This window comes from Rhodococcus sp. 05-2255-3B1 (assembly GCF_002258545.1).
Classification (GTDB): Bacteria; Actinomycetota; Actinomycetes; order Mycobacteriales; family Mycobacteriaceae; genus Rhodococcoides.
Genome location: NZ_NOZC01000031.1, coordinates 225,589 through 281,534 on the forward strand (window position 1 = coordinate 225,589; position 55,946 = coordinate 281,534).

At 64.6% G+C, this 55,946-nt stretch carries 60 protein-coding genes and 2 riboswitches (2 of these 62 only partly in view); of the genes, 20 read left to right on the forward strand and 40 right to left on the reverse strand.

Annotation, left to right across the window (positions count from 1 at the left end; translation table 11 throughout):
• The 9 genes from CH249_RS18455 to CH249_RS18495 form a co-directional block, all read right to left on the reverse strand.
• Positions 1–467, reverse strand: the 5' portion of a protein-coding gene (locus CH249_RS18455) for an LLM class flavin-dependent oxidoreductase (RefSeq protein ID WP_094646796.1). 658 nt of this gene lie to the left of the window's left edge; only the first 467 of its 1,125 coding nucleotides appear in the window; its start codon is at positions 465–467; its stop codon lies beyond the left edge, outside the window.
• Positions 464–1,204: a DUF1684 domain-containing protein gene (locus CH249_RS18460; RefSeq protein WP_094630938.1), complete on the reverse strand. Its 741-nt coding sequence runs from the start codon at positions 1,202–1,204 to the stop codon at positions 464–466. Before CH249_RS18460 ends, CH249_RS18455 begins: the two co-directional genes overlap by 4 nt.
• Entirely contained in the window at positions 1,201–2,556 is a 1,356-nt protein-coding gene (locus tag CH249_RS18465; RefSeq protein WP_094646795.1) for an NtaA/DmoA family FMN-dependent monooxygenase, read from the reverse strand. The genes CH249_RS18460 and CH249_RS18465 overlap by 4 nt, the downstream gene beginning before the upstream one ends.
• A complete protein-coding gene (locus CH249_RS18470) occupies positions 2,553–3,629 on the reverse strand; it encodes an LLM class flavin-dependent oxidoreductase (RefSeq protein ID WP_094646794.1) in 1,077 nt (358 codons plus the stop codon). Before CH249_RS18470 ends, CH249_RS18465 begins: the two co-directional genes overlap by 4 nt.
• Positions 3,622–5,220 (reverse strand): ABC transporter ATP-binding protein, encoded by a 1,599-nt coding sequence (locus CH249_RS18475; protein ID WP_094646793.1) that lies wholly within the window; start codon positions 5,218–5,220, stop codon positions 3,622–3,624. The genes CH249_RS18470 and CH249_RS18475 overlap by 8 nt, the downstream gene beginning before the upstream one ends.
• The gene (locus CH249_RS18480) at positions 5,217–6,110 is read right to left on the reverse strand and encodes an ABC transporter permease (protein ID WP_094646792.1); all 894 of its coding nucleotides are present in this window, start codon (positions 6,108–6,110) and stop codon (positions 5,217–5,219) included. The genes CH249_RS18475 and CH249_RS18480 overlap by 4 nt, the downstream gene beginning before the upstream one ends.
• Complete coding sequence (locus CH249_RS18485; RefSeq protein WP_094646791.1) at positions 6,103–7,083, reverse strand: ABC transporter permease; 981 nt, start codon at positions 7,081–7,083, stop codon at positions 6,103–6,105. Before CH249_RS18485 ends, CH249_RS18480 begins: the two co-directional genes overlap by 8 nt.
• Positions 7,084–7,087: 4 nt before the next feature.
• A complete protein-coding gene (locus CH249_RS18490; protein WP_094681954.1) occupies positions 7,088–8,704 on the reverse strand; it encodes an ABC transporter substrate-binding protein in 1,617 nt (538 codons plus the stop codon).
• Positions 8,705–8,923: 219 nt separating this feature from the next.
• Positions 8,924–9,017: riboswitch (SAM riboswitch) on the reverse strand.
• A 104-nt stretch (positions 9,018–9,121) separates the two neighbouring features.
• A complete protein-coding gene (locus tag CH249_RS18495) occupies positions 9,122–9,871 on the reverse strand; it encodes a hypothetical protein (protein WP_143544541.1) in 750 nt (249 codons plus the stop codon).
• A gap of 135 nt (positions 9,872–10,006) precedes the next feature.
• Between CH249_RS18495 and CH249_RS18500 the strand changes: the two genes are divergently transcribed.
• Both CH249_RS18500 and CH249_RS18505 read left to right on the forward strand, forming a co-directional pair.
• Positions 10,007–11,878, forward strand: a complete 1,872-nt coding sequence (locus CH249_RS18500; RefSeq protein WP_094699014.1) for an HNH endonuclease signature motif containing protein — start codon at positions 10,007–10,009, stop codon at positions 11,876–11,878.
• A gap of 164 nt (positions 11,879–12,042) precedes the next feature.
• Entirely contained in the window at positions 12,043–12,381 is a 339-nt protein-coding gene (locus CH249_RS18505) for a TfoX/Sxy family protein (RefSeq protein WP_094646787.1), read from the forward strand.
• A 14-nt stretch (positions 12,382–12,395) separates the two neighbouring features.
• Here CH249_RS18505 and CH249_RS18510 read toward each other — a convergent pair whose 3' ends face one another.
• The 6 genes from CH249_RS18510 to CH249_RS18535 all read right to left on the reverse strand — a co-directional run bounded on the left by CH249_RS18510 (position 12,396) and on the right by CH249_RS18535 (position 18,413).
• Positions 12,396–12,920, reverse strand: coding sequence for a GNAT family N-acetyltransferase (locus CH249_RS18510; RefSeq protein WP_094646786.1), 525 nt, complete (start codon positions 12,918–12,920; stop codon positions 12,396–12,398).
• Positions 12,921–12,936: 16 nt separating this feature from the next.
• Positions 12,937–13,965, reverse strand: a complete 1,029-nt coding sequence (locus tag CH249_RS18515) for an FAD-dependent oxidoreductase (RefSeq protein WP_094646785.1) — start codon at positions 13,963–13,965, stop codon at positions 12,937–12,939.
• 7 nt (positions 13,966–13,972) lie between these two features.
• A complete protein-coding gene (locus CH249_RS18520) occupies positions 13,973–14,950 on the reverse strand; it encodes an ABC transporter substrate-binding protein (RefSeq protein ID WP_094646784.1) in 978 nt (325 codons plus the stop codon).
• Positions 14,951–14,984: 34 nt separating this feature from the next.
• Positions 14,985–15,782 carry an amino acid ABC transporter ATP-binding protein gene (locus CH249_RS18525; RefSeq protein WP_094681956.1) on the reverse strand — a complete coding sequence of 266 codons (798 nt, stop codon included), beginning with the start codon at positions 15,780–15,782 and terminating at the stop codon, positions 14,985–14,987.
• Positions 15,779–16,729 carry an amino acid ABC transporter permease gene (locus CH249_RS18530; protein ID WP_094646875.1) on the reverse strand — a complete coding sequence of 317 codons (951 nt, stop codon included), beginning with the start codon at positions 16,727–16,729 and terminating at the stop codon, positions 15,779–15,781. The genes CH249_RS18525 and CH249_RS18530 overlap by 4 nt, the downstream gene beginning before the upstream one ends.
• Positions 16,730–16,860: 131 nt before the next feature.
• Positions 16,861–16,954: riboswitch (SAM riboswitch) on the reverse strand.
• Between the two features lie 103 nt (positions 16,955–17,057).
• A complete protein-coding gene (locus tag CH249_RS18535) occupies positions 17,058–18,413 on the reverse strand; it encodes an LLM class flavin-dependent oxidoreductase (RefSeq protein ID WP_094646782.1) in 1,356 nt (451 codons plus the stop codon).
• A 203-nt stretch (positions 18,414–18,616) separates the two neighbouring features.
• Between CH249_RS18535 and CH249_RS18540 the strand changes: the two genes are divergently transcribed.
• The 4 genes from CH249_RS18540 to CH249_RS18555 all read left to right on the forward strand — a co-directional run bounded on the left by CH249_RS18540 (position 18,617) and on the right by CH249_RS18555 (position 22,037).
• On the forward strand, positions 18,617–18,955 hold the full coding sequence (locus CH249_RS18540) for a WhiB family transcriptional regulator (protein ID WP_373453506.1): 339 nt from the start codon (positions 18,617–18,619) through the stop codon (positions 18,953–18,955).
• A gap of 87 nt (positions 18,956–19,042) precedes the next feature.
• Positions 19,043–19,801, forward strand: coding sequence for an HAD-IIA family hydrolase (locus CH249_RS18545; RefSeq protein WP_094631006.1), 759 nt, complete (start codon positions 19,043–19,045; stop codon positions 19,799–19,801).
• Entirely contained in the window at positions 19,801–20,874 is a 1,074-nt protein-coding gene (locus CH249_RS18550; protein ID WP_094646781.1) for an isochorismate synthase MenF, read from the forward strand. The genes CH249_RS18545 and CH249_RS18550 overlap by 1 nt, the downstream gene beginning before the upstream one ends.
• Positions 20,875–21,095: 221 nt before the next feature.
• Complete coding sequence (locus CH249_RS18555; RefSeq protein ID WP_052049994.1) at positions 21,096–22,037, forward strand: TauD/TfdA family dioxygenase; 942 nt, start codon at positions 21,096–21,098, stop codon at positions 22,035–22,037.
• A gap of 5 nt (positions 22,038–22,042) precedes the next feature.
• On the opposite strand, the gene CH249_RS18560 is transcribed toward CH249_RS18555, so the two are convergent.
• The 4 genes from CH249_RS18560 to CH249_RS18575 are packed head-to-tail and all read right to left on the reverse strand — an operon-like array spanning position 22,043 to position 25,144.
• Entirely contained in the window at positions 22,043–23,266 is a 1,224-nt protein-coding gene (locus tag CH249_RS18560) for an O-succinylhomoserine sulfhydrylase (RefSeq protein ID WP_094681957.1), read from the reverse strand.
• Positions 23,263–23,676: a rhodanese-like domain-containing protein gene (locus tag CH249_RS18565; RefSeq protein ID WP_032397134.1), complete on the reverse strand. Its 414-nt coding sequence runs from the start codon at positions 23,674–23,676 to the stop codon at positions 23,263–23,265. The genes CH249_RS18560 and CH249_RS18565 overlap by 4 nt, the downstream gene beginning before the upstream one ends.
• Positions 23,677–23,721: 45 nt before the next feature.
• Positions 23,722–24,249 (reverse strand): hypothetical protein, encoded by a 528-nt coding sequence (locus CH249_RS18570; RefSeq protein WP_094681958.1) that lies wholly within the window; start codon positions 24,247–24,249, stop codon positions 23,722–23,724.
• A 34-nt stretch (positions 24,250–24,283) separates the two neighbouring features.
• Complete coding sequence (locus CH249_RS18575) at positions 24,284–25,144, reverse strand: TauD/TfdA family dioxygenase (RefSeq protein WP_094630958.1); 861 nt, start codon at positions 25,142–25,144, stop codon at positions 24,284–24,286.
• A 294-nt stretch (positions 25,145–25,438) separates the two neighbouring features.
• On the opposite strand from CH249_RS18575, the gene CH249_RS18580 reads away from it, so the two are divergent.
• On the forward strand, positions 25,439–26,824 hold the full coding sequence (locus CH249_RS18580) for an FAD-dependent oxidoreductase (protein ID WP_032397137.1): 1,386 nt from the start codon (positions 25,439–25,441) through the stop codon (positions 26,822–26,824).
• A 67-nt stretch (positions 26,825–26,891) separates the two neighbouring features.
• Here CH249_RS18580 and CH249_RS18585 read toward each other — a convergent pair whose 3' ends face one another.
• Positions 26,892–27,761 carry an SMP-30/gluconolactonase/LRE family protein gene (locus tag CH249_RS18585; protein WP_179273149.1) on the reverse strand — a complete coding sequence of 290 codons (870 nt, stop codon included), beginning with the start codon at positions 27,759–27,761 and terminating at the stop codon, positions 26,892–26,894.
• A 55-nt stretch (positions 27,762–27,816) separates the two neighbouring features.
• Here CH249_RS18585 and CH249_RS18590 point away from each other — a divergent pair, with 55 nt between their 5' ends.
• On the forward strand, positions 27,817–28,563 hold the full coding sequence (locus CH249_RS18590) for an amidohydrolase (RefSeq protein ID WP_032397393.1): 747 nt from the start codon (positions 27,817–27,819) through the stop codon (positions 28,561–28,563).
• Between the two features lie 13 nt (positions 28,564–28,576).
• On the opposite strand, the gene CH249_RS18595 is transcribed toward CH249_RS18590, so the two are convergent.
• Positions 28,577–29,059, reverse strand: coding sequence for a DUF456 domain-containing protein (locus tag CH249_RS18595; protein ID WP_094614142.1), 483 nt, complete (start codon positions 29,057–29,059; stop codon positions 28,577–28,579).
• Between the two features lie 24 nt (positions 29,060–29,083).
• Positions 29,084–30,280, reverse strand: a complete 1,197-nt coding sequence (gene purT, locus CH249_RS18600; protein WP_094614141.1) for a formate-dependent phosphoribosylglycinamide formyltransferase — start codon at positions 30,278–30,280, stop codon at positions 29,084–29,086.
• Between the two features lie 94 nt (positions 30,281–30,374).
• On the opposite strand from purT, the gene CH249_RS18605 reads away from it, so the two are divergent.
• Positions 30,375–31,451, forward strand: coding sequence for a CaiB/BaiF CoA-transferase family protein (locus CH249_RS18605; RefSeq protein ID WP_094681960.1), 1,077 nt, complete (start codon positions 30,375–30,377; stop codon positions 31,449–31,451).
• Positions 31,452–31,536: 85 nt separating this feature from the next.
• Here the strand turns inward: CH249_RS18605 and CH249_RS18610 are convergent, their stop codons facing one another.
• Complete coding sequence (locus tag CH249_RS18610; RefSeq protein ID WP_094681961.1) at positions 31,537–33,018, reverse strand: PLP-dependent aminotransferase family protein; 1,482 nt, start codon at positions 33,016–33,018, stop codon at positions 31,537–31,539.
• A 91-nt stretch (positions 33,019–33,109) separates the two neighbouring features.
• Here CH249_RS18610 and CH249_RS18615 point away from each other — a divergent pair, with 91 nt between their 5' ends.
• Positions 33,110–33,634 (forward strand): methylated-DNA--[protein]-cysteine S-methyltransferase, encoded by a 525-nt coding sequence (locus CH249_RS18615; RefSeq protein WP_094646777.1) that lies wholly within the window; start codon positions 33,110–33,112, stop codon positions 33,632–33,634.
• 67 nt (positions 33,635–33,701) lie between these two features.
• Here CH249_RS18615 and CH249_RS18620 read toward each other — a convergent pair whose 3' ends face one another.
• The 8 genes from CH249_RS18620 to CH249_RS18655 all read right to left on the reverse strand — a co-directional run bounded on the left by CH249_RS18620 (position 33,702) and on the right by CH249_RS18655 (position 40,459).
• Complete coding sequence (locus CH249_RS18620) at positions 33,702–34,142, reverse strand: LGFP repeat-containing protein (protein WP_032397143.1); 441 nt, start codon at positions 34,140–34,142, stop codon at positions 33,702–33,704.
• Between the two features lie 88 nt (positions 34,143–34,230).
• Positions 34,231–35,910 carry a signal peptidase I gene (locus tag CH249_RS18625; RefSeq protein ID WP_094681962.1) on the reverse strand — a complete coding sequence of 560 codons (1,680 nt, stop codon included), beginning with the start codon at positions 35,908–35,910 and terminating at the stop codon, positions 34,231–34,233.
• Between the two features lie 3 nt (positions 35,911–35,913).
• Complete coding sequence (locus tag CH249_RS18630; RefSeq protein ID WP_094681963.1) at positions 35,914–36,522, reverse strand: SipW-dependent-type signal peptide-containing protein; 609 nt, start codon at positions 36,520–36,522, stop codon at positions 35,914–35,916.
• The gene (locus CH249_RS18635; protein ID WP_094681964.1) at positions 36,522–37,034 is read right to left on the reverse strand and encodes a hypothetical protein; all 513 of its coding nucleotides are present in this window, start codon (positions 37,032–37,034) and stop codon (positions 36,522–36,524) included. Before CH249_RS18635 ends, CH249_RS18630 begins: the two co-directional genes overlap by 1 nt.
• Entirely contained in the window at positions 37,031–37,630 is a 600-nt protein-coding gene (locus CH249_RS18640) for a signal peptidase I (protein WP_094681965.1), read from the reverse strand. Before CH249_RS18640 ends, CH249_RS18635 begins: the two co-directional genes overlap by 4 nt.
• The gene (locus CH249_RS18645) at positions 37,627–38,187 is read right to left on the reverse strand and encodes a hypothetical protein (protein WP_094630968.1); all 561 of its coding nucleotides are present in this window, start codon (positions 38,185–38,187) and stop codon (positions 37,627–37,629) included. Before CH249_RS18645 ends, CH249_RS18640 begins: the two co-directional genes overlap by 4 nt.
• A 9-nt stretch (positions 38,188–38,196) precedes the next feature.
• Complete coding sequence (locus tag CH249_RS18650) at positions 38,197–38,745, reverse strand: alternate-type signal peptide domain-containing protein (protein ID WP_094630969.1); 549 nt, start codon at positions 38,743–38,745, stop codon at positions 38,197–38,199.
• Between the two features lie 424 nt (positions 38,746–39,169).
• Positions 39,170–40,459 carry an adenylosuccinate synthase gene (locus CH249_RS18655; RefSeq protein ID WP_032397149.1) on the reverse strand — a complete coding sequence of 430 codons (1,290 nt, stop codon included), beginning with the start codon at positions 40,457–40,459 and terminating at the stop codon, positions 39,170–39,172.
• 202 nt (positions 40,460–40,661) lie between these two features.
• Here CH249_RS18655 and CH249_RS18660 point away from each other — a divergent pair, with 202 nt between their 5' ends.
• From CH249_RS18660 to CH249_RS18670, 3 genes are all read left to right on the forward strand, one after another.
• The gene (locus tag CH249_RS18660) at positions 40,662–41,327 is read left to right on the forward strand and encodes a hypothetical protein (RefSeq protein ID WP_032397150.1); all 666 of its coding nucleotides are present in this window, start codon (positions 40,662–40,664) and stop codon (positions 41,325–41,327) included.
• Complete coding sequence (locus CH249_RS18665) at positions 41,324–42,097, forward strand: site-2 protease family protein (protein ID WP_045198668.1); 774 nt, start codon at positions 41,324–41,326, stop codon at positions 42,095–42,097. The genes CH249_RS18660 and CH249_RS18665 overlap by 4 nt, the downstream gene beginning before the upstream one ends.
• A 118-nt stretch (positions 42,098–42,215) precedes the next feature.
• Entirely contained in the window at positions 42,216–42,683 is a 468-nt protein-coding gene (locus tag CH249_RS18670) for a pyridoxamine 5'-phosphate oxidase family protein (protein WP_179273148.1), read from the forward strand.
• Here the strand turns inward: CH249_RS18670 and CH249_RS18675 are convergent.
• The 3 genes from CH249_RS18675 to CH249_RS18685 all read right to left on the reverse strand — a co-directional run bounded on the left by CH249_RS18675 (position 42,673) and on the right by CH249_RS18685 (position 45,229).
• Positions 42,673–43,602: a cation diffusion facilitator family transporter gene (locus CH249_RS18675; protein ID WP_032397152.1), complete on the reverse strand. Its 930-nt coding sequence runs from the start codon at positions 43,600–43,602 to the stop codon at positions 42,673–42,675. The genes CH249_RS18670 and CH249_RS18675 overlap by 11 nt on opposite strands.
• A 78-nt stretch (positions 43,603–43,680) precedes the next feature.
• Positions 43,681–44,748, reverse strand: coding sequence for an aromatic acid exporter family protein (locus CH249_RS18680; RefSeq protein ID WP_094614127.1), 1,068 nt, complete (start codon positions 44,746–44,748; stop codon positions 43,681–43,683).
• A gap of 64 nt (positions 44,749–44,812) precedes the next feature.
• Complete coding sequence (locus CH249_RS18685; RefSeq protein WP_032397398.1) at positions 44,813–45,229, reverse strand: DUF3151 domain-containing protein; 417 nt, start codon at positions 45,227–45,229, stop codon at positions 44,813–44,815.
• A 149-nt stretch (positions 45,230–45,378) separates the two neighbouring features.
• On the opposite strand from CH249_RS18685, the gene CH249_RS18690 reads away from it, so the two are divergent.
• Positions 45,379–46,167 (forward strand): hypothetical protein, encoded by a 789-nt coding sequence (locus CH249_RS18690; protein WP_141214753.1) that lies wholly within the window; start codon positions 45,379–45,381, stop codon positions 46,165–46,167.
• Between the two features lie 84 nt (positions 46,168–46,251).
• Here CH249_RS18690 and fbaA read toward each other — a convergent pair whose 3' ends face one another.
• Complete coding sequence (gene fbaA, locus CH249_RS18695) at positions 46,252–47,292, reverse strand: class II fructose-bisphosphate aldolase (protein ID WP_032397153.1); 1,041 nt, start codon at positions 47,290–47,292, stop codon at positions 46,252–46,254.
• Between the two features lie 287 nt (positions 47,293–47,579).
• Here fbaA and CH249_RS18700 point away from each other — a divergent pair, with 287 nt between their 5' ends.
• Both CH249_RS18700 and CH249_RS18705 read left to right on the forward strand, forming a co-directional pair.
• Positions 47,580–48,284: a VTT domain-containing protein gene (locus CH249_RS18700; RefSeq protein ID WP_045198665.1), complete on the forward strand. Its 705-nt coding sequence runs from the start codon at positions 47,580–47,582 to the stop codon at positions 48,282–48,284.
• Between the two features lie 28 nt (positions 48,285–48,312).
• The gene (locus CH249_RS18705) at positions 48,313–49,008 is read left to right on the forward strand and encodes a DedA family protein (protein ID WP_045200918.1); all 696 of its coding nucleotides are present in this window, start codon (positions 48,313–48,315) and stop codon (positions 49,006–49,008) included.
• A gap of 31 nt (positions 49,009–49,039) precedes the next feature.
• On the opposite strand, the gene CH249_RS18710 is transcribed toward CH249_RS18705, so the two are convergent.
• The 4 genes from CH249_RS18710 to CH249_RS18725 form a co-directional block, all read right to left on the reverse strand.
• Complete coding sequence (locus CH249_RS18710; protein ID WP_094681966.1) at positions 49,040–50,176, reverse strand: glycoside hydrolase family 76 protein; 1,137 nt, start codon at positions 50,174–50,176, stop codon at positions 49,040–49,042.
• A gap of 74 nt (positions 50,177–50,250) precedes the next feature.
• Positions 50,251–50,940, reverse strand: coding sequence for an RNA methyltransferase (locus tag CH249_RS18715; protein WP_179273147.1), 690 nt, complete (start codon positions 50,938–50,940; stop codon positions 50,251–50,253).
• Positions 50,937–51,545: a DUF6636 domain-containing protein gene (locus CH249_RS18720; RefSeq protein WP_179273146.1), complete on the reverse strand. Its 609-nt coding sequence runs from the start codon at positions 51,543–51,545 to the stop codon at positions 50,937–50,939. Before CH249_RS18720 ends, CH249_RS18715 begins: the two co-directional genes overlap by 4 nt.
• 137 nt (positions 51,546–51,682) lie before the next feature.
• Complete coding sequence (locus CH249_RS18725) at positions 51,683–52,471, reverse strand: SDR family oxidoreductase (RefSeq protein WP_045200914.1); 789 nt, start codon at positions 52,469–52,471, stop codon at positions 51,683–51,685.
• Positions 52,472–52,560: 89 nt separating this feature from the next.
• Between CH249_RS18725 and CH249_RS18730 the strand changes: the two genes are divergently transcribed.
• Positions 52,561–53,013, forward strand: a complete 453-nt coding sequence (locus CH249_RS18730; RefSeq protein ID WP_032397157.1) for a hypothetical protein — start codon at positions 52,561–52,563, stop codon at positions 53,011–53,013.
• On the opposite strand, the gene CH249_RS18735 is transcribed toward CH249_RS18730, so the two are convergent.
• Positions 52,984–53,619 (reverse strand): lysoplasmalogenase family protein, encoded by a 636-nt coding sequence (locus CH249_RS18735; RefSeq protein WP_045198660.1) that lies wholly within the window; start codon positions 53,617–53,619, stop codon positions 52,984–52,986. The two genes, CH249_RS18730 and CH249_RS18735, sit on opposite strands and share 30 nt — an antisense overlap.
• Positions 53,620–53,752: 133 nt before the next feature.
• Here CH249_RS18735 and CH249_RS18740 point away from each other — a divergent pair, with 133 nt between their 5' ends.
• The 3 genes from CH249_RS18740 to CH249_RS18750 form a co-directional block, all read left to right on the forward strand.
• A complete protein-coding gene (locus CH249_RS18740; protein ID WP_094630975.1) occupies positions 53,753–54,349 on the forward strand; it encodes a hypothetical protein in 597 nt (198 codons plus the stop codon).
• Positions 54,350–54,423: 74 nt separating this feature from the next.
• Positions 54,424–54,885: a MarR family winged helix-turn-helix transcriptional regulator gene (locus CH249_RS18745; RefSeq protein WP_032397159.1), complete on the forward strand. Its 462-nt coding sequence runs from the start codon at positions 54,424–54,426 to the stop codon at positions 54,883–54,885.
• A protein-coding gene (locus tag CH249_RS18750) for an MFS transporter (protein WP_094630977.1) crosses the window boundary here: on the forward strand, positions 54,882–55,946 show its 5' portion. Its footprint extends 162 nt past the window's final position; only the first 1,065 of its 1,227 coding nucleotides appear in the window; the start codon lies at positions 54,882–54,884; its stop codon lies off the right edge, out of view. The genes CH249_RS18745 and CH249_RS18750 overlap by 4 nt, the downstream gene beginning before the upstream one ends.

Genomic DNA, 55,946 nt, shown 5'->3' on the forward strand with positions numbered 1-55,946 from the left:
GACGCCGAGAGCAGTGGGGTCCTACGTGGTGCAGCCTCCGCCGGTGCGGGAGGAAAGAGCCCACTGGGATCGGGCGACGACACACGCTCGGGCATTCCCCGCCCATCGCCTGCGACCGCCTCGGCTCGTCGCTGACCCGACCGACCGACCCCCAGATCGATCCTTCCCGAATACAACGCGTCGACGGTCCCGAACGATTCGACGACAGCTGCGGCCGTGGTGAATCCGAGTTGAACGGCCGCCGATCCGACGCGAATCCTGTTGGTGGCAGCAGCAATCAGGCCGATCAGCACCGCGGGCGACGAACTCGCGACCCCGACAAAATGGTGCTCGGCCACCCAATAGCGCTCGTAGCCCCACTCCTCGGTCTGGCGTGCAAGGTCGACCGTGTTTCGCAGCGCTTGCTGGACGGTGGACCCCTCGCTGATCGGGGACAGATCGAGAACGGACAATGGAACTCGGGTCATCTCGGGTTCTTCTCCCCTGCCTCGACGGCGATGGTCAGCCTGTTCTCGGTAGGCGCAACCGGGCACGTCGCGTAGTCGGTGAACGCACACGGAAGGTTCGATGCCCGGTTGAAATCGAGAACGACGGTGCCGTCCACCGGAGCGGGCACTGCCAGGATCCGTGCAGCCGGATAGGTGGTCACCCCGCTCGTGGCGTCGGTGAACAGGACCTTCAGACCATTGCCGTTGCCACCGAAGGCAATCAGCTGCGCAGCGGCACCGGCCAACTCGAAGTCGAGAGTGCCCACGGCCGAGTGGTGATGTTCGAGTCCTTCCACCACGGCTCCGGTCGTGACGGTCACCGGAGAGTCGTACGGGGTGAACGTCCCGGTGGCAACGAACTCCTCGTCGGGCTCGTAGGCCGGGATGCCGTCGTAGGACTGCAGGGTCTGCGCTTTCGGATCGTGCACCCGCAGCGCGACCGAACCGGTCCGACGGATCACCTCGATACGCCGATCTCCGTCCTGCACCAGGATGCCCGGTGCGCCCTCCACCGGATTCAGCGCGGTCACGCCATCGAACCCCTCGACGGTCACCGAATCGGCGTCGGCCCTCCACCGGCCGGGAAGATCCGCGACGGTCTCGAATTCATCGGTGAGCCAATACAACCCGGTCAACGACACCCAACCGAGGGGATCACCGTAGGACGCCTCTCGCTCGGCATGCCATTGCTTCCAGTCCTGCTCGAAATCGCTCATGATGCTCGCACTCCTTCTCGCTGTTCGTACGGGTGCCGCAGACCGAGGTGCTCGCGCAAGGTGGTGCCGGTGTATTCGGTGCGGAAGCTGCCGCGGTCCTGTAATTCCGGAATCACTCTGTCGACGAATTCGTCGAGGCCGGCAGGGGTGATGTGCGGGACGAGAATGAAGCCGTCGCTCGCGTTGTTCTGCACGTAACTGTCGATCTCCTCGGCCACGTGCGCGGGGGTTCCGACGAACTGCTGCCGTGTCGTCATCGCGATGATCAGTTCACGAATACTCAGGTTGTCTGCTTCGGCTCGCTCGCGATACTGCTGGGCGATGGTTCTGGGGTCGCCGTGTCTCGCACGGCCACGGGTGATCGACACATCGCCGCTGGGTTCGATGTCGGGCAGTGGCCCGTCGGGATCGTATGCGGACAGGTCCTGTCCCCACACCTGTTCGAGGAACGCGATGGCCGTCCTGCCGCTGACCTGCTGATGCCGGATGTGATCCGCCTTCTCGGCGGCGTCCTGCGCAGAATCTCCGAGCACGAACGTCGCCGCGGGCAGCACCTTCAGGTCGTCGTGATCGCGGCCGTACTTGGCGAGCCGACCCTTGACGTCGGAGTAGAACTTCTGTCCGTCCTCGAGAGTGCCGTGGATGGTGAAGATCGCGTCGGCCTTGGCGGCACCGAATTCTCGACCTTCGTCGGAATCGCCCGCCTGCAACAGAACCGGATGTCCCTGCGGACTGCGCGGCAGCGTGAAGCGGCCCTCCACATCGAACTGGGGTCCGGAATGCCGGACCGTTCCGATCTCCGATTCGCGGCCGAAGACTCCACGCTCGCGATCGACGACGAACGCGTCGGACTGCCATGAGTCCCAGAACTTTCGCGCGACGTCGATGATCTCGTTGGCACGCACGTAGCGGTCGGCACGATCGAGGTAGCCGCCCCGCCGAAAATTCTCGCCCGTGAACGCGTCCGAGGACGTCACCATGTTCCATGCCGCTCTACCGTCGGACAGGTGATCCAGCGACGAGAACTGTTTGGCGAGCTCGAACGGCTCGTTGAAGGTCGTGTTGATCGTCCCGGCAAGTCCGAGCCTGCTCGTCACCGACGCAAGCGCGTTGAGGACGGTGAGCGTATCGGGTCGCCCTACTACATCGAGGTCGTGAATCTTGTTACGGTGCTCACGCAGTCGCAGCCCTTCGGCGAGGAAGAAGAAGTCGAACAGGCCGCGTTCGGCCGATTCGGCGAGGTGTACGAACGAATCGAACTCGATCTGGCTCTTCGACTCCGGATCGGCCCAGACGGTGGTGTTGTTGACGCCCGGGAAATGGGCACCCAGATGAATCTGCTTCTTCGTCACAGGCTCTTCCCTTCGAGTGCATAGCGATTGGCCGGACGTCTCAGGCCGAGACGCTCGCGCAAGGTCGATCCGCTGCGGGTGTCCGTGGCCGGAAGTGCTGCCACTCCGGACGGCAGCGCGAGCGGTACCAGCGTGACTCCGTCCAGGCCGGCCGCCTCGACGGATCCGAGGAGCAGGTGCAAGCCCGCCAGGTCGCCGATATGCGACACGGACTCGGCGACTCTGACGTGCCCCGCCCAGTTGTCGAGCTGAGCGAGTTCTTCAGCGGCAGAATCGGATACCAGGGTCTCCACATCCAACAGAACGAACACGTCGGCCGGGTCACGGCCTTCCGCAACGACGGCCCGTCGAATACGGGCGGCAACAGTGGCCGCATTCTCGACTGTGTCGGCGGCGATGCGGACGATATCGGCGCGCGCCGCGGCCACCGACACGGACTCCGTGGAGTCCACGCGGATCACGACGAGCGGCTGCCCCTGCGGAGACCTCGGAGTGATGGACGGGCCCTTGACCGAGAAGTTCTCACCCTCGAAGTCGATGTAGTGCAGCTTGTCTCGGTCGATGAACCGCCCCGACTCGACGTCGCGAATCTCGGCGTCGTCCTCCCAGCTGTCCCAGAGCCTGGTGACGACCTCGACTGCCTCATCCGCCTCACGCCACAGACTACTGCTGTCCTGCTCCGCTTTTCGGCCGAACAGCGCTGCCTGCTCGGCTCCCGGACTGACCTCGACCTGCCACCCGGCCCGGCCGTGGGATGCGAAATCCAGGCTCGCGATCTGCTTCGAGATGTGAAACGGCTCGGTGTGCGTGACGGTGATCGTGGGCACCAACCCGATGTTCTCGGTGAGGGCGGCTGCCCGTGCCGCGACGGCTGCGGCCTCGAGCGTCCGACTGGCGAACGAATCGCCCAGGAAGGCGACATCGACACCTGCTCGATCTGCAGCCTGGAGCTGGTCGATCCAGAATCCTGCTGTGAACACTTCTTCGGCGCGGGAGTCGGGGCGACGCCAGGCCTGCGAATGTGCGCCGGTGCCTTTCAGCTCGATCGCGGTCAAAAACAGCGTGTCAGACACTGGTGCTCGCTTTCTCGTGCGCGCTTCCGGGGATGGCCCCGAGTAGCTCGCGGGTGTAGTCCTGCTGTGGATTGTCGAACAGTGCTGCGGTGTCGCCGTATTCCACGATGACTCCGGATTGCATCACGGCCACGGTGTCGCTGATCTGACGCACCACGGCCAGATCGTGGGAGATGAAGAGGTAGCTCAGACCCAGCTCGGACTGCAGGTCGCCCAGCAGCGTCAGAATCTGCGCCTGCACCGATACGTCGAGGGCCGAGACCGGCTCGTCGAGCACCACCAGTTCCGGCGCGAGGGCCAACGCGCGGGCGATGGCGACGCGCTGACGCTGCCCACCGGAGAGCTCGGCCGGCCGCCGGGCCAGGTAATCGCTGGCGAGTGCCACCTGATCGAGCAGCGTCCTGGCACGCTCGGAACGCTCACGCGAGGTACCGACCCTGAACGCGTCCAACGGTTCTCGCACGATCTCCCCGACGCGCAACTTCGGGTTCAGTGAGGCGTACGGGTTCTGATAGACGATCTGTACACGCCGCCGCAGTTCACGCTTGGCCTTGCCACGCAGACCCGTGATGTCCCTGCCGTCGAACGTGACCGACCCCGACGACGCGGTCTCGAGACCGATCGCGATGCGCGCCAACGTGGATTTGCCGGAACCGGATTCGCCGACGAGCGAGACCGTCCGCCCCCGTTCGACGGTCAATGCGGCTCCTTTGACCGCATCGAGGTGGACGCCGCGGCCGATGGTGAAGCGTTTCGAGACGTCGCCGACCGTCAGGATCGGCTCGCCGACCGTGGGGCGCGCGGGTCGTACGGCGGTGTTCAACGAGGGCGCTGCAGCCAACAGCTGACGTGTGTACGCGTGGGTCGGGTTCGCCAGTACCTTTGCAGTGGGGCCGGATTCGACGATCCGTCCTGCGCTCATGACGATGAGGCGGTCGGCTCTGTCCGCAGCCACGCCCAAGTCGTGGGTGATCAGCAGGACCGCGGCACCGGTCTCGGCGATCCTGGTGTCGAGATGGTCCAGGATGCGACGCTGCACGGTGACGTCGAGGGCGCTGGTCGGCTCGTCGGCGATCACCAGTTCCGGGCGGCACGCGAGAGCGATCCCGATCAGTACGCGCTGACGCTGCCCACCGGACAGGTCCTGCGGATACTGCCGCGCCCGCACCTCGGGGTTGTCCAGCCCGGCTTCGGTGAGGATCCGAATCGCCTCGATCTTCGCGGAGCGGCGATCGGCCAGACCGTGCACCCGCAGCACCTCGGCAACCTGGTCGCCGACGCGAACAACCGGGTTCAGCGAGGTGGTCGGGTCCTGCGGGACGAGCCCGATGTGGCGGCCGCGCAACCGGTTCAGCGTCTTGTCCGACGCCGTATCGAGCCTTTGCCCGTCGAACGTCACCGATCCGCCCACGATGCGTCCGGAACCCGAGAGCAGGCCGATGAGCGCGTGCGCAGTCGTCGACTTTCCGGAGCCCGATTCACCGACCACGGCCACCACTTCACCGCGGTCGACAGTGAACCCGATGCCGGAGACGGCGGTCGTCTCACCGTAGTTCACGTGCAGATTCTCTACTTCGAGAATGGGGCTCATCGCGATCGCCTCTCGAGTGCATGCCCGAGGCGGTGCGCGGACACGACGACAGCCACGATCACCAATCCCGGCAATGTGGTCATCCACCATGCGGTGGCCAGGAAGTTGCGGCCCTCGGAAATCAGCGATCCCCACTCCGGGGTGGGCGGAGCAGCACCGAAACCGAGGAAGCTGAGCGCCGACACCGCGAGAACCGCCATACCGAATTCGACTGCAGCGAGAGCGATCACAGCGCCGTACGAGTTTCTGAGGATGTGCCTGCGGAAGACATCGAACCACCGCACACCCGAGGCGTACGCCGCTTCGACGTACAGCGATCTGCGCACCCGCAGTACCTCCGAGCGCATCACTCGGGCGAAGTTGGCGATCAGCGTGACTCCGACGGCGATAGCGACGTTCACGGTGCCGAAGCCCAGTGCGGTCACCAGCGCCAACGAGAGCAACAACGTCGGAATCGACAGCAGGACATCGACGATTCGCATCAGCACCGCGTCCACGATTCCGCCGACGGCGCCCGAGACCAGACCGATGATCGAGCCGACCACCAGTGCGATACCGACCGCCAACAGCGTTGCCGTCAGCGACAGTCCGGAACCGTGGACCACTCGGGTGAAGACGTCACGGCCGATGTTGTCGGTGCCGAACCAGTGCGACGCGCTGGGTGCCTGGAGCTTGTCGGCCGGCGTGCCGACCAGCGGGTCGCCGCTGGCGAACACGGACGGGAACAGCGCGAACCCGAGAGCCAACAACAGCACGATCACGGAGGCACCGAGCCAGATGTGTTTCAAGACATCTCGCGGACCTAGCCGCCGCGTGCGTGCCGGTGCGTCTTCGCCTGCCTCGGGACTTGTCGAATGGACGGCAGGTTCACGAATCAGGATGTCAGACATGAGCTTTCTCCGGTTCTACACTGGCCTGCGCGGGCCGGTATTCGCGCACGATGCGCGGATCGATCAGCGGATAGAGCAGGTCGACTGCGAGATTGACCAGGACGAAGACCAGCGACGTGAGAACGACGATGCCCTGCACCACCGGAATGTCCTGCGCCAGCACCGACGTCTGGGTCAGACGTCCCACTCCTGCACGCGAGAAGACCGTCTCGACCACTACCGATCCGGCCAGCAGGGTGCCGACCAGGACCCCGGCAATCGTGAAGGCGGGGATCGAGGACAGTCGCAGAACGTGTCGAGTTTGCACCCGCAGGCGTGAGACCCCCTTGGCACGAGCCACATCCACGAACGGCTGCTTCCACGTGGTGGCCATGCTGGTGGCCAGGACCTGGGCGATGACAGCGCCGGTCGGTAGAGCGAGCGTCACGGCAGGTAGCACCAACGACGCTGCGCCTGCGTCACCGAACGCCGGGAACCAGCGAAGTCGGAACGAGAACAGTTGCAGCAGCAGTAGTCCCACCCAGAACGTCGGCACCGCCACCCCGAGCGGTGGGAGGGCGAGCAGCAAATTCTTCAGCCAGCCGATACGGGTGTACGTGGCGGCGTAGGCCACCGCGGATCCGAACACGACGGCCAACACCAGCGCTGTCCCCGCCAGACCGAGTGTGCTCGGTACCGCGTCGAGGATGGCCGTCGTCACCGGTTGGCCGGTGGCGATCGACAATCCGAAATCACCTTGCACGGCCCCGACCAGTGAATGCCAATACTGCACCAGCACCGGCTGATCCAGGCCGTAACGAGCCTGCAACTCGGCGATGGCCGCAGCGTCCGCCGGGGTGCCCGATCCGGCCGAGTCGACGGCAAGACTGACCGGGTCCGAGGGAAGGAGGAAGAGGACGATGAACGAGATGGTGAAGGCAGCCCACAGCACCGCAAGTGCCTGCAGTACTCGCTGCCCGATGTAGCGGATCACGGCGCTACTGCCCGCTCAGCCAGGTGTCGAAGAACTGCAGGCGGGCCGAGGCCTCGAACTTCAGATCCTGCACCGCCGAAGCCGCGCCGACGGCCTGCGAGAGCTCGATCGTGGGGATCCACAATCCGTTGTCGAGGATCTGTTCCTGCGCGGTTGCGAGAATCTCGTTGCGCGCTGCAACGTCCGTGGCCGAGAGCTGCTCCGTCAACGATGCATCCAGATCCGGAATCGGGCCGCGCGCATTGAGGTTGCGGCCGTCGACTGCGAACGAAGTGCGCAGAATGTCGCCGTCGGCGCGGGTGCTGTTGTAGTACGTGGAGTCGTAGTCCTTGGTGCCTTGCCGCGCCGTCGCCTCCGACGTGGACACCAGCTCGAGCTGTAGGTCGACGCCGACCGCGCGCAACTGCTGCTGGGTCAGCTCCAGGACCGCCTGGTTGCCGGCGAACACGGCCGAGTACATGACCTCGAAACTCAGCTTCTGTCCGTCTTTTTCGCGTATTCCGTCAGCACCGGGAACCCAGCCCGCGGCGTCGAGGAGCGACTTCGACTTCTCGGGATCGTAAGTGACATCTGCGAGTTCGACGTAGCCCGGGGTAGCGCTGGCCAATGTGCTTGTGGCCGTTCGGAAGTCCGGTCCGAGGACCGTGTCGACGAGTTCCTGACGATTGATCGCCGGCACCAGAGCCGTCCGAACGGCGGGGTCCTGCAGCGCACCGCGAGTGACGTTGGGCTGAATGCCGAACGGAACGCCGGGGTTGGATGTCGTGAGGATCCGGCCACCGACCGCCTCGATCTGCGGCGCGTCCTGCGGCAGCGCGTCACTGACCGCGTCGAGCTGGTCGGAGGACAAACTGCCGGTACGTACACCCGACTCCGGCACGATGGTGAATTCGATGCGGTCCAGGTACGCCTCGCCCTCGTGGCCGAATACCGCAGAGCCCCAGTTGTATCCGGTTCGCTTGGCCAAGGTGACGGAGCGGTCCTGCTGGTAGTCCGCGTAGGTGAACGGTCCAGATCCGATGTTGGTACCCAAGCACCGCGACTCGGCCGACTGCGCCGACGTCGCAGTGGACTGGATTCCCAGCTGAGGTGTCGAACTCGCCTGGAGGAACTGCGCATTGGGTGCCGAGAACTCGATGCGAACCGTGAGCGGATCGACGACCATGGCACCCTGATAGCCGGTCAGGTAGCTGGCGGCCAGCGGCGCCTTGGCGGCACCGAGGGTTCCGGTGATGGCATCGAAATTGTCCTTGACGGCGGTGGCGTCGAGCGGGGTGCCGTCGCTGAACGTCACTCCGTCTTTCAGCTGGAAGGTGAACGACCTCGTGTCGGAACTCACTTCCCAGCTCTCGGCCAACCACGGTTCGATCTCGCCGGTCTCCGGATCTTGATCGGTGAGTGAGTCGACCACCTGTCGGGTGACATAGATCGTCTGATTGGTGCCGGACTGCGCGGGGTCGGAGCAGGTCGGGGCCCCGGACAGGCCGTAGCGCAGCGTGCCGCCCGGCTGGGCGGGGCCGGCATCGGCATTCGAGGTGGTGGCGCTACCAGCGCACCCGGCGAGCAGTGTGGCGGTGGCGGCGATTACTCCGGCCACCAAAAGAACAGGGCGAGTGGACACGTGGGTGTCTCCGGTATCTGGTCGATCGCACACGAACTCCCGCGTCCGAGCCACGTGTGCCCAGGAAGGAGGTCGTGCAGAAGGTGAGGTGTGGTGTCGAAAAGTACGGTGCCGAAATGTCAGCTAAGACAGGTCGAACCGTTCAGACGGCACAGATCCACATGGAGACGGCGGCAACCGTCGACGAAACCTGAGGCGACTCGGGTGTTCACGTAAATTCCTCCATCGGTCCCGGCGGTAGCACCCTCACCCGACAAGCGGGGGGTTGCTGCGACGTCATAGAGCCAGGTCTCTCGGTCGCTCTGGATGGTCCTACGTTCCCGATACTACGAGAGGGTCGGCGCAGTTGCCAACCGGGGTAGGAATTGCGCACGAGGTGGGACTCGGAATGGGCGGCGGCCGGAATCACCCCAACAGTCAGACGGCAACGGTCAATTCAGCGCCTTCGCTGCCGATAGGTTCCGAATCGATGTGTTGCTCTGACCTCTTCGATTCGTGATCGCACACGCGTCGCACCCAATAGCCGATTGTTTCGTCGGCCGCGGCGAACCGATCCAATACATCCACACACAGCCAAGTTGCGACCGAGAAATCCTGCTCCGCAGCATCCAGCCCGATCAGCGTCAACTCGTCGGCCACAGCAAGTAGCGCGTAGTCGACTTCGGAACCTGTGCGTTCGAGCCACGCCAACGCACGCCGCAGCAGCATCCAGTCGGATGCGAACACACGCTCGCTAGCCGATTGTCTGCACAGTTCCGCCGTCGCAGTGAGGGTCTCGACGACCGGTATGGACACTGCGCCGTCCAATTCGGCGAGCAGCCCTCTATCGGAGTCGATCAAGTCGGCCATATACCGCCAACTAGTGGGGAGGTCGACGTCCTCGGACCACAATTCCGTCGTGCCGAATTGGAGTCGGGTGACCAATTCTCTCGGCGAACTGCACGAAGCGAAAAAGCGAAACGCGTCGTTCATCTCGATCATCCCCATTGGGTCACACGAAGCTGACGGACACCGGCTCGACACACGAGTGGCGGAGTTACTGACACGCAGCACGATCGTCACCGAAACCAGCGCCGCTGCTGTGGTCGTTACGTCGGCCTTGACCGTTATTGAACGCCCTGACCAGCGCTGGCGCGACTCGGCGTTACGCAGAATCGACAACGTCACACTATCGATCCATCTGTTATGCGCCACATACCGATTCCAGGTTGGCGATTCTGCTCGGTCCGACCGTCTCGCAGCGTGCCCATGCGGAGAACGTGTGTTCGAAAGTGTGTCAGTGGGTCGCGATAGATTCTGTGCATGCTTTCGGGGGACGGCGGATCAGGGGTGGACGGCATCGAGACGGTGCCGCCCGCCCCCGAGGTGTCCGATCCCGACTTGTCTGTGTTGGTCGACCGGGTCGAGTCCGCGATCGCGGAATTAGCGGAACAGTCGTCGGTAGCGTGGTCGAACGCGGACCGGCGCGCGGTGATCCAACGAATGGAAACGGCGACCAGATCCCTGACGGCGCACTCGTACACCTGGCTCAACGAACTCATCTCTCAGCACGGCCTCGATGTATACCCGGGATCGGTGCCGTCGTCGGTGGCGTGGATGCTGCGGATCACCCCACGAGCAGCAGGAGCACGGGTCCGTCTGGCTGCCGAGTTGGGTGACCGAACCGCCTTCTCCGGGGAAGTCCTGCCGCCGTTGCTGCCGCACACTGCTGCTGCGTTGCGGGCGGGGTTGCTCGATGCCAAGCATGTGCAGATGATCCGCGAGTTCTTCCGCCATCTGCCCCGGGATGTCGATCCGCAGACGCGCGAGCTCGCCGACGAGCAACTGGCGGGCTACGCCTCGACCAGGCGACCCGACGATTTCGCACCGTTGTTGGCGCACCTGGATTCGATCCTCAATCCCGACGGCGACCACGACGAAGACGAGGACGAAGACGAAGACGGGAAGCCACCGAAACCACCGAAACGCAGGGATGCGTTCTTCTACCTCGGTGAGCAGGGTGCCGACGGAATGTCCGAAGGAAAATTCTGCGTCGACCCCGAACTACGGGCCTACCTCGAAGCCTTGTTCTCCAAAGCCGCGAAACCCGGAGTGAACAACCCCGCAGACCCGACATCGATCATCCACGACGAGACCGGCGGCAAGGACAGCACGAGCCCTGCCGCTGCGAGCGACGGTGCGCGTCCCGATCCTGCAGCAGCCGAACCGGATTCGCCCACATCCGGTGGCGTCTGCGATACCGACACCCCACCGCCACCGGAGCCGGACGACCGTTCGACGAGCGATCAGGGACTGTGGAGCGATGCGGGACTGTGGAACGACGGTTCATTCGACGGCGACGATCCCTGCGACGGTGACGGCCGGTGCGGTGACGGCCTCGACTGTGGTTGCGGCACAGGGCCCGACGGCACCATCGAACCAGAGGGCACAGCTGAGCCCGACGACACAGTCGATGCCGATACCGACGGCGACGAAGCGCTGGGTAAGGCTGCAGCACGCGACGCTGCCGCCGCGCGGGATACCCGCACCCAACGCGAACGCCAACACGACGCCCTCAAACTCGCGCTCCGACACACCCTCGCCTCCGGCACCCTCGGCACCCACCGAGGCCTACCCGTCACCGCCATCGTCACCATGACCCTCAAAGACCTCGAAGCCGGCTGCGGCTACGCCATGACCGCCACCGGATCACGGGTGTCGATCCGCGACGCGATCCGCATGGCCTCCCACGCCCACCACTACCTGACGATCTTCGACGACCACGGCCGAGCCCTCTACCTCGGCCGCTCCAAACGCATCGCCTCCGCCGACCAACGCATCGTGCTCATCGCCCGCGACCGCGGCTGCAGCTTCCCCTCCTGCACCCGCCCGGCGACCTGGTGCCAAGCCCACCACGTCACCGACTGGAACACCGGCGGCTACACCGACATCGACTCCCTCACCTTCGGCTGCGACATGCACCACGCACTCGTCGGCACCGGCCCCGGCAAATGGGCCACCACCAAAACCGGAGCAGGACACCGGTACCCGGGCCGCACCCTGTGGCACCCACCCGCCGGAATGGACCCCAAACGCCGAGGCCTGATCAACCACGCCCACCACCCAGAAGAGGTCCTCTACCCACCCGACAACCACGGCGACCCCGGCGACGAAGAACCACGACAACCCGCCTGACGGTCCGAACCAGTCTCAGGGCACAGCACTGCCTCGAGGACACCGCTCAGCTGTGTGCACAACCTGCTACCGACAACACAGTCCACACACGGGGTGCTTCGCGGTTGCGTCCGATACGGATGAGGTCTTCGATGAGAGCAACGACCATTGGAGGGTACGAGCACATGGCGTACGACGAACTTCTTGCAGATCGCGTCCGCGACATCCTCACTGACCAGGAAAGTCTGCGCGAGCACAAGATGTTCGGCGGTCTGGCTTTCCTGGTACGAGACAAGATGGTGGTGTGTGTCGGCACAGGCAGCCGTGCGCTGCTGGTTCGTGTCGACGGTGTGCGCGAACCCGAGTATCTCCAGCGGGAGGGAGCACACCACGCCGTGATGGGTCGAGACCGGTCGATGGGCGAAGGATGGATCACCGTCGACGCCGACGCGCTGGCAAACGACACAGCACTGGAATTCTGGGTTGCCGCAGCGCTCGCGTACAACGCGAGCCGAGCCGGCTGATCACTGCAACGGGCTCATTCGAGACTCTTCTCGAAGGGATGTGATCCGACAGTCCTGGACGGCAGGCTCCGGTCGTACAGTGGGGTGTATCCGGCTGACAAGTACAGCGCCACAGCCTCGGGCTGGTTCCACCCGGTCGTCAGATACACGCGACGATATCCGCGCTCACGTGCGCTGCGTTCCAGCTCGGCAACGACACGCTTGCCGAATCCCCTGCCGCGGTGCGCTTTCGAGGTCCAGATACGCTTGAGCTCAGCGGTATCCGAGTCGTACTGCCGGTACGCACCTCCCGCCACAGGAACGCCGTCGGACAATGCTATGACCAGCACACCGCCCGGCGGGGCGAATTCCTGCGCGGGATACGACTTCAATTCTTGGTACTGAACGCCGGGACTACGGCCGTACCTGGACGCGTACTCGTTCGCCAGCTCCTGCAGCAGAGGCGCCGCGAGTGGATCGTTCTGATCGACTTCGACGAAGGTAAGCCGCCCTGGACCGGCATCGCCAGTGAGGGTGTTCAGGTCGAACGTTGCGCTCATGTGCTTCCTGTCTCGTCTATCCGTCGACCAGATCTGCGACCAGTTCCCCGACCGCAGGGGCGAACTTGAATCCGTGGCCCGAGAATCCCGCAGCGACAACGGTGTTGCCTGTGCGTCCGATGGCGAAGTTGGAATCGGGCGTACTGGTGTACAGACACGTCAGCGGATCGGCCGTATCGGCGTTCACTCCCGGGAGCCAGTTGCGTGCGTACGCGATCAGGCGATCGACTCCCGCTGGTTCGGGCACGAAGTCGCGGGTGTTCGGATCGACGACCGGTCCCGTGGCGTGTTCGCCGATCTTGATGCCGTCGAGTGAGGACAAGCCGTAGATGCCGGCCGTATCCAGAAGTGCACCGGGATGATGAATGAAGCTCGGCCACTCCACGTCCGGGCACAACGGTACGAAATGTGCCGGCTGTTCCTGGGTGGTGACCAAAGGCGGAATCACTCCCTGCGGCACGAACTCGGATGTCCACGCTCCTGTAGCGAGGACGACCACGTCGGCCACGTAGGTGCGAGTGTCCGTCACCACGTCGGAGCCGGAGAGCTCGCGCACCGGCGTCTCGTATTCGACGATCGCACCGCGCGATCGAGCTGCTGCCGTCGCTGCGGTGACGCTGCGATCGGCGTGCAATCGCCCGGCCTCGGCATGGAACAGCACAGTGGTGTCGAATCGAAGTCCGGTCCACCGCCGCTGCGCAGCAACCGGTTCGAGAACCTCGAACTCGAGCCCGGCTCGCTTCAGTGCGTCGATCCTCGGATTCACCGTCGCCGGATCTCCATGATCCACAGCCCCTGTGATGTCCAACAAGTCGGTGTCGGTAGCGGTTTCGAGATCTCGCCAGAGCGTGTGCGCCCGAGCGGCCAGTGATACGTAGTGGTCGTCGGCGTAGGCATGCCGAAAGATCCGCGAACTGCCGTGCGAGGCACCGTTCTTGTGTCCCGGACCGAATTGCTCGAGCACGGTGACGTCGTGCCCGCGTTCGGCGATCTGCCACGCCGACGACGCTCCGACGATGCCGCCGCCGACGACCACTACTTTCACCGTGTACCTACGCTGCGGGCTTGCGAGGCAGCCCGGGCGGATTGATGACGGACTCGGACACGGCCTCGGACTGGAGGCCCCACCGATCGATGACCCGCTGGTAGCTGCCGTCGTCGATGGCATGTTGCAGTGCCTCGTGGATGGCCTCGATGAGACCGTTGTCCTTCTTGGTCAGGACCGCGATCTCGCCCTGCAACGCATCGCCGGCCCCGGAGAACGTCCCGACGACCTTCGATTCCCCACTGGTTGCCGCGTGGTAGACGGCAGAGGGGTTGGGGCCGAGATAGCCGTCGATTCGCTTCGATCCCAGCGCCAGGTAGTAATCGGACGTGTTCTGGTAGTAGGCGAGTTCCGCCGGCGCGAGACCTTCGGCCACGTTGGCCTCGTTCCAGTCCACCAGCAGCTGCTCCTGGTTGGTGCCGGAGCCGACGCCGATCTTCTTGCCTGCGATGTCCTGACGCTTCTCGACCTTCCAGTCGGCGTCCTTCTGGGTCTCGAAGGCGAGGTTGTCGAGACGGTACGTGGCGAAGTCGTACTTGTCCTTGCGCTCCTCGGTGACCGTGACGTTGGAAATGAACACGTCGTTCTCACCGGAGTCGATCTTGACGAAGTTCTGCGACCAGTCGGCAACCTGCAGATCGACGTCCAGCCCGAGAATGTCGCCGACGAGGTAGGAGAAGTCGACCTCGGATCCGACGATGGTGGTGTCGTCGGTGGCGTAGAAGCGCAGCGGCGGCGCAGTTCCGCCCGAGCCGGTGACGATCAGGGTTCCTCGGTCCCGAATGGCCTGTGGCACTTTCGCTGCGATCTCGTCGACCTTGTCGACCCGGACTCGTTCGGTCTGCTCGGGCGAGAGGTCGAAGCTTTGTCCCTGCTCGGTGACGACCTGCGACTCGGCCGCGGGTTCGCTGCAGGCGGTCGCAGTGAGCGCCACGATGGCCAATGCTGCGGCCACGACCGTCAGCCTGCGTGATGGTTTCGACATGGGTGTTGTCCGTCTTTCGCTGAAGTGAGGTGGTTTACAGAACGTGGGAGAGGAAAGCTTTGGTCCGCTCGTGCTGCGGCGAATCGAGAAGTGTTGCAGGAGGTCCTTGTTCGACGATCACACCGGAATCCATGAACACGACGGTGTCGGCCATCTCGCGGGCGAAGCCCACCTCGTGCGTGACGATCACCAGAGTGGCACCGTCGCGGGCGAGTCCACGGATGACTTCGAGCACCTCGCCCACGAGCTCCGGATCGAGTGCCGAGGTGGGCTCGTCGAACAGAATCACTTTGGGGCGTAGCGCCAGTGCCCTCGCAATGGCCACTCGCTGCTGCTGGCCACCGGAGAGCCGACGAGGGTAGTCGTGCGCTTTTGCGGCGACACCGACCCGCTCGAGCAATGCCAGTGCCTCGGGCTCGACGTCCGCACGCTTACGCTTCTGCGCCGAGATCGGTGCCTCGATGACATTCTCGAGCACCGTCAGGTGCGGGAAGAGGTTGAAGTTCTGGAATACGAAACCGATCTGCGAACGCTGGCGCAGGATGTCGCGATTGCTGAGCTCGTGCAGCTTCGAACCTTTGCGCCGGTATCCCACCAGGTCTCCGTCGACGCGAACGGTGCCCTGGTCGACCTTCTCGAGGTGGTTGAGGGCACGGAGCAGCGTGGACTTACCGGATCCGGACGGGCCGATGATCACGGTGACCTCACCGGGGCGAACGGTCAGGTCCACGCCCTTCAGAACTTCGAGGGCACCGTAGGACTTGTGCACCCCGCGCACTTCGACGGCGTACTTCGTTTCCGATCTGGACGTGCCGGCATCGAGCGTGGTCATCGTGTTGCTCCTCGCGGGGCCAGGGTGATCTCGGCCAGTTTCTTCCGTAGCTTCTGAATCGGCGTGAGCTCGATGGTGCGGACGGCCCCCTTGGCGTAGTGCCGTTCCACGTAGTACTGCACCACCGACAGAATCGAGGTGAGAATGATGTACCAGACGGTGGCCACCATCAGCAGCGGTACGACTCGGCCGCTTCGGCCGTAGATGACCTGAACCTGATAGAACAGCTCGGCGATGGCCATGACGGAGACGATCGAGGTGCCTTTGAACAGGCTGATCACCTCGTTGGCGGCGTTGGGGAGAATGCCTCGCATCGCCTGTGGGAGGACGATCTTGAAGAACTCTCGGCGCTTCGGAATACCCAGTGCTGCAGATGCTTCCAGCTGCCCCTGGTCCACCGAGATAATTCCGCCGCGGACGATCTCGGCGGAGTATGCAGCCTGATGCAGGGCCAGTCCGATGATCGCAGCTGTCGAGCCACTGATGACGTTGTTGACGTCGAACTCGAAGAAGCTGGGACCGAACGGAATCCCCAGCGACAGGGTCTGATACAGGTACGCAATGTTGAACCAGAACAACAGCTGCACGATCAGTGGAATGGATCGAAACGCCCAGATGTAGAACCACGAGATCACTTGCAGGACGGGATTGTTCGACAGCCTTGCCACCGCTAGGGCGATGCCGAGGGCGAAGCCGATCAGGGTCCCCCAGAACGTGAGCTGGATGGTGAGCCACAGAGCCGAGAGCACCGATTTCGCCGTGCAGTACTGAGCGAAAGTGCCCCAGTCCCATCCCGCATTGGTGGCCAACCCGTGCAGGAACTGAGCGACCACGACCAGGGTGGCGACGCTGATGACCCAACGCCACGGATGCCACTTCCTGGCGACGACGAGTTGCTCGTCCGGCAGTTCTGCGGTGTCGCTCGAACCGGTGGATGTCGGCGAGATCTGAAGTTGCGTCACCGGAGCCGCCGGTGCGGATGGGCAGCGATCATCGCTGTGGTGCCTTTCGAAAGGGTGGACTGTGAGTACGCGAATCGGTCAGGCGGGCGTACGCATACAGGTGTTCATCAGCAGTTCCTCCATCGGTCCTGGCGGTAGCACCCACACGCCCGAGGGCGGGGTTGCTGCGACGTCGTAGAGCCAAGGTCTCTCGGTCGCTCTGGATGGTGACAGGAATGTATAGAACGTCAGATTGAAAAGTCAAGTGCGCGTAGTCTTTCGGGTTGAAATCACGATGATTTCAACCCTTGCCACGTTTCCGAACTGCCTGGTGTCAGCTGAAGGCGCCCCGGTATCGGGCAGCCGGATGCGACACGGGCAGTCTGTCCCGGCCGGTGAGTTTGGCTCGGACGGTGCCCCGGCCGTACTCCCGTTGCGCCAGCCCGCGTTGCCGAAGAACCGGCATCAGATGATCGATGAATTCCAGGTAGCTGCCCGGGATCGTCGAGTTGATGACGTTGATCCCGTCGACGCCGGCGTCGCGCCACTGTTCGAGACGATCGGCGATGGACTCCGGCGTTCCCACCACCCGCCCGCTCCGAGTCCGCATGTGCGCCAGATCCCGAACGGTGGGTTCTCGATCGGTGATCGCTTCGCGTAGCCACGCCAACGTGCTCTGCGAGCCTTCTCCCTGCACCTGACCGATCGGGGTGTCCAGATCGTAGGAGCCCAGATCTATGCCGATCCCACCCGCAGCGTGCGCGATCATCGCCTCGTCGTCGACGTATTCGTCCAACTCCGCTTCTCTGCGTCGAGCTTCGCTCTCGGTACTACCGATGACGAACGACAGACCCTGGAAGAATTCGAGGTCTCCGGGGGACCTCCCTGCCTCGACGACCAGACGGCGCGTGTCGGCGATGAGCGAGCGCGCGGCCTCGGGTGTGGGAGAGGCGATGAACTGGGCCTCGGCGTTGCGCGCAGCGAAGCGTCGGCCCGTCGGCGACGATCCGGCCTGGAACAACAGTGGTGTCCGCTGCGGAGACGGAGTCACGAGATGCGGGCCCTCGACGCTGTAGCGCGCACCGACATGGTCGATCTTGTGCACCTTCGAGAAATCACCGTGTCGACCGGATGCTTTGTCCTGCAACAGAGCTCCGTCGTCCCACGACCCCTCCCACAGCTTGTACACGACGTCGACGTACTCGTCCGCCCAGGCGTATCGATCCTCGTGCAGAGCCAGGTCTCCGTAGCCGAAGTTGCGCCAGGCGTTGGGTGACAGGCTCGTCACGATGTTCCAGGCGATACGGCCGTTCGACGCGTGATCGAGCGTGGACATCTTCCGCGCGAAGTTGAACGGATGCTCCTGCAGAATCGACGAGGTCAAGGCGATCCCGAGATGCTCTGTCGCGTAAGCGATCGCCGACGCGATCACGGTGGGATCGTTGCTGGGAATCTGCAAACCGGACTCGACGAACTTCTCCCACGAACCTCGATGGTCGTCGTACAGCCCCACGACATCGGCAAAGAACACGAAATCGAACTTGCCTCGCTCGAGTTGTTTCGCCAACGACACCCAATGCTCCAACGAGGAGAAATCGGACTGCTCCGCTTCCGGCTTGCGCCACGCACCGTGCACGATATGAGAGGTGGTGTTCATGACGAATGCGGAGAACCTGAGCGGCCGAGTCATATCTGCACCTAGCCACGAATTCGCACCACCCGGCGAAGCTGCAACACTCCGCAGCCGTCGGCAACGCACCGACCGCAGCCCCTCGAATCAGCCTGATTTCAATCATTGCGTCGCACCATCGACCCGGCGAGCCTTTTCGGTAGCGAATCGTTCTGTGCGGGCCGGGTCTCGCGCAGCGTCGACGAAAGGAATGGGTCGCCACGATGCCGAACAGCTCTGCCACGTCGAAGAACACCGCAATCGCCATGATCGAACGCAGAATCTCCTCCACCACCGAATCCTGGGATTGGCAGGTCGACGCACTGTGCCGAGGACAGGACTCGGAGATCTTCTTCTCCCCGTCCGGCGAAGGCCGCTCGGCTCGCCGCGCACGGGAGGACCGCGCGAAGCAGGTGTGCGCGGGCTGCGGGGTCATCGACGAGTGCCGACGATTCGCACTGGCCGCCAACGAACCGTTCGGAGTCTGGGGCGGAACGACAGCCCGGGAGCGACAACAGCACCGAGCCAACTCCCGGCGTGCCGAGGAACTGCAGGCGAGTTAGTACCGTAGTCACGCCTTCGGTGCGACCGCCGTAGTTCACAATGGATGGGTGAGCGAAACCGAGAAGCCTCAGCAGTGGACGTACCTGATGGACATGGACGGCGTGCTCGTCCACGAGGATCACCTGATCCCCGGTGCCGACACGTTCCTCGCCGAGCTGCAGGCCAACGAGATCCCGTTCATCGTGCTGACCAACAATTCGATTCGCACCCCCCGTGACCTGCGCGCGCGTCTCGCATTCACCGGTCTGGACATTCCGGAGAAGTCGATCTGGACCTCCGCCCTCGCCACCGCGACATTCCTGGGCAATCAGCGGCCCGGTGGTAGCGCCTACGTCGTCGGCGAGTCGGGTCTGACCACCGCCCTGCACGACATCGGCTACACCCTCACCGACTCCAGCCCCGATTACGTGGTGCTCGGCGAGACCCGGACGTACTCGTTCGAGGCCATCACCACCGCCATTCGTCTCGTCGAGAGGGGTTCGCGCTTCATCGCAACCAACCCCGATGCCACCGGCCCGTCCCGCGAGGGGTCACTGCCCGCCACCGGTTCGGTGGCCGCGCTGATCACCAAGGCCACCGGTAAGGAGCCGTACTACGTCGGCAAGCCCAACGCGTTGATGATGCGGTCGGCCCTGCGCGCGATCGGCGGACATTCCGAGAACACGCTGATGATCGGCGACCGGATGGACACCGACGTGCTCTCGGGCCTGGAAGCCGGACTGCAGACCATCCTGGTCCTCACCGGGATCTCGACGGTCCAGTCCGTCGAGCAGTACCCGTACCGGCCGACCAAAGTTCTCGATTCCGTCGCAGACCTGGTAGGCCGCACGCAGAACCCGTTCTGATGACTCTCGAATTCGTTCTGTCCCGCCATGATCACCACGTCGTCGGGCTGGGTGTCCGGCACACGTTTCCCGATATCGCCGACGCAGTCGCTGCGGTGCGGGACGGCCGAAATGTCGTCGGCGCAATCCCTTTCGACATGTCCGACGCCACCGCCCTGATCGAGCCGGAGCAGTTCTACCGCCTCGACGGACCCTGGTCGACGGTCGATGCTCAACCGCCGTTGCCCGAGGTGACCGTCGCACGACAGATTCCCGATCCCGACGTGCACGTGCAGCGAGTGCGGGATGTCGTCGAGCAGCTGAAAGCCGGTGTGGCCGAGAAGATCGTCCTCGCGCGGGCCATCGAGGTGACCGCGGATTCCCCGATCGACGCTGCCTCGGTGCTCAGCGCTCTGGTCTCACGCGATCCGATGGGCAACGGCTTCCTGGCGGACCTGTCCCCCGCCACGCATCGGGGTAGGCACATCGTCGGCGCGAGCCCGGAACTGTTGGTTCGCAAGCGCGGCAACATCGTCACCTGCCATCCGTTCGCCGGCACGGCCGCACGATCGACCGACCCCGACGAGGAAGCGCGCATCTCCGCGGCGTTGGCGGCCAGTGCGAAGGATCAGGCCGAACATCGCTTCGTCGTCGACGAGATCCGGGCTGCGTTGACGCCGTTCTGCGAGACGCTGGAGGTGCCCGAGTCGCCACAGCTCAGCAGTACTCCGCAGCTGTGGCACCTGTCGACGCCGATCGTCGGCACCTTGGCCGACCCCGAGACCTCGGCGCTCGACCTCGCGCTGGCACTGCACCCCACCGCTGCAGTCGCCGGTGTCCCCCGCGCGGCAGCGATGGCGGCGATCGCAGACGTCGAAGGCTCCCGCGGCTTCTACGCCGGAGCGGTCGGCTGGACCGACGGCAGCGGCGACGGCGAGTGGATGGTGACGATCCGCTGTATCGAGCTCTCGGCAGACGGACTTTCGGGAACGGCCACGGCAGGTGGGGGCATCGTCGCCGATTCCGACCCCGACGCCGAGCTGGACGAGACCACGGCCAAGTTCCGCACCGTTCTCAGCGTGTTCGAGCACTGACGTCCACCGGTACACCGCTACCGATCGATCGTGGTGTCGAGATCCTGGTGTCGAGATCGTGGTGTCGAGATCGTGGTGTTGAGATCGTGGTGTTGAGATCGTGGTGTTGAGATCACGGTGAATCGAACTGTGTACATCCACGATCGACAGTGGTCAGCTTGTTGAATTACGCACTGCGCCGGTGTGATTCGGGCAGTCTTCGACCAGCGAAAGGTATCGACATGTCGGTGGACACTCTTGCCGAGAATACGACAGCTCTGCGTGCGATCAAGATCGGCGGCAACCTCGGTGCCCGCATCGAGGGTGTGCGACTCGGCGGCGATCTCGATGCCGACACTGTCGAGTTCGTTCGTCGGGCTCTGCTCGAGCACAAGGTCATCTTCTTCGGCGGCCAGCACCATCTCGACGACGAAAGCCAGTATGCGTTCGCCGAATTGCTCGGGTCGCCGACCACCCCGCACCCGACGGTGACCTCCCGTGGCACCAGGACACTGGCCATCGACTCCGAATACGGCAAGGCCAACAGCTGGCATTCGGATGTGACCTTCGTCGACCGCATCCCGAAGGCCTCGATCCTGCGTGCGGTCAGCCTCCCGGAATACGGCGGGAACACCACCTGGGCCTCACAGACCGCCGCCTACGCTCAGCTGCCGGATTCACTGAAGGCGTTGGTGGACAACCTCTGGGCCACGCACTCGAACAACTACGACTACTCGGCGACTGCTGCAGAGAAGATCAGGAACGACAAGACCGAGGAGTACCGAAAGGAGTTCCAGTCCACATACTTCGAGACCGAACACCCAGTCGTCCGCGTACACCCCGAGACCGGCGAGAAGACTCTGCTACTCGGTCACTTCGTGAAGAACTTCATCGGATTGTCGACCAAGGAGTCGCAGACGCTGTTCGATCTCCTACAGAATCGAGTGACCAAGCTGGAGAACACTGTTCGCTGGACCTGGAGCCTCGGCGACGTGGCCATCTGGGACAACCGTGCCACCCAGCACTACGCCGTCGCCGACTGGGACGATCAGTACCGCCGCCTCGAACGCATCACCTTGGCCGGCGACGTGCCGGTACACCCGAACGGTGAGAGAAGCCGAGTGGTTGCAGGCGATGCCGCGCACTACTCCCTCATCGACAAACCGGTACCGGTGACACTCTGACCCAGCTACTTCAGCGCCTGATCCAGATCCCCGATCAGATCCTCGGTGTCCTCCAGACCGATCGAGATGCGTACGACGCCGTCGGTGATGCCCACTGCTGCACGGCCTTCCGGCCCCATCGCGCGGTGCGTGGTGGTCGCCGGATGCGTGATCAGCGTCTTCGAGTCGCCGAGGTTGTTGGAGATGTCGACGATGCGCAAGGCGTCGAGCACCTCGAAAGCACGCTTCTTGCCCTCGCCCTCGGGAGCGTCGAGCTCGAACGTCACGACGGTACCGCCGCCCGACATCTGCGACTTCGCCAGCTCGTACTGCGGATGCGACTGCAGGAAAGGATATTTGACCCATCTGACCGCCGGATGGCCTTCGAGGAACTCGGCGATCTGCAGCGCCGATTTCACCGAATGCCGCACCCGCACCGGCATCGTCTCCAAGCCCTTGAGCAATGTCCAGGCGTTGAACGGGCTCAGCGCCGGGCCGGTGTGCCGCATCAGAGTCTGCACCGGTCCTTCGATGTACTCCTTCGAGCCGAGGATGGCACCGCCGAGAACCCGCCCCTGGCCGTCGATGTGCTTGGTACCCGAGTACACGACCACGTCGGCACCGAGTTCGAGGCTGCGCTGCAGCAGCGGCGTTGCGAACACATTGTCCAGCACCACCGTTGCGCCGGCCGCATGAGCCAGCTCGGAGACGCGCCTGACATCGACCAACGACTGCATCGGATTGGACGGGGTCTCGAAGAACACCGCCGTGGTCGGCACCGACAGCGCATGCTCCCACTGCTCGAGGTCTTCGCCGTCGACAAAGACGGTCTCTACTCCCCACCGCGGCAGAATCTCGTTGCACACCACGAAGCACGATCCGAAAAGACTACGCGCAGCGACCAATCGGTCACCGGCCTTCAGCAATGCACCCAACGCGGTGAACACCGCGGACATCCCGCTCGAGGTTCCGAAGCATGCCTCGGCACCCTCGATCAGCCGCAACCGTTCCTCGAACATCTTGACCGTCGGGTTGCCGTAGCGCGAGTACACGAAATGATCGATTTCACCGGTGAACGCCTGCTCGGCCGCACCGGCACTCTCGTACACGAAACCCGAAGAGAGATAGAGGGCTTCGGCGTTCTCGTCGAAGCCGGATCGCATCAGGCCGCCGCGCACTCCCAGCGTTCCCTGACCCACGCCCTCGGGCAAGGGCTTGTCGAATCCGCCGCCTTTGGGAAGGTTCGTCACGACTGCCTCCAAGGCAACCCGACCGCACGCCAACCCGTGGCTCCGCGGTGGCCGTCGGCGTCGGTGGCGCCTTCGAAGCCGTCGAGCACGTTGTAGGACGGACCGATGCCCGCTGCCGTCGCGGCCTCGGCGGCTCCGATGGATCGCTGACCGGAGCGGCACAGGAACACCACCGGTCGATCGCCGTCCACGCCTGCGGCTTTGAGATCGTCGACGAAGTTGGCGTTCCGGGCACCGTCGGGGAAGCTGACCCACTCGATCAGGTGCGTCGGGCGGTCGATGCCGGAGGTGTCCGGAACTCCGACGTACTGCCACTCGGCGCGCGTACGAACGTCCACGAGCACGGCCTCGGGGTTGTTCTGCAACAACTCCCAGGCAGCTTCCGGGGTTATGTCACCTGCGTAGGTCACTGGATCAGCCTTCCGTCACTTGCCGTTACGTCACACATACCGAGATCAGACATTGCACACCTGCCACTTGTCGTCGACGCGGAGGAACTTCCACACGTCGTCGGTCTGCGCTCCGGATTTCTCTTCCTTCAGCGGGACCGTGACCATTCCGCGGTCGCCGTTGACCTGATAGTCGGAGGGCACCCCGTCGATCGACGTCTCGCCGTTCCGCTCGACCTCGCCTGCTCGATCGGTTCGGTACTGCGCATCGTCGCCCGGAACGAGGCGCTCGACCTGATCGAAGCAGGTGTTCTGGCGCAGCAAGTCTGCGTCGCCGGTGTTCTGTGCCTCGAGGAATCCGTCGACGGCGTCGGTGAGCAACTGGGCCTGCGTCACGTTGTCCTCGGCAGGTGCGAACTTCGAGGCCGCGAAGATGCCGACCAGCAACACCACGACGACGCCGACGGCGAGGATGAACGGCCACGCGTTGGGCGGACGCTGCTCGCCGGAGTCGGCAGCCGCCTTGGACGCGTTGTTGCGCGCTTCCTCACGACTGTCGACCCACTGCTGCCTACGTTCACTCCACGACGCCATGCGGCCAATCTTCCTCGATCCGACGGGCCGGGCACTATCGGGGTCCGACGGGAATGTCTCCTCGCAACGTGATGCGGTGCATCTTGCGGTGCTCGGTGCCGTAGTCGCGATTGGCGTAGTGCGAGGTGCTGCGGTTGTCCCACAGCACCAGATCGCCCAACCGCCAGCGGTGCCGCACGATGTGTTCGGGCTTGGTCAGGTGCGCGTACAGCAGATCCAGAATTCCGCGGCTCTCGGCCTCCGACACCCCCACGATGTGGGAGGTGAAACCTGGATTGACGAACAGCCCCTTGCGGCCGGTTTCCGGATGGACCCGCACGACGGGATGTTCGACGGGGACCAGCGCGGTGACCTCCTTGCCGTCCCACACATTGCCTTTTCCGCCGCGCTTCTGCGCGAGGTAGTAGCCGAACTCGCGGTTGCCGTCGTGCATTGCCGTGAGGCCGTCGATCATTCGGCGGACCGGTGCGGACAGCGATTCGTAGGCGAGCTGACTGTCGGCCCAGTTGGTGTCGCCACCGTGCGGCGGTAGGACGACGGGACGCAGGATCGAGCCCATCGGCGGGCGTTCCATGAACGTGACATCGGTGTGCCAGACGTCGGCGAATCCGTTGTCCTGGCTGTCGAGGGCGTAGACCTCGGGGGCGACGTGACCGCTGTCGTGCACCGGATGACCTGCGGTGAGGTCACCGAGCCTGCGGCCGAATTCGATGTGGCCCGCGTCGTCGAGCGTCTGCCCACGCAGCACGAGAACCTTGTGTTCGACGAGGGCTCGTCGCACGGCGTGTATCTGCGGATCGGACGCCGACGCGACGTCGAGGCCGATGACCTCGGCACCGAAGCTCGGGCCGAGCTTGTCGAGAGTGAGAGTTGCGGTCTGTTCCAGAGTGGTCATGTGTCCTCGAATCCGTGCACGGTCGAGCGCTGATCTTCGGCAACGCTGCCGTCGAGAGAGGGGTCCCGTCCTGGGAGGAGGGGAAGGGGCGTCGGGTCTTGTCACCGACAACACATGTTGGTGCAGGTACGACAGAAGTCGACGGTGAACCGTCGGACCAGGTATGTCGTGTGCACAGAGCAATTCCTACCGGAAACCGGGAAATCCGGCAAGTTGCCCACTGCCCCAGCTCAGGTAGTCCTTAATTTATGCTGGGGTGTCCGCACTTCCCTCGAAGAAGGTAGCTCGCTGCACATGACCGATCAGACTCGTCCACTCCGCGTCGCCATCGTCGGTGCCGGACCGGCAGGCATCTACGCCGCCGACGCGCTCATGAAGTCCGACCACAATGTCAGCGGACCGGGCGTCAGCATCGACCTCTTCGAGCGCATGCCTGCGCCGTTCGGGCTGATCCGCTACGGCGTGGCCCCCGATCATCCGCGCATCAAGGGCATCATCACCGCCCTGCACAAGGTGCTCGACAAGCCGCAGGTTCGCCTCCTCGGCAACATCGACTACGGCACCGACATCACGTTGGACGACCTGCGCCGCTTCTACGACGCCGTCATCTTCTCCACCGGTGCCAACGCGGACCGCGCCCTCAACATCCCCGGCATCGACCTCGAGGGCAGCTACGGCGCCGCCGACTTCGTCTCCTGGTACGACGGCCACCCGGACGTGCCGCGCACCTGGCCGCTCGAGGCCGAGAAGGTCGCCGTCCTGGGTGTCGGAAACGTCGCTCTCGACGTCGCGCGCGTGCTCGCCAAGACCGGTGACGAACTGCTCCCCACCGAGATCCCCGCCAACGTCTACGAGGGCCTCAAGGCCAACAAGGCCGTCGAGGTGCACGTCTTCGGCCGCCGCGGACCGGCTCAGGCCAAGTTCACCCCGCTCGAGCTGCGCGAGCTCGACCATTCCCCCAACATCGAGGTCATCGTCTCTCCCGAGGACATCGACTACGACGAGGGCTCCGAGCAGGCCCGCCGCAGCTCCAAGCAGATCGACATGGTCGCCAACACCCTGCAGGACTGGGCCATCCGCGACGTCGGCAGCCGCCCGCACAAGCTGTTCCTGCACTTCTTCGAGTCTCCCCACGAGGTACTCGGCGAGGACGGCAAGGTCGTCGGTCTACGCACCGAGCGCACCGAGCTCGACGGCACCGGCAACGTCAAGGGCACCGGCAAGTACAACGACTGGGACGTTCAGGCCGTCTACCGCGCCGTCGGCTACCTCAGCCAGAACATCAGCCAGCTCCCGTTCGACGAGCAGGCAGGCACCATCCCCAACGAGGCCGGACGCGTCGTCGAGTCCCCGTCGTCCACCACGCCCGTTCCGGCCACGTACGTCACCGGCTGGATCAAGCGCGGACCCGTCGGCCTCATCGGCCACACCAAGGGCGACGCCAACGAGACCGTCGCGAACCTGCTCGAGGATGCGCCGAGCTTCGTCGGCGCAGTCGAACCGGATCTCGATGCCGTCACCTCGTTCCTCGAAGGCAAGCAGGTCCCCTTCACCACGTGGGACGGCTGGTACCGCCTCGACGCGCACGAGCGCTCACTCGGCGAGCCCGAGGGCCGCGAGCGCGTGAAGGTCGTCGAGCGTGAGGACATGCTGAAGGCATCCGAGCCCGACAAGGCCTGAGTGCCTGCGGCAGTGGTGTGGTTGTGTGCCCCAGGGAGCGCACAACCGCACCACTGCGCGAAGCGCACTACACGCGAACTGCCAACAACTTGCCCTCGGTCTCGATCTTGCGTTGATGCTCGTTGAAATCCGGTGCAGCGCAGACGAACAGCGTGCGGCCGTCGGATCCGCCGAGTCCGCAGGCGAAGACTCCGAGATCGAAATCGAGTTGCTCGAGAACCTCCCCGCCCTGCGCAACGTGCAGCACTCGCTGCCCCAGTGCGTCGGCGATCCACATCGTGCCGTCGGTGTCGATGCAGCATCCGTCGGCGGCCACTTTCACCTCCCCGATGGCCGTGGCCATGTCCGTCGACGACGGCAGTTCGCCGAACTTCGCCCAATCACGCCGCTCCCCCAGTGACCCGTCCTCGGCGATGTCGAAGGCACTGACCCGATTGCCGACCGTCTCGTCCACCAGCAGTTCGCCCGACGCGGTGAACGCCATTCCGTTGGGGAAGTACAGATCCGACGCCACGACGTGCGCGGAACCGTCCGGGTCGACGCGAATCAGGTCGGCCGTCTCGACGGGCGCGAAGTTCATCAGATCGAAGCCGAAATTCCCGATGTACGCGCGGCCGTGCGCGTCGACGAGCATGTCGTTCAAATTCGCCTGAACATACGTCGACAGATCGGCGTGCACGGTCAGCGAACCGTCGTGCTCACGCAGTAGCAACTTGTAGTCGCGCATCGACACGATCAGCAGCCGCCCGTCGGGCAACCATCCCAGGCCCGACGGCTGATTGGGCACCTCGGCTTCGACTCGTACGTCGGAGCCGTCCTCGAGGGCGGACACGACGCGATGGGAGTAGAAGTCCGATACCCAGATCCTCCCCTCGTGCCATCTCGGACATTCGAAGTAGGTGTATCCGTCGAGAACGACTGTGGTCTCCGGTTTCATGTTTCGAATTCAAACACCGCGGACGGCGGCCGCGACGCCGAATGCGCGAGCTGGCATGCTGGGGCCCGTGTTCGACGCCCACCTACACATCATCGACCCCGCGTTTCCGCTCATCGAGAACCACGGTTTCCTGCCCGATCCGTACACCGTCTCGAATTACCTCTACGACGTCGACGGGCTCGGTATCACCGGTGGCGCAGTGGTCTCGGGATCGTTCCAGGGCACCGACCAGACCTACCTGCTCGCGGCGTTGAAGACCCTGGGGCGTGGCTGGGTGGGCGTCACTCAGATCGATCCGGAGTGCTCCGACGAGGACATCGTCGCGCTGGACGACGCGGGTGTCCGCGGAATGCGGTTCAACCTCAAGCGCGGCGAGACGGACGTCCAGATGCTCACCACCCAGGCGCGGCGCGTGCACGAACTGGTGGGATGGCACGCCGAGCTGTACGTCGATGCGTCCCTGCTGCTCTCCCTCGAACCCATCCTCGCGAAGCTACCGGCCGTGAGCATCGACCATCTCGGCCTGTCGACGCAGGGACTGCCGTATCTGCTCGATCTCGTCGACCGCGGAGTACGTGTCAAGGCAACGGGATTCGGCCGGGTGGACCTCGACATCATCGACACTCTGCAGAAGATTCATCGCGTGAATCCGGCAGCGTTGATGTTCGGCACCGATCTGCCGGGCACCCGTGCCCCGCGTCCGTTCTCGGAGACCGACATCGACATCATTTCTCACGCTGTCGGCGGCGATCTCCCGGCGGTGCTCGACGGCAATGCCCGGGCCTGGTATCGGGTCTCTTGAATCAGCAGAGCCCTTAGACGAGTAGCGCTCCGCCGAGCCACACCGCAGAGGCGAGCAAGGCACCGAACAGCTCCACCAGGATGGACAGCCCGGCCGCTTTGGTGGCGTGCACGGTCGATCTCCATGCCTCGGAATGGTTTCGATGCCTGGGTACCTCGGCCACGTAGACGCCGGCGATGAAGCCGATGAACAGTCCGACGACGGGGATGACGAAGAATCCGACGATGCCGAGCAGTCCGCCGATCATCAGCGATCGCATCGGCACTCCGGCCTCCCGCATGCGCCGGCCCGGCCAGGTGTACTTCACGACGCCGCTCAGAACCAACAACACCGTCGCGATCGCGAACACCGTCCAGGCGGCTGCTCCGCCGGTGACCCACGCCCACACTGCGACGGCCACGAATATCAAGATGGTGCCCGGCAGAATCGGGACGACGATACCGACGAGGCCGACCAGAATCACCAGGCCGACCAGGACCTCACCGAGCGCGCTCATGGGCTCAGTGTGCCCTGTCCCGGGTCAGACGGTGGGGCGAACCTTGCCCGCTGCCTCGCGTGCCCTGCTCCGCGCAGTCTCGATGTCCGAGGCCGTCGACACCGCAACGCCCATCCGACGCCGGACGAAGCTGGTCGGCTTGCCGAACAGGCGAAGATCGGTCTCGGGAACAGCCAGCGCATCGGCGACGCCGTCGAAGTGAATACCGTCCGCGTCGACACCGCCGTAGATCACCGCCGACGCACCGGGTGAGAGCAGCGTGGTGTCGATCGGCAGACCCAGTACGGCGCGGGCATGCAGCTCGAACTCCGAGAACCGTTGCGTACGAAGCGTCACCAGGCCCGTATCGTGCGGCCGCGGACTGACCTCGGAGAAGTACACGTTGTCGCCCTGCACGAACAGTTCGACGCCGAACAACCCGCGCCCACCGAGCGCCGTCGTGATGCGCTCGGCAACGTCGCGCGCACCGGCCAGGGCCGCGTCGGACATCGGTTGTGGTTGCCAGGATTCGATGTAGTCGCCGGATTCCTGCAGGTGCCCGATCGGCTCGCAGAACCAAGTTCCGTCGCTCGCTCGAACGGTGAGAAGTGTTATCTCGTAATCGAAATCGACGAATCCCTCGACGATGACACGGCCGAGGTCGACGCGGCCACCCTTCAGGGCGTAGTCCCACGCAGCCTCGACATCATCCTCGCTGCGCACGACGGACTGCCCTTTGCCCGACGACGACATGACGGGCTTGATGACGGCGGGAAAACCAATGGTGGACAATGCATCTCGCACGTCGTCGAGCGAGTCGGCGAACGCGTACGGCGACGTCGGCAGCCCGAGCTCCTCGGCCGCGAGACGCCTGATGCCCTCACGGTTCATGGTCAACTGCGTCGCGCGAGCGGTCGGGATCACCACACTCCTGCCCCGCGCTTCGACCTCGGCCAGGGCATCGGTCGCAATGGCCTCGATCTCCGGCACCACGAAATCCGGCTGCTGCGAATCGATCAGCGCCAGTAGTTCTTCGGGGTTGCTCATGTCGATCGTGAACGCGTGATGGGCCACCTGATGACCAGGGGCGTTGTCGTAGCGATCGACGGCGATCACCTCTACGCCGAGGCGCTGGAACGCGATGATCACCTCTTTGCCCAGCTCACCCGAGCCGAGCAGCATCACCCGGGTGGCCCCGGGAGTGAGCGGAGTACCGATACGGACGGGATCTGGGGCAGTCACAGCCCTATTATCCACACCCCGATCGGTTGGACGACCTAGTACAAGTTAGTCTCCATTCACATTCGCAGGTGACGAGTCGGAACGAGGCAACAACGTGTCGAACACTGGTGGACCACTCGCAGGGCTTCGTGTAGTCGAACTCGCAGGCATCGGGCCCGGCCCACACGCCGCACTGCTGTTGGCCGACCTCGGCGCAGACGTCGTACGCGTCCAGCGCGCCGGGCAGATCTCTCCCCACGACCACCAGCTGCGCAGCCGCACCATCGTCGAGGCCAACCTCAAGGACCCCGCCGACATCGAGAAGGTGCTGGGGCTCGTCGAACGCGCCGACGTGCTGATCGAGGGGTTCCGCCCCGGCGTCACCGAACGCCTCGGCCTCGGACCCGACGATGCCCTGGCCCGCAACCCGCGCCTGGTCTACGGCCGCATGACCGGCTGGGGCCAGGAAGGCCCGTGGGCGCAGACCGCAGGCCACGACATCAACTACATCTCCGTCACCGGCGTACTGAACGCCATCGGCCGCGAGGGCGAGCGGCCCGTCCCGCCGCTGAACATGGTCGGCGACTTCGGCGGCGGCTCGATGTTCCTCGTCTTCGGCATCATGGCGGCGCTCTACGAGCGACAGAACTCCGGGCAGGGCCAGGTGGTCGACGCTGCCATGGTCGACGGCACCGCCGCACTCTCGCACATGATCTGGGCCTGGCGTGGCGTCGGAGCCTGGAGCGACGACCGCGGCACCAACCTGCTCGATACCGGCGCACCGTTCTACGACACCTACGAGACCTCCGACGGCCAGTACATGTCAGTCGGCTCGCTCGAGCCGCAGTTCTACGCCCAGCTGCTCACCGGCCTGGGCCTCGCCGACACGGATCTGCCATCGCAGATGGACAAGTCACGCTGGCCCGAACTGCGCGAGAAATTCACCTCGACGTTCCTGTCCAAGACCCGCGACGAGTGGGCCGCGATCTTCGACGGCACCGACGCCTGCGTATCGCCGGTCCTCACCTTCGCCGAGGCGCCGAACCATCCGCACATGAAGGACCGCGACTCCCTGATCGACATCGGCGGCGTCACCCAGCACCGCCCGGCACCGCGCTTCTCCCGCACCGAAAACGGAGTCCCGACGCCACCGCCCGCCGCAGCAACCGACATCGCGTCGGTTTGGGTCTGATCTGTTTGCGCCGAACTCGAAGTTGTGGACGCTTTTCGGCTGATTTCCGTCCATAACTTCGAGTTCGCGGTCAGAACATGGCCGGTCAGAACACCAGCGCCGGCTGCTCCGATTCGGCGCTGGGAGCGAGGGCACGATAAGCAGCAGCCGTGGCCATCACCGCGGCCCGAAGCTCCTGTGGCTCACGGGTGTACGGCAACCTGAGGTAGCGCTCGAATGCACCCTCGACGCCGAATCGTGGGCCTGCCGCGAGTATCGCGCCGAATGTGGGCGCGGTGGCGGCGAGCGCACTCGACACCGGTGCAGGCAGCTGCAACCACAGCGACATGCCGCCCTCGGAGCGGCGGTAACGCCAGTCCGGAAGATGTTCGGCCAGAGCCTCTTCGAGTACGTCCCGACGCTCGCGCAAGTGCGATCGACGGAGCTCGAGCGCGGGTTCGGCGTCCTGCAACAGGAACGAGGACGCCAATTGATCCATGATCGAGGTGCCGAGGTCGTGCGCTGCCCGCGAGCCCGCGAGCTGTGAGACGAGCGACGGATGCGCTCTGATCCATCCGATGCGCAGTCCGCCCCAGAACGACTTGGACGCCGAACCGATCGTGACGATGTCGGAACCCGAGACCCGCCCGAACGACGCGACCGGCGGCGGCGGCGGGGCGTCGAGCCACAAGTCCACCATGGTTTCGTCGACGACGAGCGTCATACGGGTGTCGCGGGTGATGCGTGCGAGTTCGGCCCGCCCCTCGGCACCGAGCACCTGCCCGGTTGGATTGTGGAAGTCCGGAATCAGGTACGCAACCTTGGCTGCCGTTTGCCGTGCGGCACTGCGTATCCCGTCGAGATCCCAGTCACCGTCCGCCGGACGTACCGGCACCGGTACGGGACGCGCACCCACTCGCCTGATGGCTTCGAGGGCGTTGGGATAGGTCGGGTGATCGATCAGCACCCGATCGCCGGGCGAGGTCAAGGTACCCAGCAGGAGCCGAACTGCTTGCTGCGCACCGGAAGTGACCATGATCTGGTCGGCCGTCGTCGGCAGGCCACGCTCGACGAAGCGTTGCGCGATGGCCTCCCGCAGCACCGCAAGACCGATGGGCTCCATGCCGTGCGTCGGAAGATAGGTCGGAAGTGCTTGCAGCGCAGACTCGTACGCCGCGGTCATGGTGCCGTCCGCTGCTGCCATCGCCGCGTGAGACATGTCCACGACCGGACCCGAAGGCGATGTCGACTGAATCAACATTCCGTTGGGGGTGGGCGCAGCGGGCAGAGCGACGGTACTGCGTGATCCCTGCTTACTGATCAGGTAGCCCTCGTCTCGCAGCACCGAGTACGAGGACGTGATGGTGGTACGACTGAGATCGAGAGCCGCGGACAGATCACGCTCACTGGGCAGACCGACGCCGAGCGGAATGCGACCGTCGTGAATCAGCAGTCGAACGCCATCGGCCAATGCGCGATACGTCGGACGCGACGCCTTGCGCCTCCCGGATCCGTCCGAGGACGCATCGCCCCGCCAGCTGCCGAGATCGCGGGCCAGTGACGTTGCATTGAGGACTCTCGAAGCCATGCACTCCAGTATTCGCTCACTGGCCTCCGACATTCAAGTCCATTGCGTATTCCACTGGACTGCCACACGAGGGCAGGTGGATACTGGACCGATGCCGAGCAGCACGCTCTTCGACACCTCCATCGGCCGTTGCGGAATCGCCTGGACCGACGACGGCGTGCTCGCCGTCGCCCTGCCCGAGCCGTTGGACGAGGCGATGCTGGACTATCTGAACCGCTTCGGCGCAGCAACAGGGCCTGTCGACACATTGGCGGCCGACGCGATCGCGCGAATCGTCGCCCTGCTCGATGGACGGACAGTCGACATGAGCCCGATTCCGCTGGTCCTCGACATCTCGGAGTTCGACGCCTCGGTCTACACCGTGTGCAGCAGCATTCCCCGGGGCGCGACACTCACCTACGGCGACATTGCCCGCCGACTCGGCCACCCAGGCGCCGCCCAGGCCGTAGGCGGCGCGTTGGGACGAAACCCCGTGCCGATCATCGTCCCGTGCCATCGGGTACTCGGCGCAGGCACGGAAGTCGGAGGCTTCTCGGCACCGGGTGGCGCGAACACCAAACAGAAAATACTCGGCATCGAAGGAGTCCCAGGATTCGACGAGCCGACATTGTTCTGAGCTGCTTCATCGACGAACAAAACCGCGAGACCGAAGAATACGATCGAAACGGGGAGCAGGAAAGGATTCAGGCAGAAATACCGAGTGCGTCGATGGGAGCGTCCACCGCCGACACCAATTCAGCTTCCGGGCCCGGAGTCACATCGGATTCCTCGTGCCGACCACCGATGGTGAATGCACCCACCTCCGGCAACCACCCGATAGCTCCGCGTTGAAAGAGGTTGTAGCGACCGGATCCGGTGGGTGTCGGACGCTCGTTACTGATCGGATAGCCAAGTGCGCCATAGGGTCCCCCGTGACCGAGGTACCAGTCGAGGATCGGACCGTGCACTTCGTGCGCGCCACCCTCGGGAAGCGCGAAGACGGTAGCGTGCGTGAATTCGAGCATTCCCCCACCCTCGGGGCCGAGCATGAATTCACCGGCCTGAGCGCCGATCCATGGATGTTCGTATGCGAAGCGATCGAATTGGTAGCTGAAAACTTCCAATCCGTTGTAATTCTCAGTCATCGCTCGACCTTCCGTCGATTTACCTGGGCGCAATTATCCACGCAGGCGAGCAGATGTGCAGTTCGATTCCGACATATATGTGACGGCACTAATTCAAGAGCGCGAGAATTTCCGCCGGAATTTGTTCCGTCGCCGTCGGATCGATCACCGTTCGCGACCACGAACCGCCGGTGCCGTCGAGACGAACGAGACGAACGGGACCGAGCAGCCACAGCTGATCCCCGGCCGACCAATTCACGCCGTAGCCGAATGCCTCACTGGACGTGGCGGGAGCGCTGTACTGGACTGCTCCGGCTGCGTCGACGATCTGCAGAGTCGGAGCGCCGTCGATGTCGACCACCCGGGCCGTCGATGCACCCGACGGCGAGGTCACCGGGGCGGACAGCGCCGCAGGTGCCGGCGGGGTCGTCGTTGTTGTTGTGGTGGTCGGCGGTGGGGCCACCGCCGCGGGTCCCCCGTCAGTGGTCGACGGGACAGTCGTGGACGGCGGGACAGTCGTGGACGGCGGAACCTCGACCGACGGCGTAGTCGTTCCGGGTACTGCGGTTGACTCCGGTGCCAGAGTGGTGGGGGTGGATGTCGTGGAGGACGGAGTAGTTGCCTCGGGAGCGATCGCCTGCGGGGCGCTGCGGGCTGCGGCAGCGGCAGCGGTGCCTCCGCACCGCGCACTTGCAGCCAATCCGAGAAGTAGGCCGTTGCTCATGGTCAAGTTCACGGTCGGGCTCGGCTGCGAGAACCTCGTACCCGATTTGGTTCGGATGGATGCGGTGTACACGCCGTCGAGTACAGGGGCCAGTGGCAGCGGCAGCAATTCCAGGAGGGCTCCGTTTTCCACTGCTTGAGTGATGACCACCCCGGTAGCAGCGGTCCCGGCTACCGCGAACTCACGGTCGTTCTCGCCTGCCTTCTTCAAGGTCAACTGGTACGTGTACTGCGACCCGCGTGATGGAAAACTGAGATTCACGAATCGAATCGCACCGACAAGACCCCGCTCGGCATTCGTACAAGTCAGCGACAGCGGCGCGGGGATCGGCAATGCTGTGGTGATGGTGCCGCTGAGGGCCGTTGCCGTGTCTTGCCTCGCAGCAAGGGTTGTCGGAGTGTTCGACGCAGTAATGCCCACTGCCGAGATGGCCGCCAGTGCGAGCACCACACCGAGGGTGGACGTCCCGCGTCCCTGGGCGCTGTGCCGTCCGCTGGGCGGTTCCTGCGGTCGATCGTCGTCGTCCGGCTGCGCAGAGGACTCCACAGGGGACCTACGAAATCCGAACGCGGTCATGAGAAGTACGCCGACGGCGATGCCACCGATGAACACTGCGACCGGGCCGCTGAGCCAGGTGACCGCGTAGCCGAGTTTCCCGACGCTGAAGAACACACGATCGGCCTCGGACACGACGTAGCTCTCGGCATCGGGCTCGGGGTTAGCGTCACCCTGAAGGAACAGTTGCACACTGTCGGTTCCGACTGCGCCGATCTCGACCACGCGGTGGGTGATTCCTGCTCCCGACGCGCTAGTGACCTTGACGACGTCGCCGACCTCTATGTCTGCGGCAGGGGTCGACTTGCTCAGTGCCAGCGCCCCGGTGTCGATGGCCGGGGCCATGGAGCCGGACCGAAAGACCAACGGGGTGATACCGAAGAACACGGCCGCGAGCGCGAACAGCACACAGACGAGCCCGGAGACAGCGCCGACGGTCAGTGCGATCTCGCGAAGCAGACGCCGGCCGGATGGCGCTCCGGTAGCCGAGGCTGCGTGGGTATCGGACATGATCTACGACGACGTCGCGGTGATGGTGTACGTGATGGTTCCGGTAGCAACGGGATTGGGCGGAGCCGTACCGGTCGGCATGGTCACGCTGATACACAGCTGATCACTGCCGTTGACGGGAAGCGAACGATTCAAGGCAGGGAATTGCTTCGAGGTTCCGAGGCCGGAGACCGTGCTGACGGCGGCACCTGTGCATGCACCCCCCGATGGAAGTCCGCTGTGCACCGAGGAATTGAGCACATTGCCCAGCGCAGTGTTACTGGCCAGCACGGAGATGGTGTAGGTGTTGGCGACGGATCCGGTCGCATTGCTCACCAACAGCCCGGCTGCGACGGTATCCCCGGGGAAGATCGCGGGATTGGCCAGAGTCGTCGAGAACGCGATCGGATTGTTGTCCACCGCGGGGTCACCGACTTTGATATCGAGCCTGCCGGTCGTGAAGGTGCCTGACGTCGCAGTCGCCGTATCCGACCATGCAGCAAGAGTTCCCACCGCGCCGAGGCCGAGGACGATGCCGATCGACATGAAGGCCCGAGCGCGCGCACTGATGAGCGCGACACCGACGCGACGGAGAACCGTATTCGGACCGACTGAGTCCTTGTGACGCGACATCAGGGCTGCGCCCCTTCCATATCCGTCCGCGCACCCGACGATTCCGGGCACTCGGCTTTGTTGCTGTTGTCCCACTGCACAACGAGATCGACTGCAGCAGAGGAGGACCAGGTGTCGTTTTTAGCTGCTTCGGCCATCGTGATCGTGGAGTCGATTCGCTTCTTCTGGCCGGCCTCGAGGTCGATCCACGCACACGATTCGGCCGACTCGCCGCCGCCGATCGACGCGCTCAGAGCTCGAAGGAACGCCGGGTTGTCACTGCCGAAGGTCAGCCAGAGACGCCCGTCTCGGTCGGTGTCGTTGAACACGTGGAACTGCGATGTACGCACGTCGCCGGGAACCCATCGAATGTCGCTGTCGTACAACGGGCTCGGAAAGTCGGTACTCCAGCGCTCGCCGTCATCGCTGTACTTGACCGTCTGCGCCGCTTGCGACGGACCGGCACCCATCAACAGAACGACCGCGATGCCGGCGAACGCTGCGGTGCAGGCGGCAAGACCGGGGTGCTTCATCGCGCCTGCTCTTTTCGGCTCCGGTAGCGATCGACACCGGCCCCGACGAACATCACCAGCGCATAGCCGAACAGACCGATCACGATGACCGCGACCGTGATCTTGCGCTGCTCACCGTTCAGCCAGTTGTTGACGTAGCCCATGTACGGCACCGAGTACCAGACCTTTCCGCGAATCTGCCCGATCTGCACCGGGTTCTCGTCGTCGGATCCGTTGTTGTCCCCGCGAGTGACATAGGTGGTGATACCTCGTCCGCTCTGCCGGGTCGCCACGATGCGGTGAGTCACCACTTCGGGCTCGCCCGAACGGATTTGGTAGGTGATCGGTGTGCCTACCTCGAGTTCGGCTGCGTCGGCGGGCTTGACCACCACCAGGCTTCCCGGTGGGTACGTCGGCTTCATCGAGCTGGTGAGAATCGTGTACGGCGTCGAACCGGTGACTTTCGGAATGACGACGGTCACCCCGAGGACGAACAACATCGCCGCCAGAAGCGTGTACGACGCGATCCGGCTCACCCACCACCAGAGACCGGTCCGGTTCTCCTCGGATACGTCCGTGACGGTTTCGATCACGTCCGTGTCGTGGTCGGCACTCATGTCTGGTCCGCCCGGAACGAGAACGTCACCGTCGACGACGCGCTCTGCGGCGGAGTGGCACCGACGGCGAGCCGAAAGCACCACACTTCGCGGGCGCCTGCGGCCAACAGTCTGGCCGCCGGTGGCACCGGAGCTTGCGCACCACTGGCGTTTCCGTTGTACAGCAGTGTCGTCGGTCCCGTCGGTGTACCTGTCGCCGGGCAATTCGTCTCGGCCGCAACAGTTGTCGCAGTCAGAACAAGGGGGACTATTCCGGTCGACGTGGTTCCTTGCAGTCGAAAGTTGAACGGTACGTTGCCGGAGTTCCGAATCGACAACGGTGCCTGCGAGAAACCGTTCGGTCCGAGACCGGTCGAACCGAGCGCAGCGAGAACGTAGTCGTTCACTTCTGCTCCGTTCGGGCCGACCTTGATGTCCAAGGTGCCGGAGTTGATGGTCCCGCCTTCGACGACCTCGTCGTCACGCCACAGCGCGCCCGTCGTCTGTGCTGATCCGAAGACCACCACCGCGACGGACGCGGCTGCGAGCGCCCAATAACGACCGTGCTTGTTCGTCACTGCAACAGATCAGGGACGGACCTGGTCGAGCGTCAGGGTGAAGTCGTTGAGGTCGACGCTCTCGTTCTGTGCGATGAGATCCGCAGTCGCTTCATCGAACGTAATGGTCACCTCGACGGAGATGGTCTGAGGCGATGTGGTCAGCGGTAGGTCCACGGCCGAACCGTTCGGAAGGGACGTTCCACCGTTGACCGACACCTCGGTGTCGAGAGCGGCAGCAAGGTCGGCGTCGCCGGCAACATTGGTGAAGTCCGCGGTGATCGAAGCGCGAAGATTGTCTCCTGCCCAATTGACGGTGTACTGGGTCGAGTACTCGAGAACGTCGCCCGGCACGATGAGGAAGCCGGACGGGTCGGCTCCGAGAGTCACGTTCGGAGTGACCGAGGTTTCGGTCCAGTTCGCGGTGCCGGCAACCGGAGCGAAATTGAGCTCACCGGAGTTGATCTCACCTCCGGTGACCGTTTCGGTGTCCTGCCAGAGCGCATAGGATCCCAAACCGCCGAGCAGCAGTACCGCTGCCGCCCCCGCGGCTATGGCACCCTTGGTTGCCTTGTTCATTCGTTGTCGCTTTCTTCGGTGGCCCTTGTTCGCTAGGCCGAGGGGAGGTGACCCGGTTGTGGGTCGGTCGGCCGGAATGTGGGCCTCCGCAACTTGTGCGATGTCCATTGTTTCGGCACGACCGTCTCACCCGTTACCCAAGTGAAGGTAAAAGTCCGAGGGAATGTTCGGCCGCCTGTTTCATACTTTTGGTTTACACAACTACATGGTGTGTAAAGCTACCCAAATTACGAAAACTGCTGCCCTGCAGCGGATTTCCCAGCAAGACCGCTCGAATACAGCGAACACAGTACTTTTTCGCGCTGTTTTCCTACTGAAGGCGCTGTTTCCTCGCATTGGTGAGAGCGACTCCCGACGGCATGTCCGGGCACGAAAAAGCCCCGAGGCCGTGGGGCCTCGGGGCTTGGAGTTTCGCGTGGCCTGATTACCGCAGAATGTCCCGCCGAACGATGGTTTCGTCGCGGCCCGGTCCGACTCCGATGCACGACATGTACGCGCCCGAGAGCTCCTCGAGACGCAGGACGTAGTTCTGCGCGTTGATCGGCAGTTCCTCGAACGTACGGGCACCGGAGATGTCTTCCCACCAACCGGGCATCTCTTCGTAGATCGGCTTCGCATGATGGAAACCGGTCTGCGTCATCGGCATCTCGTCGTGGCGGACGCCGTCGACGTCGTACGCGACACAGATGGGCACCGTGTCCAGACTCGAGAGCACGTCGAGCTTGGTCAGGAAGTAGTCGGTGATGCCGTTGACGCGGGTGGCGTACCGCGCGATGACGGCGTCGAACCAGCCCGTGCGTCGTGCCCGCCCGGTGGTGACGCCAACCTCGCCGCCCTGCTTGGCCAGGTATTCACCGTGATTGTCGAACAGCTCCGTCGGGAACGGGCCCGAGCCGACACGCGTCGTGTAGGCCTTCAGGATGCCGAGGACGGTCCCGATCTTGTTGGGGCCGATGCCGGAACCGACCGATGCGCCGCCCGCCGTCGGGTTGGAGGACGTGACGTACGGGTACGTGCCGTGATCGACGTCGAGCAGAGTGCCCTGCGATCCCTCGAGCAGAATCGTCTCGCCGCGCTCGAGAGCCAGGTTCAGCTGCAGCCTGGTGTCGGTGATGCGGTGCTTGAAGCCCTCGGCCTGCTCGAGCACCTCGTCGACGACCTGCTGCGAGTCCAGCGCCCGCCGGTTGTAGATCTTCGAGAGCACCTGGTTCTTGAATTCCAGTGCAGCCTCGACCTTTTGGGTCAGGATCTTCTCATCGAGCACATCGGCTGCCCGGACGCCGACGCGAGCGAGCTTGTCCTGGTAGCACGGCCCGATGCCGCGGCCGGTGGTTCCGATCTTCTTGGCTCCGAGGAAGCGTTCGGTCACCTTGTCGATGGCCACGTGGTACGGCATGATCAGGTGCGCATCTGCGCTGAGCAGCAGGTTCGTGGTGTCGACGTCACGCTTTTCCAGGCCGTCGAGTTCGGTGAGCAGCACACCCGGGTCGACGACGACGCCGTTGCCGATGACGTTCTTCACGCCGGCTGTGAGGATTCCCGACGGGATCAGGTGCAGCGCGAACTTGTCGCCGTTCGGGAGAACCACGGTGTGGCCGGCGTTGTTGCCGCCCTGGTAGCGAACGACCCACTGGAGTCGTTCGCCGAAAAGGTCGGTGGCTTTGCCTTTGCCCTCGTCGCCCCACTGGGCGCCGATCAGGACTATCGCCGGCATGTGCTCTCCTACGTTGCTTTCGTGCGAGGACGTGCTGCAGATATTGCTCGATCGAACGCAGCCGTCACCAATTGCCGCAGGCGCGACAGTGGCCGGGGGAACAGTCTAGCCGAGGCGGTGAGCTGGCCCGCATGCCGCTACGGTGGAGCCGAAACGAGGGCACTATGGTCGTTCGAGGGTTCACCGATGATCTAGGAGCGCCGTGACACCGTTCGTTCTGCACTGCGGAAACCCGCCGTTGCCGATCACGCTGACCGACGTCCCATTGCGCAACGCCGATGCCGTGCCTACCGACGACGACTGCAACGCACTGTTCGCCGACATCGAATCGGCCCCCGCTCCGCGCATCATCGTGTTGGGCGACGACGCCTCGCTGGCCGCCGTCCTGACCAGGTTGATGCGCACCGAACGCCTCCACATCGAGGTCGCGTTCGTGCCCGATACCGCGACCAACGCCGCCCACATCTACAAGCTCGGCACCGGATCGCGCGCGGCCAAGGTGGCACTGACCGGCACGGCGTCGAGCACGCCCCTCATCCGCGACGACGCGGGCAAGGCCGTTGTCGGGCGGGCTCTGCTCGGCGGCGGTGGCGGCGCGGACCTCGAAGGCGAGGCGTACGTCGACGACACTCGGTTGTTCTCCGGAGTCGTTCCCGGCGTCGAGGTGGCACCGACCCCGGAGCTACCGGGCCTTCGTGCGCGGGTGATCAGCCGTCGACGACTGCTGCCGCGCCGCTGGGTGAGCGGACGCGCGATGCAGCTCGGCTCCCCCGCCGCAGACCTGATGCGCGACGGCATTGCCGGCGACAGAACAGTCAAGCGGTCGACGTTCTACCGTCACCACGAAGAGTGGTTGCTGGTCCGATGACCGTTCCGGTGCGCCGCAGTCCCGTTCTGCCGAGCCCGGTGTTCGTGGCCGTTCTCGCCGTTGCAGGAGTGGGCGGCGCGCTGGCGTGGACGGCGGAGGACGTCACCTCTCTCACCGCCCGACTCGGGGTGTTCGTGCTGGTGCTCGCCGGGTGGATCGCCTCGGTGTGCCTGCACGAATTCGGGCACGCGTACACCGCATTTCGGGCCGGCGACCGCGAAGTCGAACTCCGCGGCTATCTGACGCTCAACCCGCTCAAGTACACCCACCCGTTGCTCTCGATCGTGCTGCCGGTGCTGTTCATCGCGATCGGCGGAATCGGGCTTCCGGGCGGCGCCGTGTACCTGCGAACCGACCGATTCTCGGCGTCGACTCAGCGGCGCATCGCTCTCGCCGGACCGTTCGCCAACGCCGTTGTCGCCGTGGTCCTTCTGATCGTCATTCGGATGTTCGGCACCGACGGCACCCATCAGGCCTTCTGGTACGGGCTCAGCTTCCTGGCGTTCCTGCAGATCATGGCCACGATCCTGAACCTGATTCCGGTGCCCGGACTCGACGGATACGCCGCACTCGAACCCTCGCTCTCACCCGCCACCCGCGCCTCGCTGAACCAGTTCAAGGGTTACGGAATCCTCGTTCTCGTCGCGTTGCTGTTCGTGCCCGCGGTCAATTCCGCCTTCTTCGGGGCGATCTACACCCTGTTCGGGCTGTCCGGTGTTCCCGAGTTCTTCGCAGGCAACGGAAACTACCTGATGCGATTCTGGCTGTGACCCGAGCGCCGGGAAGGACTGCACGACACCGACCGTGACCGACGGGATTTCCGTCGCTTTCGAGAAGTTGTGTGCAGCAATCCCCGATTCGGTCGGTGGCGGGTCGCATAATTCCCCCATGACGACGTGGAACGACTTCTCGACAGCCGCCCCGAACCTGGCCTCGGCAGTGCAGGCCAGGTTCACCGCCCACAAACACCACGTACTCGCCACACTTCGGGCGGACGGCTCACCGCGCGTGAGCGGCACCGAGGTCGAGTTCGCCGACAGCGGTGTGCTGCGCCTCGGTTCGATGCTGGGGGCAGTCAAAGCACGAGATCTGCAGCGCGACGGACGGTTCGCGCTGCACAGCAATCCGGGTCACCATTCGATGGAGGGCGGGGACGCGAAGATCGGCGGCCGTGCCGTCGAGATCACCGATCCTGCTGTGCTGCAACCGATATTCGACGCCACACCGGGTGAACTGGTGCCGTACCACGTGTTCGACCTCGACATCACCGAGGTCGTCCTGACGTCACTGGTGAACGATCACATGCAGATCGACGTGTGGCGTCCCGGCTCCGAGGTGCACACCGTCACCAGGTGAGCTCTTCCTTGCAGGTCCTGCCGTGCGCGGTGGGTTCGACCTGGACCGTGGCGTGGTCGAGACCGTAGGCGGACAGCAACGACCGGGCGCGATCGAGCACCATCGACGACGACCCCTCGCACTCGAGATGCACTGTTGCCACGTCCATTCCGGTCGTCAGCGTCCACACGTGCAGGTCGTGAACCCCCGTCACGCCCGGTAGCGCGCTCAGGTCGCCGGTCAATGCGTCGACGTCGACGTGCCCCGGACTGGCCTGGGTGAGAATGCGCAGTGCCGAGCCGGCGAGCTTGATCGCGCGCGGGATCACCCACAGGGAGATCAGGACACCGACGACGATGTCTGCCCAGGTCCACCCGAACACGACCATCAGCACGCCGGCGACGAGCACCCCGACGCTGCCGACCGCATCGGCCAGGACCTCCATGTACGCACCGCGGACGGCCAGGGAATCCTTGGCGTCGCCGCGAATGAGCAGCATGACGACGATATTGGCCGCGAGACCGGCTGTCGCAGTGAGAATCAACGGAACACCGGGGATTTCGGGAGCGTCGCCGATGCGCGAGATCGCCTCGTACATGATGAACGCCGCAACACCGAGCAGCAGAACGGCATTGGCGATGGCGGTCAACACTTCCGCCCGATGCCAGCCGAAAGTCCTTGCCGCTGCGGCACTTCCCTTGCGGGCGAGCACGAGTGCGATCAAGCCCATCGTCATGCCGAGCACATCGGTGAGCATGTGGCCCGCATCGGCGAGCAGGCCGAGCGAGCCGATCGCCACGGCGACGGTCGCCTCGACGACGAGAAACACCACCAGGATCGCGAGGGCGACGATCATCTTGCGAACGCGGGACCTGGGTGGCCCCGCACCCGCAGGCGTGTGTCCGCCCACGCCGTGGCTGTGCCCGTGACCCGCGCCCATGACTCCCCCTCGTGACTGCATCGACTTCCGGGAGTCACCATATGCGTACATACGCATATATGCAATGGTGTCCTCGGGTCACAACTCCGGCGGGACGTGCGGGTGCTTCACCGTCGGCGGAAGCGTCGCCAACGCAGAAATACGTTTGAGCCCGGCGACCTGCAGCAGGTCGACGATGATCGAGCGCAACTGTGCCAGGACCACCGTTGCCGACAGACCGGCGTTCGAGATCAACTCCGGTTTGGCACCGGCCGCAACCGACCGCAACACTCGTGCCGCCTCTGCCGCATCCGGCTTCTGACCCGGATCGGCAAGGATCATCTGCCGCAGGACCTCCACCGCATGCGCCAATTTCTCCACTTCGTCGACGACGCGCGGATCGAGGATCTCGTCGTCGCGCACCAGCGTCAGCGACCGTCGCGCGAGCACCCGAATGTTGCGGACGGCGTTGTCGATGGGATCGGCCGTCGCCGCCAGCGACGCCAGACGGTTGCGGTGATTCCAGTACATCGGCGAGATTCGCGCGATCTCCCGGCCGCCCTTGAGATCGGTTCGCAGAGCATCGATACCCGACTGCGTCGCACGCGCCTTACGTAGCGCCTCCTCGATCGGCTTGGGATCGTTCGCCACCAAGCCGTCGGCCACCTTCTGCAACACACTCGCAGCCGTGGCCAACACACTCGCCGCATCCTTGCGGGCCCGCCACACCGGGTGCGTCGGGATCAACGCCACGATCGCGATGCCCACCAGACCACCGACCAACGCGTCGACCATGCGGTTGGGGCCACCCATGTTGCCGGGCGGGATGAGCGTCGCCACCAGCACCGCGGACGATCCGGCCTGCATCGCGATGATCGGCCCGCCGTCGAGGAACACCGCTGCCGACATCGCCAGCACCACGACCAGAGCGATCTGCCACGGCCCGCTACCGATCAGCGAGATGAGCAGATCCCCGATGCCGATGCCCACCGTCACTCCGACGACGAGCTCGGCCGATCGGCGCAGGCGAGCACCGAGCGAGACGCCGAGCGAGACGACAGCGGCGATGGGTGCGAAGAACGGGCTCTCGTGACCGACGATGTCCGTCGCCACGAACCACGCCACTCCCGCAGCCAACGCGCACTGAATGATCGGCAGCAACGACAACTTCAGCCGAGCACTGCCCGACTTCAGCCGGGTTCGACCCCGCGCCCGGCTGGCGCGAGCCCGATCAGCCCAGGCCGAGCGCTTCTGCTGCCTTGGGGTCACAGTCTTCGAGGAGGTCGAGGCAGCGGGCGTACTCGTCGTGCTCGTTGATGTCGCGGGCCGCTTTGGCGAGGACTGCGACGCATCGGAGGAATCCTCGGTTGGGCTCATGGCTGTACGGGACCGGCCCGAATCCCTTCCATCCATTACGACGCAACTGGTCAAGACCTCGGTGGTAGCCGGTACGAGCGTAGGCGTACGCCGTGATGGTGGCTCCCGACTCGAGCGCCGCCTCGGCCAGGTAGGCCCACGCGATGGACGCCGTCGGATGCGCCGCCGCGACGGTCTCGGGTGCCTCGTGGTTCAGCAGCGCGGATTCGGCCTCGTCGTCGCCGGGCAACAGTGTGGGTTGGGGTCCGAGCAGATCACCGAAAGAAGTCATGGCGCTCATTGTGCCCCTACGTCACCGAATCGTGTCCGAACACCCCCGGTGGCGCTCGCGCCGAGCGCCCGACACGGTCGATAGGCTGCCAGCTGACGAAATCGAGAACACGTGAGTTCTCGCAGGATTCGGTGAACGAGGGAGAACGCATGCCGGACGAGAAGAAGAAGGCACCCTCCGAGGCCGACGCAGCCACCGAGAAGATCGATCTCCGCAAGAAGAAGGTCGACGAGCCGGCCGACGCAGCCACCGAGAAGATCGCCACTGCTCCGGCCGAGGAACCGGCCGCAGCGGAATCGAAGCCCGTCGCAAAGCCGACCGCGGCCCCGCGTCGTATCCCGCCCCGAAACCCGTCCGAGAATCGGACCAAAGATGTTGCGGTTGAGAAGAAATCACCCGCCACCGTGCCACAACCAGTCGGGCCGAGAAGGATCGAACCGCAGAAACCAGGGTCGAAGCAGGTCGGTCCCCAGCGCATCGGACCCGACCCGACGGAACCCGGCACACCGAGTCACAAGAAGTGGTGGGCGGCGCTGGTGGCCGCAGTTGTCGTGATCGGGGCAGTGGCCGCCGGTGCATACCTGCTGATCGACCGCCCGAGCGTCGACGACTCCCCGGAGGCCCGGATCAGGACGACCGTCGAGTCGTTCACCAGAGCCTTGGCCGTCGGCGACCTCGCCACACTGCGCAGCACCTCGTGCGGTGACCTGGCGACGTTCTACCGAGACATCCCCGACGCGGAATTCGCCGACGTCCATCGCGTCTCGCTCGCGCAGGGCAACATCCCCACCGTCGACAGCATCGACGCCATCCAGGTCGGTGACGACGACACCGCGATCGCTCAGGTGATCGCGCACACCGACGCGAACCCGAACGATCGCTCCCCGCGCACCTTCGACCTGCGCCTCGACGGCGACCAGTGGAAGGTGTGCAACTGACCGACGTGAGCGGCGGAGCCTGCGGGTCGTTCCGCAGGCTCCACTCCTACCTCGTAGCCTGCTACGAAGTTCCGCTCACGGGGATCAGCCGGCGCTGACGCTGCGACCGGCGGACTTGAGGTCGTTGCAGGCCTCGACGACACGGGCCGTCATCCCGGCCTCGGCCTTCTTGAGGTAGCTGCGCGGGTCGTAGGCCTTCTTGTTGCCGACCTCGCCGTCGACCTTGAGCACACCGTCGTAGTTGGAGAAGAAGTGTCCGGCGATGGGACGGCTGAACGCGTACTGGGTGTCGGTGTCGACGTTCATCTTCACCACGCCGTACTCGAGCGCCTCTTCGATCTCGCTCTTCGCCGAACCCGATCCACCGTGGAAGACGAAATCGAAGGGCTTGGATCCCGATGCCAGACCGAGCTTCTCCGACGCAACCCGCTGACCGTCTGCCAGCACCGACGGCTTGAGCTTGACGTTGCCCGGCTTGTACACGCCGTGCACGTTGCCGAAGGTCGCCGCCAGCAGGTAGCGCGAGCCCGCGTCGCCTGCGCCGAGGGCCTCGACCGTCTTGAGGAAGTCCTCGTTCGAGGTGTAGAGCTTGTCGTTGATCTCGGCCTCGACGCCGTCTTCCTCGCCGCCGACGACACCGATCTCGACCTCGAGAATGATGTTCGCAGCCGCAGCGCGGGCCAGCAGATCCTTGGCGATCTCGAGGTTCTCGTCGATCGGGATGGCCGAGCCGTCCCACATGTGCGACTGGAACAGCGGGTTCTTGCCTGCGTCGACGCGCTCCTGCGAGATCGCGATCAGCGGACGAACGTACGTGTCCAGCTTGTCCTTGGGGCAGTGGTCGGTGTGCAGAGCGATGGTGACGTCGTACTTGGCCGCGATCACATGCGCGAACTCGGCGAGCGCCACGGCACCGACGACCATGTCCTTGATACCGAGCCCGGAGCCGAACTCGGCTCCGCCGGTCGAGAACTGGATGATGCCGTCGCTACCCGCGTCGGCGAATCCCTTGATGGCGGCGTTGATGGACTCGGAACCCACACAGTTGATTGCCGGAAAGGCGAACTTGTGTTCCTTCGCCCGGCCCAGCATCTCGGCGTAGACCTCGGGAGTTGCGATAGGCACGGCGTCATTCCTCCATAGAAAAGTTCGGTTGTGTCCAGTGCAGTATGGCAACCTCCCGGCCCGGTGTCGTGCGTACCCGCACCCCTCCGGTCATTCCGCAGGCTCCACTCCCGCGCCCCTCCGATCATTCCGCAGGCTCCACTCCCGCTGACCGGCCGGGAGCGACGGCCCGTCGACGGTGCCGAACAAGCCATCACGTTCACAGCAGAGCGACACCATCTGTTCAGGACTTACCAGTTTCGGCCGGTAGTGTGGGCGCGGTGAGTCTCCTAGCTGCCTCGGAAACGATGACGACGAACCTGGCCCTGTTGCCGGGCTTTCTCGACCCGGTGAACCTGCTCAACTCCTTCGGGCACTGGGTGTTGATCGGGCTGCTGCTGGTGGTCTTCATCGAGTCCGGGCTGCTGTTTCCGCTGCTCCCAGGTGATTCCCTCCTCTTCACGGCCGGGTTGATCGCCGCGTCGAAGTCCACCGAGATCGAGCCGTTCGCGTCCATCTGGACCCTCGTCGTTCTGATCCCGATCGCGGCCATCCTCGGCGACCAGGTCGGCTATCTCATCGGCACCAAGGGTGGCGCGGCCCTGTTCAAGAGCAACGATTCGCGATTCTTCAAGAAGAAGTACATCGACGAGTCGCACCTGTTCTTCGAGAAGCACGGCCCGATCACCATCATCCTGGCGCGCTTCGTACCGATCGTGCGTACGTTCGCACCGGTCGTCGCCGGTGCGTCGCACATGAAGTACTCGCTGTTCCTCACCTACAACGTCGTCGGCGGCGTCCTCTGGGGCGCGGGCGTGACGGTGCTGGGGTACCTGCTCGGGCAGATCGCGTTCATCCGCGAGCACGTCGACATCATCTTCCTGATCATTGTCGCCGTTTCCGTCCTCCCCATCGTCGCCGAGGTCGGCAAGCGCATGATCAAGGCCCGCAAGACCCCGCTCGGGGAGGCGGCCGACGTGATCGAGGCCGACGCCCCGGACACCAAGTCCTGATCGAGATCTTCCGAAAGTGATCGAGTCCATGTCGTCGATTACCACTGCGCTGTCGACCGAGTCCGTCCAGGCCGCCGGCAGTTTCGGTCCGTTGGAGACAGCGGGCCCACTCGTCGTGTGGATCGTCGTGATGACCTTCGTGTTCATCGAATGCGCAGTGATCATCGGGTTGTTCCTGCCCGGAGACTCGATGTTGATCACGGCAGGAATCGTGATGGCGACCCACGCGTCGGGCACCGGTCACATCTGGGCGCTGTCGCTCGGTGCGATGGTCGCCGCCATCGCAGGCAACCAGGTGGGCTATTCGATCGGCCACCGGACCGGCTCGACTCTGGTGGCCCGCAAGAACGGCAAGTATCTCAACACCAAGAACCTGCACAAGGTCAATCTTCTGCTCGAGAAGCACGGTTTCTGGGCGGTGCTGGTCGCGCGGTGGATCCCCTGGGTCCGCACCCTGTGCCCGCTGGTCGCAGGTGCTGCGAAGATGGATCACCGCAAGTACACGATCGCCAGCACTCTCGGTGCCATCATCTGGGCTCCGGTGCTGCTGCTGATCGGGTTCTACTTCGGGTCGTTCATCGAGGGCATCCCCTGGCTGATGCCCGCCGTCCTCATCGGCATGGTGGTGCTGCTCGTCGTCGGAACCGGTCTCGGTATCTGGCAGTACCGCAAGGAAATGGCACGGCCCGAAGAGACCATCGAGGTCGAAGAGGTAGTCGAATAGGGTCTGCGTCGGTCCGCTCCGACGAGGTGTTCTAGAAACCCGCAGCCGAGACTCGGTAGGCCGCTTCCATCAGCATCCAGCCGCCGAGCTGCACCGAGAAATCCCGTTCGGGCACATCGGACGGTCGGACCGTGCCCTCGGCGAAGGTGGCGATGTGCAGGCCTTGCCCCGGGAAGCGGGCTTCGCGGGTCCAGTCGGCTCCGAACAGTGGATTGTCTTCCACTTCGAGGCGGTTCTCCCACGCCGACTCGGCCGAGTTCAGCACGATCGCCGCAGCGAGTTCGCGTGCCCGGTCGTCGGCGTCCGAGTCCCCGGGTAGCTCCACCGCGACCATGGCCAGGTAGCGCGCGAGGATGGGGTTGAACAGGCCGCCGTCTCCCCCACCGCCGCCGGTGACGACGAGGTTGCGGGTCAGGTGGTTGTCGACGGCGTCGACCAGGGCATGGACTCGCTCGGCGTGCCGGGGTTCTCCGAGTCGGACAGCGAGTTCGGTCTCGAGGCCCAACGTGACGCCCTGGCAGTAGCTGTACACGGCGCGTTCCATCTCGCCGGTCTTTCCGGCGTCGACGAGTGCACGAGTGGAATGCATTCCGTCCAGAACGAGCCCCGTACGCGGGTCCTTGAGGGTGCGGTCCATCCAATCGGCCATCTCCTGGGCACGCCACAGCCGACCGGTGCGGGCCAGCAGGATCGCGGCCGGGCCGTTGGCGGGTGCGTTGTAGAAGTCCGACTTCTTGCGCCACGGAATGCCGCCGCCCTCGGCCGGAGCCCAGGCGTCGAACAATTCCATCTCGATCTGCTGGATGCCACCGCGATTGCCGACGAAATGCTGCCGCTGCGCGCGTTCGAGCGCCAACCCGAGCCACGCCATGTCGTCGTAGTAGTTGTTGGTCCACCCGCTGACGTTGCGGGTTCGGTGCGCTCGGGTGATCTTGTTCAATCGCCGACGGCGCTTGGCGGTGAGTTCACGATCGGCGGCGTCGACCGCGCAATCGAGCAGGTGGGCCTGCCACCAGTAGTGCCAACGCAGGAACATCCGTTCCGAACGCGCCGGTGGCCAGGCGACGACTCCCAACGTCGTGCCCGGCAGCCCCCACAGCCGACGCATGTGCCGCGCGACGACGGCCCCCTCCGCAGCGTCCGCACGCTGCGACCACAACTCCTGCATAGCCGCAATCCTGCCACTACCGTTGCCGATTCGTTACATCCCGCCCCGGAAACCCCCTCGGACAGCGCTGCGACTCACCACGCTGCATCGAGATCCGCGTGCCGCCGAATCCACGAGTGCATGGCAATCCCGGCGGCAACACCTGCATTGATGCTGCGCGTGGAACCGAATTGCGCGATCGATACCGTCATCGAAGCCGACTCGCGGGCACTGTCGGTGACACCCGGTCCCTCCTGACCGAAGAGCAGCAGACAGTGACGCGGCAACTCCGCGGTCTCGATCGGTACCGACCCAGGGGTGTTGTCGACGGCCACGACCACGAGGCCCTGCTCGGCCGCGAACGCCATCAGCGCCTCCACCGAGTCGTGGTGATGGATGTGCTGGTAGCGGTCGGTGACCATGGCACCGCGACGGTTCCACCGACGACGTCCGACGATATGGACCGCCTGCGCGGCGAAGGCGTTCGCGGTGCGCACCACCGTCCCGATGTTCGCGTCGTTGGTGAAGTTCTCGATGGCGACGTGCAGCGAATGCCGTCGGGTGTCGATGTCGGCGACGATCGCCTCGCGTCGCCAGTAGCGGTAGGCGTCGACCACGTTGCGGCGATCTCCGCCCGCGAGCAGGTCCGGGTCCAATCGCGGATCGTCGGGTGGCGGTTCGGTGTGCGTGTCGAACCACGGTCCGACGCCGTTCGGGTTCTCACCCCACTCGGTGGGGCCGGCATCGTCCGACGACGATTCGCTGCCGATCGTGTTCTCGCTCAATAGACTTCGTTGCTGTCCGGTGCGATGCGGAAGCCGTGCCCGGTTGCGTCGTCGACGCACGAGATGCCGTTCTCGGCGGACGTGCAGGTGAATCCGTTCTCGGAGATGCTCGCTCCGACCGCCAGCGGTGGATCGATCGTCTCGCCGCCCGAGGTGTAGACCACACCGCCGGAACACATGAACGCCGCCGGGCCATCGTTGGTGACACGAATACCGTTGCCCCAGTTGATCATGCAGTCGTCGGGCCGCGGCGGCACCGGGGTGGTGGTGCCCTGACACCCGGCCTCGACACGACTGGAGAGCGGCACGATCCCGCACTGGAACAGACCGTCGGGGGAACTGAAGTAGTACGCACCGCCGATGGCGGCGTACGTCGTCTGCGGTTCCGCGGTGGGCGGCGGCTCCACCGGAGGCGGGGGCGGCGGCAGTGGCACTTCCGTGGTCGTCACGGGCGCAGGAGTGGTGGTGGTCTGCGTCGTCGTCGGCACCGGAGTCGTGGTCGACGCAGGCGGCGGAGGCTGGGCAGCGGACTCACTGCTGCAGCCGGCGAGAACGAGCGCAGTACCGACCCCGATTCCCACCAACCAGGCTCGTGCCCAACCCATTTGCCGTGCCCTGCTCGATCGCTGCCCGCTCGCACCCCACGTAATCGGCATGAAGAAACCCCGACCCACCTTTCGACATCGACTGCTCGAAAGACCGACGATACCGGCGCAGTGCCGGCATCGTCCGGCGAGGAGTTCTAGGTGTGGCTCAGACGCCGGTTGACCTCGCGAGTGAGCCATGCGGGCGAGAAGCGCGAGCCGAGCGAGAGTGCCTTGGACGGCAGGCCGACCGGGAAATGCACCTTGTGCAACCGACGCTTCACCGGACGAGTCGCGTCGAAGATCGCGTCGGACACGTCCTTGACGGTGAGCTTGATACCCAACGAGCTCGTGGTGCCCGTCGACACGCCCTGCGTCATCGCCGTTTGGACGAACAGCGGCCACATGGCCTTGACCGAGATGTCGTACTTGCTCCACTCGAGATCCAACGCCTCGGTGACGCCGCGCACCGCGAACTTGGTCGCGCCGTAGGTCACCAACTCGGGCTGACCGTAGATGGCCGACGCGGAACACAGGTTGACGACCTGCGCGCCTGCGGTGTCCTTGAGGTACGGGAAGGCCGCGAGGGTGCCATAGATGACCCCGTTGAAGTTGATGTCGATCTGACGACGATGCACCGACAGCGGCATGTCCTCGAAGGCACCCGCGGCGAGAATTCCGGCGTTGTTGATCAGAATGTCGAGTCGACCGTCACCCTCGGTGACGAACTCCTTCAGCCGGGTTTCCCACTGGTCGGAGTTGGTTACATCCAAGATGCCGGTGACGACGCGGCCGCTGAGCGAGGCAGCTTCCTTGCCGAGCGAGGCCAAGCCGGTCTCGTCGATGTCGTATGCACCGACGAGGTAGCCGTTGGCCGCGAACTTGAGAGCCGTCGCGCGGCCGATACCGGCAGCTGCGCCTGAGATGAAGACAGTTGGTCGAGTCACATCGATCACCGTACATGTAACCCTACTTACCGGTAACCCCCTATCGTCGAATATCGAACAGTCGCCTCCGGCGACCCAGGAGCACCGAAGTGAACAACGCGAGAATCGTGCGAGCAGTCGTCGTCGTGACGATCGGATACGCCATCGTGCTGGCGATCTGGATCGGCTGGCTGATGAAGCGAACCCCGCCCGGGACGCTTCCGTACCAGCTGGCGGCCCTGGTCGCCGGATTCGGCGCGGCCCTCGGCCTGGCCATGATGCTCGCGGGACGACCGACGCGTGAGCAGAAGGAACTGATCGAACACGGCGTCGAAGGATGGGCGACGGTCGATGCGATCCGTCGCATCGACGAGAACACCGCCGAGTTGGACCTCGAATTCACCGTGCCCGGCTCGAGCAGCTACTTCGGCAAGATCGTCTACGACGTCCCCCGCTCGGACACCTCGCGGTTCGAGCCGGGCACCGTCATCGCCGTTCGCGTCGACCCCGCCCACCGCGAGCGAGTGCTGCTGCTACCCCGAAGCGAGGGCTTCGACGAGTAGGACCTGCGCCGCGACGTAGGTCGACAGGACTATGGCCTCCGCGGTCCGCCGCTGACGATCCTCGGTCAGGAACAGTCGGCGGAAGACGATCAGTGCGTCGGATGCAGTGAACAAGGCACCGCCGATCATCAGCCGTCGATCGCCGCCGCGGGAGACAGAACGAGCAGACAGGGTCGACGTGGTCGCGAGCACCGCACCGTACGCGATCAGGGTCGACGCCACCGCGGGCTGTCGCCTGGCCAGTAGCGTCGCCGCGGCCGCCCATCCGGCGTACCGCGGAACGGCGTCGATCAGTGCCGGACGCGCACCCTTGCGGTACAGCAGATACGTATAACTGCCCTGCATCACGGCGAACGCACGCGCACCCCATTCCAGAGCGGAGTCGTCGTCCGGGTCGATCAGTAGAACGTCGCCGATCGTTGCGGCCGCGAGACCAGCCGTGAGCACCCGATCTCGGCCCGGATCGAGGCCGCTCGCCAGGGCCGGGACTATCAGAGGCTTGGCCATGCGCTGCAACGGTATCGACCCCGTCCAGGCACCGACCACGGTCACCGCACCTGCTATCAGCGCGGCCGCACGAGCCCGCCGAACCCGACCGACAACCATCGCAGACCTCCACCCGAACATCTCGTCACAGTGAGCATCACATGTGACGCTGACCCCTATCGCTTGATACTCGCAGGTTGCGTCGCCATCGTGGAAAGGTCGGTCGGATCATTTCGAGGCAGTGGGGACCAGCATGCGCCGCAAACTCACCGGGCAGGACAGTTCGGGCCGCTCCGCGTTCGCAGGCCACCCCAACCCGTTGCTCCGCGACTGTGACGTTCGCCAGGCTCGCATCAAGCACTGGGTGACCGCACTGCTGATCCTCATGGTTCCGGTGTCGCTGTGGATCGGTGCCGCCGCCCACACCGATCAACAACAGCGACTCGAGGACCAGAAGACCTCGATTCACCAGGTCACCGCGACCACCACCGCCGCCGCCGAATCCACACCCGTCGCATCGACCGAATTCGGCGCGTCCGGCGCAGCGGCGACCGCCGTCGACTCACGGTGGGTCTACCGAGGCGTCGAGCACACCGGACGCGTCAGCGTGGACACCGGATCACCCGTCGGCACCACCACGCAGATCTGGGTCGACGACAGCGGCAACCCGAGCATGCGGCCACTGACCTCGTCGGACGTCGTGGCCGCGTCGATCTTCAACACCATCGGTAGCTGGGTGCTCGTGGCATCGATTCTCATCGGCTTCCATCACCTGATGCGCTTTCGCTACGACGGTCATCGGGACGCCGAGTGGGACCGCGACATCGCCGCTCTCCTCCGCCAGTACTGACGCGACCCCCGGTGCCCTTCCGCAGGTCACCTGTGCCGTTGCATTAGATAGTTAGTGTATGTAACAATAAATCGGTGAGTCACTCCGACGCAGACATCCGGGACCTTCTGTCGCAATTGGTCACCAGCTCGTCACGTTTCGTCCGATTGGCCGCACGGTTCGGCAGCGACGAATGGCCGAGAGCGTGGATGCGGGCGCTGTCGTTGCTCGAGGAATATCAGCCCCTGCGCATCAGCACGTTCGCCGAGCTGGACCGCTGCTCCCAACCGTCGGCGACGGCCTTGCTCGCCAAGCTGAGCAAGAGCGGCCTCGTCACCCGAACCGCCGATCCCGACGATTCCCGTGCCGTCCTCATCGAGATGACCGACGACGGCCACCGATGGCTCGCCGCGAGTCGACGCCACATCGTCGACGGACTGGTGCCGTACCTGTCCGACCGCGACCCGGAACAGATCCAGAAACTGACCGACGGACTGAGCGAGCTTCGCAGCATCCTCGAGCCCGTCGATCGCGGAATGAGAGGAACCTCTTCGTGACCACCAGCACCTCCCCCGACAGCCTGCTGAAGCAACCGCGAGCGGTGTGGGCCGTCGCGTTCGCCAGCGTCATCGCCTTCATGGGCATCGGCCTCGTCGATCCCATCCTCAAGCCCATCGGTGAACAACTCGATGCCTCGCCGTCTCAGGTGTCGTTGCTGTTCACCAGCTACATGCTCGTGACCGGATTCGCGATGCTTATCACCGGGGTCGTGTCGAGCCGCTTCGGACCCAAGCGCACCCTGCTGGCCGGACTGGCGATCATCGTCGTCTTCGCGGCACTGGCGGGCACGTCCGGATCGGTCGGCGAGATCATCGGTTTCCGCGCAGGCTGGGGACTGGGCAATGCCCTGTTCATCGCGACGGCGCTCTCGACCATCGTCGGTGCCGCATCGGGAGGTGTCGCTCGCGCGATCATCCTCTACGAGGCCGCTCTGGGTATCGGTATCGCCACCGGACCCCTCGTCGGTGGCGTTCTCGGCGGGTTCAGCTGGCGCGGACCGTTCTTCGGCGTTGCCGCACTGATGGCCGTCGCGTTCATCCTGCTCGTCGTCATGCTGCCGGACACCCCGAAGCCCGCGCACACCACCTCGATCCTCGACCCGTTCCGCGCGCTTCGTCACCGCGGCCTGCTCACCGTCGGCATCACCGCGCTGCTCTACAACTACGGATTCTTCACCCTCCTCGCCTACACCCCTTTCCCGTTGGACATGGGCACGTACTCCATCGGCTTCATCTTCTTCGGCTGGGGCCTGTGCCTGGCGATCGCATCGGTGTTCGTGGCACCGAAACTGCAGCGGGCCTTCGGAACGCTGAACATGATGATGCTCGCGTTGCTGCTGTTCGCCCTCGACCTGGCCGCCATGGCGATGTTCACCGAGAACAAGATCGTCCTCATCGTGGGAACCGTCGTGGCCGGGCTGTTCCTCGGCGTCAACAACACGCTGATCACCGAGACCGTGATGATCTCGGCACCGGTCGAGCGCTCGACGGCGTCGGCGGCCTACAGTTTCGTTCGCTTCACCGGCGGGGCCGCGGCTCCTTACCTGGCCGGCAAATTG

What these genes read in the sequence shown, in the direction of transcription:
- CH249_RS18460 (WP_094630938.1), bottom strand. Translation starts at nt 1,204, where the DNA reads ATGAGCGATTTCGAGCAGGACTGGAAGCAATGGCATGCCGAGCGAGAG.
- CH249_RS18475 (WP_094646793.1), bottom strand. Translation starts at nt 5,220, where the DNA reads ATGAGCCCCATTCTCGAAGTAGAGAATCTGCACGTGAACTACGGTGAG.
- CH249_RS18480 (WP_094646792.1), bottom strand. Translation starts at nt 6,110, where the DNA reads ATGTCTGACATCCTGATTCGTGAACCTGCCGTCCATTCGACAAGTCCC.
- CH249_RS18500 (WP_094699014.1), top strand. Translation starts at nt 10,007, where the DNA reads ATGCTTTCGGGGGACGGCGGATCAGGGGTGGACGGCATCGAGACGGTG.
- CH249_RS18505 (WP_094646787.1), top strand. Translation starts at nt 12,043, where the DNA reads ATGGCGTACGACGAACTTCTTGCAGATCGCGTCCGCGACATCCTCACT.
- CH249_RS18510 (WP_094646786.1), bottom strand. Translation starts at nt 12,920, where the DNA reads ATGAGCGCAACGTTCGACCTGAACACCCTCACTGGCGATGCCGGTCCA.
- CH249_RS18520 (WP_094646784.1), bottom strand. Translation starts at nt 14,950, where the DNA reads ATGTCGAAACCATCACGCAGGCTGACGGTCGTGGCCGCAGCATTGGCC.
- CH249_RS18525 (WP_094681956.1), bottom strand. Translation starts at nt 15,782, where the DNA reads ATGACCACGCTCGATGCCGGCACGTCCAGATCGGAAACGAAGTACGCC.
- CH249_RS18535 (WP_094646782.1), bottom strand. Translation starts at nt 18,413, where the DNA reads ATGACTCGGCCGCTCAGGTTCTCCGCATTCGTCATGAACACCACCTCT.
- CH249_RS18540 (WP_373453506.1), top strand. Translation starts at nt 18,617, where the DNA reads ATGCCGAACAGCTCTGCCACGTCGAAGAACACCGCAATCGCCATGATC.
- CH249_RS18545 (WP_094631006.1), top strand. Translation starts at nt 19,043, where the DNA reads ATGGACATGGACGGCGTGCTCGTCCACGAGGATCACCTGATCCCCGGT.
- CH249_RS18550 (WP_094646781.1), top strand. Translation starts at nt 19,801, where the DNA reads ATGACTCTCGAATTCGTTCTGTCCCGCCATGATCACCACGTCGTCGGG.
- CH249_RS18555 (WP_052049994.1), top strand. Translation starts at nt 21,096, where the DNA reads ATGTCGGTGGACACTCTTGCCGAGAATACGACAGCTCTGCGTGCGATC.
- CH249_RS18570 (WP_094681958.1), bottom strand. Translation starts at nt 24,249, where the DNA reads ATGGCGTCGTGGAGTGAACGTAGGCAGCAGTGGGTCGACAGTCGTGAG.
- CH249_RS18575 (WP_094630958.1), bottom strand. Translation starts at nt 25,144, where the DNA reads ATGACCACTCTGGAACAGACCGCAACTCTCACTCTCGACAAGCTCGGC.
- CH249_RS18580 (WP_032397137.1), top strand. Translation starts at nt 25,439, where the DNA reads ATGACCGATCAGACTCGTCCACTCCGCGTCGCCATCGTCGGTGCCGGA.
- CH249_RS18585 (WP_179273149.1), bottom strand. Translation starts at nt 27,761, where the DNA reads ATGAAACCGGAGACCACAGTCGTTCTCGACGGATACACCTACTTCGAA.
- CH249_RS18590 (WP_032397393.1), top strand. Translation starts at nt 27,817, where the DNA reads ATGCTGGGGCCCGTGTTCGACGCCCACCTACACATCATCGACCCCGCG.
- CH249_RS18595 (WP_094614142.1), bottom strand. Translation starts at nt 29,059, where the DNA reads ATGAGCGCGCTCGGTGAGGTCCTGGTCGGCCTGGTGATTCTGGTCGGC.
- CH249_RS18610 (WP_094681961.1), bottom strand. Translation starts at nt 33,018, where the DNA reads ATGGCTTCGAGAGTCCTCAATGCAACGTCACTGGCCCGCGATCTCGGC.
- CH249_RS18615 (WP_094646777.1), top strand. Translation starts at nt 33,110, where the DNA reads ATGCCGAGCAGCACGCTCTTCGACACCTCCATCGGCCGTTGCGGAATC.
- CH249_RS18620 (WP_032397143.1), bottom strand. Translation starts at nt 34,142, where the DNA reads ATGACTGAGAATTACAACGGATTGGAAGTTTTCAGCTACCAATTCGAT.
- CH249_RS18625 (WP_094681962.1), bottom strand. Translation starts at nt 35,910, where the DNA reads ATGTCCGATACCCACGCAGCCTCGGCTACCGGAGCGCCATCCGGCCGG.
- CH249_RS18630 (WP_094681963.1), bottom strand. Translation starts at nt 36,522, where the DNA reads ATGTCGCGTCACAAGGACTCAGTCGGTCCGAATACGGTTCTCCGTCGC.
- CH249_RS18635 (WP_094681964.1), bottom strand. Translation starts at nt 37,034, where the DNA reads ATGAAGCACCCCGGTCTTGCCGCCTGCACCGCAGCGTTCGCCGGCATC.
- CH249_RS18640 (WP_094681965.1), bottom strand. Translation starts at nt 37,630, where the DNA reads ATGAGTGCCGACCACGACACGGACGTGATCGAAACCGTCACGGACGTA.
- CH249_RS18650 (WP_094630969.1), bottom strand. Translation starts at nt 38,745, where the DNA reads ATGAACAAGGCAACCAAGGGTGCCATAGCCGCGGGGGCGGCAGCGGTA.
- CH249_RS18655 (WP_032397149.1), bottom strand. Translation starts at nt 40,459, where the DNA reads ATGCCGGCGATAGTCCTGATCGGCGCCCAGTGGGGCGACGAGGGCAAA.
- CH249_RS18665 (WP_045198668.1), top strand. Translation starts at nt 41,324, where the DNA reads ATGACCGTTCCGGTGCGCCGCAGTCCCGTTCTGCCGAGCCCGGTGTTC.
- CH249_RS18670 (WP_179273148.1), top strand. Translation starts at nt 42,216, where the DNA reads ATGACGACGTGGAACGACTTCTCGACAGCCGCCCCGAACCTGGCCTCG.
- CH249_RS18675 (WP_032397152.1), bottom strand. Translation starts at nt 43,602, where the DNA reads ATGGGCGCGGGTCACGGGCACAGCCACGGCGTGGGCGGACACACGCCT.
- CH249_RS18685 (WP_032397398.1), bottom strand. Translation starts at nt 45,229, where the DNA reads ATGACTTCTTTCGGTGATCTGCTCGGACCCCAACCCACACTGTTGCCC.
- CH249_RS18690 (WP_141214753.1), top strand. Translation starts at nt 45,379, where the DNA reads ATGCCGGACGAGAAGAAGAAGGCACCCTCCGAGGCCGACGCAGCCACC.
- CH249_RS18700 (WP_045198665.1), top strand. Translation starts at nt 47,580, where the DNA reads ATGACGACGAACCTGGCCCTGTTGCCGGGCTTTCTCGACCCGGTGAAC.
- CH249_RS18705 (WP_045200918.1), top strand. Translation starts at nt 48,313, where the DNA reads ATGTCGTCGATTACCACTGCGCTGTCGACCGAGTCCGTCCAGGCCGCC.
- CH249_RS18710 (WP_094681966.1), bottom strand. Translation starts at nt 50,176, where the DNA reads ATGCAGGAGTTGTGGTCGCAGCGTGCGGACGCTGCGGAGGGGGCCGTC.
- CH249_RS18720 (WP_179273146.1), bottom strand. Translation starts at nt 51,545, where the DNA reads ATGGGTTGGGCACGAGCCTGGTTGGTGGGAATCGGGGTCGGTACTGCG.
- CH249_RS18735 (WP_045198660.1), bottom strand. Translation starts at nt 53,619, where the DNA reads ATGGTTGTCGGTCGGGTTCGGCGGGCTCGTGCGGCCGCGCTGATAGCA.
- CH249_RS18740 (WP_094630975.1), top strand. Translation starts at nt 53,753, where the DNA reads ATGCGCCGCAAACTCACCGGGCAGGACAGTTCGGGCCGCTCCGCGTTC.